The sequence below is a fragment of the Pseudonocardia xinjiangensis genome (genome assembly GCF_050948425.1).
Classification (GTDB): Bacteria; Actinomycetota; Actinomycetes; order Mycobacteriales; family Pseudonocardiaceae; genus Pseudonocardia; species Pseudonocardia xinjiangensis.
On the sequence record NZ_CP192009.1, the window covers coordinates 510,383 to 564,798 of the forward strand.

The 54,416-nt window shown below is 72.3% G+C and carries 57 protein-coding genes and 3 tRNA genes (1 of these 60 cut by a window edge); 32 read left to right on the top strand and 28 right to left on the bottom strand.

Translation table 11 applies throughout. The features are described 5' to 3' along the window. Positions 1-87: 87 nt before the first annotated feature. From ACQPZA_RS02475 to ACQPZA_RS02490, 4 genes are all read left to right on the top strand, one after another. Positions 88-411, top strand: a complete 324-nt coding sequence (locus ACQPZA_RS02475; RefSeq protein ID WP_433277994.1) for an STAS domain-containing protein — start codon at positions 88-90, stop codon at positions 409-411. 82 nt (positions 412-493) lie between these two features. After that, positions 494-904 (top strand): ATP-binding protein, encoded by a 411-nt coding sequence (locus ACQPZA_RS02480; protein WP_433277996.1) that lies wholly within the window; start codon positions 494-496, stop codon positions 902-904. 130 nt (positions 905-1,034) lie between these two features. Beyond that, positions 1,035-1,427 carry a hypothetical protein gene (locus tag ACQPZA_RS02485; protein WP_433277998.1) on the top strand — a complete coding sequence of 131 codons (393 nt, stop codon included), beginning with the start codon at positions 1,035-1,037 and terminating at the stop codon, positions 1,425-1,427. Between the two features lie 85 nt (positions 1,428-1,512). After that, positions 1,513-2,226, top strand: a complete 714-nt coding sequence (locus ACQPZA_RS02490) for a DUF6766 family protein (protein WP_433278000.1) — start codon at positions 1,513-1,515, stop codon at positions 2,224-2,226. A 99-nt stretch (positions 2,227-2,325) separates the two neighbouring features. On the opposite strand, the gene ACQPZA_RS02495 is transcribed toward ACQPZA_RS02490, so the two are convergent. Further along, on the bottom strand, positions 2,326-2,784 hold the full coding sequence (locus ACQPZA_RS02495; protein WP_433278002.1) for a hypothetical protein: 459 nt from the start codon (positions 2,782-2,784) through the stop codon (positions 2,326-2,328). 388 nt (positions 2,785-3,172) lie between these two features. Between ACQPZA_RS02495 and ACQPZA_RS02500 the strand changes: the two genes are divergently transcribed. After that, positions 3,173-3,934 carry a L,D-transpeptidase gene (locus ACQPZA_RS02500; protein ID WP_433278004.1) on the top strand — a complete coding sequence of 254 codons (762 nt, stop codon included), beginning with the start codon at positions 3,173-3,175 and terminating at the stop codon, positions 3,932-3,934. 15 nt (positions 3,935-3,949) lie between these two features. Next, positions 3,950-4,864 (top strand): choice-of-anchor P family protein, encoded by a 915-nt coding sequence (locus tag ACQPZA_RS02505; RefSeq protein WP_433278007.1) that lies wholly within the window; start codon positions 3,950-3,952, stop codon positions 4,862-4,864. Between the two features lie 67 nt (positions 4,865-4,931). Here the strand turns inward: ACQPZA_RS02505 and ACQPZA_RS02510 are convergent, their stop codons facing one another. Then, positions 4,932-5,387, bottom strand: a complete 456-nt coding sequence (locus ACQPZA_RS02510) for an ATP-binding protein (protein WP_433278009.1) — start codon at positions 5,385-5,387, stop codon at positions 4,932-4,934. A 190-nt stretch (positions 5,388-5,577) separates the two neighbouring features. Between ACQPZA_RS02510 and ACQPZA_RS02515 the strand changes: the two genes are divergently transcribed. Beyond that, positions 5,578-5,922, top strand: coding sequence for an STAS domain-containing protein (locus tag ACQPZA_RS02515; protein WP_433278011.1), 345 nt, complete (start codon positions 5,578-5,580; stop codon positions 5,920-5,922). A gap of 270 nt (positions 5,923-6,192) precedes the next feature. Beyond that, positions 6,193-7,092: a DMT family transporter gene (locus ACQPZA_RS02520; protein ID WP_433278013.1), complete on the top strand. Its 900-nt coding sequence runs from the start codon at positions 6,193-6,195 to the stop codon at positions 7,090-7,092. A gap of 6 nt (positions 7,093-7,098) precedes the next feature. On the opposite strand, the gene ACQPZA_RS02525 is transcribed toward ACQPZA_RS02520, so the two are convergent. Both ACQPZA_RS02525 and malQ read right to left on the bottom strand, forming a co-directional pair. Continuing rightward, positions 7,099-7,464, bottom strand: coding sequence for an RNA-binding S4 domain-containing protein (locus ACQPZA_RS02525; RefSeq protein ID WP_433278015.1), 366 nt, complete (start codon positions 7,462-7,464; stop codon positions 7,099-7,101). Between the two features lie 56 nt (positions 7,465-7,520). Next, positions 7,521-9,467, bottom strand: coding sequence for a 4-alpha-glucanotransferase (malQ, locus tag ACQPZA_RS02530; RefSeq protein WP_433278017.1), 1,947 nt, complete (start codon positions 9,465-9,467; stop codon positions 7,521-7,523). Between the two features lie 1,783 nt (positions 9,468-11,250). On the opposite strand from malQ, the gene ACQPZA_RS02535 reads away from it, so the two are divergent. Both ACQPZA_RS02535 and ACQPZA_RS02540 read left to right on the top strand, forming a co-directional pair. After that, entirely contained in the window at positions 11,251-12,048 is a 798-nt protein-coding gene (locus ACQPZA_RS02535) for an MSCRAMM family protein (RefSeq protein ID WP_433278019.1), read from the top strand. After that, entirely contained in the window at positions 12,045-12,905 is an 861-nt protein-coding gene (locus ACQPZA_RS02540) for an alpha/beta hydrolase (protein ID WP_433278022.1), read from the top strand. Before ACQPZA_RS02535 ends, ACQPZA_RS02540 begins: the two co-directional genes overlap by 4 nt. A 108-nt stretch (positions 12,906-13,013) precedes the next feature. Here ACQPZA_RS02540 and ACQPZA_RS02545 read toward each other — a convergent pair whose 3' ends face one another. Beyond that, positions 13,014-13,721, bottom strand: a complete 708-nt coding sequence (locus ACQPZA_RS02545; protein WP_433278024.1) for an acetoacetate decarboxylase family protein — start codon at positions 13,719-13,721, stop codon at positions 13,014-13,016. Positions 13,722-13,978: 257 nt separating this feature from the next. Between ACQPZA_RS02545 and ACQPZA_RS02550 the strand changes: the two genes are divergently transcribed. Both ACQPZA_RS02550 and ACQPZA_RS02555 read left to right on the top strand, forming a co-directional pair. After that, the gene (locus ACQPZA_RS02550; RefSeq protein ID WP_433278026.1) at positions 13,979-14,467 is read left to right on the top strand and encodes a cysteine dioxygenase; all 489 of its coding nucleotides are present in this window, start codon (positions 13,979-13,981) and stop codon (positions 14,465-14,467) included. Further along, positions 14,464-14,853, top strand: a complete 390-nt coding sequence (locus ACQPZA_RS02555; RefSeq protein WP_433278028.1) for a rhodanese-like domain-containing protein — start codon at positions 14,464-14,466, stop codon at positions 14,851-14,853. The genes ACQPZA_RS02550 and ACQPZA_RS02555 overlap by 4 nt, the downstream gene beginning before the upstream one ends. Here the strand turns inward: ACQPZA_RS02555 and ACQPZA_RS02560 are convergent. Beyond that, positions 14,846-16,060, bottom strand: coding sequence for an acyl-CoA dehydrogenase family protein (locus ACQPZA_RS02560; protein WP_433278030.1), 1,215 nt, complete (start codon positions 16,058-16,060; stop codon positions 14,846-14,848). The genes ACQPZA_RS02555 and ACQPZA_RS02560 overlap by 8 nt on opposite strands. Further along, the gene (locus ACQPZA_RS02565) at positions 16,057-16,518 is read right to left on the bottom strand and encodes a MarR family transcriptional regulator (protein ID WP_433278032.1); all 462 of its coding nucleotides are present in this window, start codon (positions 16,516-16,518) and stop codon (positions 16,057-16,059) included. The genes ACQPZA_RS02560 and ACQPZA_RS02565 overlap by 4 nt, the downstream gene beginning before the upstream one ends. Before the next feature lie 108 nt (positions 16,519-16,626). On the opposite strand from ACQPZA_RS02565, the gene ACQPZA_RS02570 reads away from it, so the two are divergent. From ACQPZA_RS02570 to ACQPZA_RS02580, 3 genes are all read left to right on the top strand, one after another. Then, positions 16,627-17,679: an SDR family oxidoreductase gene (locus ACQPZA_RS02570; protein ID WP_433278034.1), complete on the top strand. Its 1,053-nt coding sequence runs from the start codon at positions 16,627-16,629 to the stop codon at positions 17,677-17,679. Between the two features lie 72 nt (positions 17,680-17,751). After that, on the top strand, positions 17,752-18,123 hold the full coding sequence (locus ACQPZA_RS02575; protein WP_433278036.1) for a hypothetical protein: 372 nt from the start codon (positions 17,752-17,754) through the stop codon (positions 18,121-18,123). An 82-nt stretch (positions 18,124-18,205) separates the two neighbouring features. After that, the gene (locus ACQPZA_RS02580) at positions 18,206-18,757 is read left to right on the top strand and encodes a CGNR zinc finger domain-containing protein (protein ID WP_433278039.1); all 552 of its coding nucleotides are present in this window, start codon (positions 18,206-18,208) and stop codon (positions 18,755-18,757) included. Here ACQPZA_RS02580 and ACQPZA_RS02585 read toward each other — a convergent pair. Further along, a complete protein-coding gene (locus ACQPZA_RS02585; protein ID WP_433278041.1) occupies positions 18,740-19,927 on the bottom strand; it encodes a MalY/PatB family protein in 1,188 nt (395 codons plus the stop codon). The genes ACQPZA_RS02580 and ACQPZA_RS02585 overlap by 18 nt on opposite strands. Continuing rightward, a complete protein-coding gene (locus tag ACQPZA_RS02590) occupies positions 19,927-20,406 on the bottom strand; it encodes a DinB family protein (RefSeq protein WP_433278043.1) in 480 nt (159 codons plus the stop codon). Before ACQPZA_RS02590 ends, ACQPZA_RS02585 begins: the two co-directional genes overlap by 1 nt. 154 nt (positions 20,407-20,560) lie before the next feature. Here ACQPZA_RS02590 and ACQPZA_RS02595 point away from each other — a divergent pair, with 154 nt between their 5' ends. Further along, on the top strand, positions 20,561-20,839 hold the full coding sequence (locus tag ACQPZA_RS02595) for a hypothetical protein (protein ID WP_433278045.1): 279 nt from the start codon (positions 20,561-20,563) through the stop codon (positions 20,837-20,839). A 13-nt stretch (positions 20,840-20,852) separates the two neighbouring features. On the opposite strand, the gene ACQPZA_RS02600 is transcribed toward ACQPZA_RS02595, so the two are convergent. Both ACQPZA_RS02600 and ACQPZA_RS02605 read right to left on the bottom strand, forming a co-directional pair. Next, entirely contained in the window at positions 20,853-21,635 is a 783-nt protein-coding gene (locus tag ACQPZA_RS02600; RefSeq protein WP_433278047.1) for a phosphotransferase enzyme family protein, read from the bottom strand. Between the two features lie 10 nt (positions 21,636-21,645). Next, a complete protein-coding gene (locus ACQPZA_RS02605) occupies positions 21,646-22,641 on the bottom strand; it encodes a sugar-binding transcriptional regulator (protein WP_433278049.1) in 996 nt (331 codons plus the stop codon). Between the two features lie 120 nt (positions 22,642-22,761). Here ACQPZA_RS02605 and ACQPZA_RS02610 point away from each other — a divergent pair, with 120 nt between their 5' ends. The 5 genes from ACQPZA_RS02610 to ACQPZA_RS02630 are packed head-to-tail and all read left to right on the top strand — an operon-like array spanning position 22,762 to position 27,624. Next, on the top strand, positions 22,762-24,129 hold the full coding sequence (locus ACQPZA_RS02610; protein WP_169397655.1) for an ABC transporter substrate-binding protein: 1,368 nt from the start codon (positions 22,762-22,764) through the stop codon (positions 24,127-24,129). After that, positions 24,126-25,076: a carbohydrate ABC transporter permease gene (locus tag ACQPZA_RS02615; RefSeq protein ID WP_433278052.1), complete on the top strand. Its 951-nt coding sequence runs from the start codon at positions 24,126-24,128 to the stop codon at positions 25,074-25,076. The genes ACQPZA_RS02610 and ACQPZA_RS02615 overlap by 4 nt, the downstream gene beginning before the upstream one ends. After that, on the top strand, positions 25,073-25,951 hold the full coding sequence (locus ACQPZA_RS02620) for a carbohydrate ABC transporter permease (protein ID WP_433278054.1): 879 nt from the start codon (positions 25,073-25,075) through the stop codon (positions 25,949-25,951). The genes ACQPZA_RS02615 and ACQPZA_RS02620 overlap by 4 nt, the downstream gene beginning before the upstream one ends. Then, positions 25,948-26,940 carry a zinc-dependent alcohol dehydrogenase family protein gene (locus ACQPZA_RS02625; protein ID WP_169397652.1) on the top strand — a complete coding sequence of 331 codons (993 nt, stop codon included), beginning with the start codon at positions 25,948-25,950 and terminating at the stop codon, positions 26,938-26,940. Before ACQPZA_RS02620 ends, ACQPZA_RS02625 begins: the two co-directional genes overlap by 4 nt. A 42-nt stretch (positions 26,941-26,982) precedes the next feature. Further along, complete coding sequence (locus ACQPZA_RS02630) at positions 26,983-27,624, top strand: NIPSNAP family protein (protein ID WP_433278056.1); 642 nt, start codon at positions 26,983-26,985, stop codon at positions 27,622-27,624. Between the two features lie 10 nt (positions 27,625-27,634). Here ACQPZA_RS02630 and ACQPZA_RS02635 read toward each other — a convergent pair whose 3' ends face one another. The 8 genes from ACQPZA_RS02635 to ACQPZA_RS02670 all read right to left on the bottom strand — a co-directional run bounded on the left by ACQPZA_RS02635 (position 27,635) and on the right by ACQPZA_RS02670 (position 38,816). After that, positions 27,635-29,206: an AbgT family transporter gene (locus ACQPZA_RS02635; RefSeq protein WP_433278058.1), complete on the bottom strand. Its 1,572-nt coding sequence runs from the start codon at positions 29,204-29,206 to the stop codon at positions 27,635-27,637. A 76-nt stretch (positions 29,207-29,282) separates the two neighbouring features. Then, positions 29,283-30,611, bottom strand: coding sequence for a M20 family metallopeptidase (locus ACQPZA_RS02640; RefSeq protein ID WP_433278060.1), 1,329 nt, complete (start codon positions 30,609-30,611; stop codon positions 29,283-29,285). 40 nt (positions 30,612-30,651) lie between these two features. Next, positions 30,652-31,308 (bottom strand): cyclase family protein, encoded by a 657-nt coding sequence (locus tag ACQPZA_RS02645; protein WP_433278062.1) that lies wholly within the window; start codon positions 31,306-31,308, stop codon positions 30,652-30,654. 34 nt (positions 31,309-31,342) lie between these two features. Continuing rightward, on the bottom strand, positions 31,343-31,933 hold the full coding sequence (locus tag ACQPZA_RS02650) for a L,D-transpeptidase (protein WP_433278064.1): 591 nt from the start codon (positions 31,931-31,933) through the stop codon (positions 31,343-31,345). A 139-nt stretch (positions 31,934-32,072) separates the two neighbouring features. Next, a complete protein-coding gene (gene hrpA / locus ACQPZA_RS02655; protein WP_433278066.1) occupies positions 32,073-36,323 on the bottom strand; it encodes an ATP-dependent RNA helicase HrpA in 4,251 nt (1,416 codons plus the stop codon). 28 nt (positions 36,324-36,351) lie between these two features. Then, positions 36,352-36,612 (bottom strand): hypothetical protein, encoded by a 261-nt coding sequence (locus ACQPZA_RS02660; protein ID WP_169397646.1) that lies wholly within the window; start codon positions 36,610-36,612, stop codon positions 36,352-36,354. 700 nt (positions 36,613-37,312) lie between these two features. Next, on the bottom strand, positions 37,313-38,134 hold the full coding sequence (locus ACQPZA_RS02665; RefSeq protein WP_433278068.1) for a serine hydrolase domain-containing protein: 822 nt from the start codon (positions 38,132-38,134) through the stop codon (positions 37,313-37,315). Next, positions 38,127-38,816 carry an SDR family NAD(P)-dependent oxidoreductase gene (locus ACQPZA_RS02670; RefSeq protein WP_433278070.1) on the bottom strand — a complete coding sequence of 230 codons (690 nt, stop codon included), beginning with the start codon at positions 38,814-38,816 and terminating at the stop codon, positions 38,127-38,129. The genes ACQPZA_RS02665 and ACQPZA_RS02670 overlap by 8 nt, the downstream gene beginning before the upstream one ends. Positions 38,817-38,842: 26 nt before the next feature. Here ACQPZA_RS02670 and ACQPZA_RS02675 point away from each other — a divergent pair, with 26 nt between their 5' ends. Then, positions 38,843-39,727 (top strand): DUF72 domain-containing protein, encoded by an 885-nt coding sequence (locus tag ACQPZA_RS02675; protein WP_433278072.1) that lies wholly within the window; start codon positions 38,843-38,845, stop codon positions 39,725-39,727. A 28-nt stretch (positions 39,728-39,755) separates the two neighbouring features. Then, positions 39,756-40,280 carry a CinA family protein gene (locus tag ACQPZA_RS02680; RefSeq protein ID WP_433278074.1) on the top strand — a complete coding sequence of 175 codons (525 nt, stop codon included), beginning with the start codon at positions 39,756-39,758 and terminating at the stop codon, positions 40,278-40,280. Between the two features lie 26 nt (positions 40,281-40,306). On the opposite strand, the gene ACQPZA_RS02685 is transcribed toward ACQPZA_RS02680, so the two are convergent. Further along, entirely contained in the window at positions 40,307-41,476 is a 1,170-nt protein-coding gene (locus ACQPZA_RS02685; protein ID WP_433278076.1) for an MFS transporter, read from the bottom strand. A gap of 149 nt (positions 41,477-41,625) precedes the next feature. On the opposite strand from ACQPZA_RS02685, the gene ACQPZA_RS02690 reads away from it, so the two are divergent. Next, a complete protein-coding gene (locus tag ACQPZA_RS02690) occupies positions 41,626-42,264 on the top strand; it encodes a VC0807 family protein (RefSeq protein ID WP_433278078.1) in 639 nt (212 codons plus the stop codon). A gap of 8 nt (positions 42,265-42,272) precedes the next feature. Here ACQPZA_RS02690 and ACQPZA_RS02695 read toward each other — a convergent pair whose 3' ends face one another. From ACQPZA_RS02695 to ACQPZA_RS02710, 4 genes are all read right to left on the bottom strand, one after another. Beyond that, positions 42,273-43,880: an acyl--CoA ligase family protein gene (locus ACQPZA_RS02695; protein WP_433278080.1), complete on the bottom strand. Its 1,608-nt coding sequence runs from the start codon at positions 43,878-43,880 to the stop codon at positions 42,273-42,275. Between the two features lie 103 nt (positions 43,881-43,983). Continuing rightward, positions 43,984-44,175 (bottom strand): ferredoxin, encoded by a 192-nt coding sequence (locus ACQPZA_RS02700; protein ID WP_169397638.1) that lies wholly within the window; start codon positions 44,173-44,175, stop codon positions 43,984-43,986. Between the two features lie 64 nt (positions 44,176-44,239). Beyond that, on the bottom strand, positions 44,240-44,656 hold the full coding sequence (locus ACQPZA_RS02705) for a hypothetical protein (protein WP_433278083.1): 417 nt from the start codon (positions 44,654-44,656) through the stop codon (positions 44,240-44,242). 129 nt (positions 44,657-44,785) lie between these two features. Then, complete coding sequence (locus ACQPZA_RS02710; protein ID WP_433278085.1) at positions 44,786-46,663, bottom strand: propionyl-CoA synthetase; 1,878 nt, start codon at positions 46,661-46,663, stop codon at positions 44,786-44,788. A 428-nt stretch (positions 46,664-47,091) separates the two neighbouring features. Here ACQPZA_RS02710 and ACQPZA_RS02715 point away from each other — a divergent pair, with 428 nt between their 5' ends. After that, positions 47,092-48,453 carry a GDSL-type esterase/lipase family protein gene (locus tag ACQPZA_RS02715; RefSeq protein ID WP_433278087.1) on the top strand — a complete coding sequence of 454 codons (1,362 nt, stop codon included), beginning with the start codon at positions 47,092-47,094 and terminating at the stop codon, positions 48,451-48,453. 4 nt (positions 48,454-48,457) lie between these two features. Here the strand turns inward: ACQPZA_RS02715 and ACQPZA_RS02720 are convergent, their stop codons facing one another. Next, entirely contained in the window at positions 48,458-48,859 is a 402-nt protein-coding gene (locus ACQPZA_RS02720) for a hypothetical protein (RefSeq protein WP_433278088.1), read from the bottom strand. A 64-nt stretch (positions 48,860-48,923) separates the two neighbouring features. Next, the gene (locus ACQPZA_RS02725; protein ID WP_433278090.1) at positions 48,924-49,145 is read right to left on the bottom strand and encodes a heavy-metal-associated domain-containing protein; all 222 of its coding nucleotides are present in this window, start codon (positions 49,143-49,145) and stop codon (positions 48,924-48,926) included. A gap of 369 nt (positions 49,146-49,514) precedes the next feature. Between ACQPZA_RS02725 and ACQPZA_RS02730 the strand changes: the two genes are divergently transcribed. The 6 genes from ACQPZA_RS02730 to mftR all read left to right on the top strand — a co-directional run bounded on the left by ACQPZA_RS02730 (position 49,515) and on the right by mftR (position 52,519). Next, positions 49,515-49,751: a hypothetical protein gene (locus tag ACQPZA_RS02730; RefSeq protein ID WP_246267224.1), complete on the top strand. Its 237-nt coding sequence runs from the start codon at positions 49,515-49,517 to the stop codon at positions 49,749-49,751. 148 nt (positions 49,752-49,899) lie between these two features. Then, positions 49,900-49,972 (top strand) — tRNA-Glu (locus tag ACQPZA_RS02735). Between the two features lie 37 nt (positions 49,973-50,009). Next, a tRNA-Asp gene (locus ACQPZA_RS02740) sits at positions 50,010-50,083 on the top strand. Positions 50,084-50,110: 27 nt separating this feature from the next. Beyond that, positions 50,111-50,184, top strand: a tRNA-Phe gene (locus tag ACQPZA_RS02745). 278 nt (positions 50,185-50,462) lie between these two features. Beyond that, complete coding sequence (locus ACQPZA_RS02750) at positions 50,463-51,809, top strand: GGDEF domain-containing protein (protein ID WP_433278092.1); 1,347 nt, start codon at positions 50,463-50,465, stop codon at positions 51,807-51,809. Between the two features lie 86 nt (positions 51,810-51,895). Further along, positions 51,896-52,519, top strand: coding sequence for a mycofactocin system transcriptional regulator (gene mftR, locus ACQPZA_RS02755; RefSeq protein WP_433278094.1), 624 nt, complete (start codon positions 51,896-51,898; stop codon positions 52,517-52,519). A gap of 19 nt (positions 52,520-52,538) precedes the next feature. Here the strand turns inward: mftR and ACQPZA_RS02760 are convergent, their stop codons facing one another. After that, the gene (locus ACQPZA_RS02760; RefSeq protein WP_433278096.1) at positions 52,539-53,474 is read right to left on the bottom strand and encodes an acyl-CoA desaturase; all 936 of its coding nucleotides are present in this window, start codon (positions 53,472-53,474) and stop codon (positions 52,539-52,541) included. Positions 53,475-53,835: 361 nt separating this feature from the next. Between ACQPZA_RS02760 and ACQPZA_RS02765 the strand changes: the two genes are divergently transcribed. Then, positions 53,836-54,039 (top strand): cold-shock protein, encoded by a 204-nt coding sequence (locus ACQPZA_RS02765; RefSeq protein ID WP_142059975.1) that lies wholly within the window; start codon positions 53,836-53,838, stop codon positions 54,037-54,039. A gap of 77 nt (positions 54,040-54,116) precedes the next feature. Here the strand turns inward: ACQPZA_RS02765 and ACQPZA_RS02770 are convergent, their stop codons facing one another. Then, positions 54,117-54,416, bottom strand: partial view of an NAD-dependent epimerase/dehydratase family protein gene (locus ACQPZA_RS02770; protein WP_433278099.1) — the 3' end only. Its footprint extends 660 nt past the window's final position; the window shows 300 of its 960 coding nt (coding positions 661-960); the start codon falls outside the window, past its right edge — the gene reads right to left on this strand; its stop codon occupies positions 54,117-54,119.

Genomic DNA, 54,416 nt, shown 5'->3' on the forward strand with positions numbered 1-54,416 from the left:
CAGAAAAGGTCCCCGGAAGAGACGCAGCGCAAATGTGAGATTCCGGGCTACGGTGTGCTCGCCGGGACGGGGGTGCTCAGGATCACAATGGAGCGCCACGATGATGCCACCCTGCTGCACGCCGACGGCGAGGTCGAGCTCGCGACCGCCGCCCGGCTCGCGGCGGAGCTCGCAGCCTGCTCGGGTGAGATCCTCCTCGATCTGCGCGGTGTCACGTTCATCGACTGCGCCGGGGTGACCGTGCTCGTCGACGCCACCCACCGGGCTGCGGTCGGTGGTGGCCGGCTGCGGATCGTCCCGGGCCGGGCTGTGCAGAGGCTGTCCGACATCCTCGGTCTCGCCGGTGAGCTGCACCTCGAGGACGAGCTGAGCCTGCGCAGGCTCCACCCACGCCCTGCTGTCGACGGCTGACCGTCGCCGGAGCGGCGCAGTCCGATGCTCGCGCCCGGAGTGTCGCCGGTTGTGCCGGGCGGCCGCCGGGTATGTGCTCTCCGTGGCGGATGGCGGCCCGGGTGGGTGGAGTCGGCATCGGGCTCTGCCCGCGGAGCCGGTCGCTCCCCGGGCCGCGCGTGAGGTCGTCCGGGGTGCATGCCGCGACTGGCACCTCGACCAGGAGACCTGCGACGACGCCGTACTGGTGGCCACGGAACTGGTGGCCAACGTCGTCGACCACGCGCACACGTCCTGCGTCCTCACCGTGAGCCGCGCCGCCGCCGGGCTGCGGATCGACGTCCGGGACTTCTCCGCGAGCCCGTTGCCGGAGCTGCGCCCCGTGGATGTGCGCGCCCCGCGCGGTCGGGGGTTGCAGGTGGTTGCGGCGGTGTCGGCGGCGTGGGGCGTCGTCACCGATCTCGACGGCGGGAAGTCGGTGTGGGCGGTCGTCGCGAACGGGGCCGCGCCCTAGGCGGTCGGTCTCCGGAGACCCGGTTGGCTGCGTGCCCGGCCGTCCGGTTTGCGCGTGAGCCCGCGCACCGTGCCGGCCGCTGTGGTGGGCCGACGTTTCGTGGCGGGAGCGGCAGGGGAACCGCCTTGCCATGTTCTGGAGCCGGGTCGGCGTCCGCACTGCGGTGCTCGCGGCCGCGGCGCTGCTGCTGGCCGGGTGCGCGGGTCTCGAGCAGCCGGAGGTCGAGCAGGTCGCCTCCACGTTCGCGGCGGCCGACCCCTCCGCCCGGTGCGCGATGCTGGCACCGGCCACGGTGGCGGCGGTCGAGGCCGCCCGGTCCGAGTCGTGCGTCCAGGCCATGGCGCAGCTCTCGCTACCCGAGGGCGCGGTTGTGTCGTCCGCGGTGTGGGGCGACCAGGCGCAGGTGCAGCTCGTCGGGGACACGGTCTTCCTGACCAGGACGAGCACCGGATGGAAGGTCACCGCCGCGGGGTGCCGGTCCCGCGGCGATGCGCCGTACACCTGCCGGCTGGAGGGGCCATGAAGTCGGTGCGCGTGTTGTTCGTGACGTACCTGGCGGTGATCGGGCTCGGGCTCGTGTACTTCGCCGCGCTCGGGTTCCTGGCCCGATGAGCACGACCGCGAACACGTCGTCGCCTCGGAGCGGCGTGCGGCGGGTTCTGCACGACAACGGGCTCGGCATCGTCTTCGGCGTGCTGTTCCTGCTGATGCTGGGCGGCCAGGCGGTCTCGGGGCACGCCTACTTCAACGACCAGCAGATCAGCGAAGGGGTCGAGCCGGTGTCGCTCGGCCACTACCTCACGTCGTCGTCGTTCGCCGTCGACGTCGTCGAGAACTGGCAGTCGGAATACCTGCAGTTCTTCCTCTACATCTTCGCCACGGTGTGGCTGGTGCAGCGCGGCTCCTCGGAATCCAAGGAGGTCGACGACGTCGGCCCCGAGTCGGAGCGGGACCAGCGCATCGGCCAGTACGCCGGTCCGGGCTCGCCGCGCTGGGCGCGCACCGGTGACTGGCGCACGGTGGTGTTCTCGCGGTCGCTCGGCCTCGTGATGGGTGGCATCTTCCTGCTGTCCTGGGGTGCCCAGTCGGTGGCCGGATGGGCCGCCTTCAACGCCGAGCAGCTGACGAGCCGCCAGGACCCCGTCACCTGGCTCGCCTATCTCGGGGAGCCCGAGTTCTGGAACCGGACGACACAGAACTGGCAGTCGGAGATGCTCGCGGTGGGCTCGATGGCGGTGCTCGGTGTCTACCTGCGCCAGCGTGGTTCGCCGGAGTCGAAGCCGGTCGGCGCCGCCCACGCGGACACGGGAGAGACCGGCTGACCCACCCACCTGCGCCGCCCCGCTCCCGCGGGACGCCGGAAGGCGCCGACGTACCCGGCCCGGCGCGCAGGTAGCGGCGCCGGGCCGGTGGTCCCCGGCTCAGCCGCCCTGGTCGCCCGCCGGGAGGTCGGGGGAGCGGGGATCCCGCGACTCCCCGCTGCCGTCCTCGTCGGTGCGCCCCGCAGGCCGCCCGGCCGAACCTTTGGTCCCGACGTCGTCACGGTCGGGGGCGATCTCCTCGCCGCCCTTGCCGTGCTTCTCGCCGACCCCGAGAGGCGGCTCCGGGTTCGTCTCGGTCGCGGACATGCCGGACCGTTCCTCGTCGGACACGGGAGCCGGTGGGCCGGGGGGACCCGCATTCGAGGCGTCGAACGCCTTGCGGGTTCCTTCGGCGCCCTCGCCGCTGTTCTCGCCCCGCAGCTCGTCATAGGGGGGCGTCGGCACCTGGGTTTCGCCTGCCGTGCCGTATTCCGGTCCGCGGCTGGACCGGCCGCCAGGACCTTCTTGTTGGACGTCCGATATTTGCTTGTCGGGGCTGGTGTTGTCGGCATCGACCATGATGATCACCTCGCATCTGATTACCCGACGTTCAGCTGCAGGAATCCGGCCGATCAGGCGATGAGCGGTGCACCTAGCGGCGTCGTGCACCCACGCCCATTCGCTGTTTCACGCGGTCCGGTGTGGACTGACGATTCACTTACTCTGCGTGACATCGTGTTCAGCAGATCGTGAGAAAAAATCTTGGTCGTAACCCCGATGGAGTCTCCGTCGTTTCATCGTTGCGCGCACTGCAGCCGGGGGGCTCGATGTAGTCACCCGAACGCGGCCATCCCTGTCTGATTCGCACGGTTTGGGTCTTATGCCACAGCACACCTCGCCACCACAGGTGGCGTCATCCGAAGATCCGTCACGTCCATCCCGCAAGCCGCTCCTGATCGGAGCGGTCGTGGGTGTTGTCGCGGTGTTGGCCGTGGTCATCGGCTTCGCCGCGTTCAGCGGGCCGCCTGCGGCGTCGCCAGCGGGCATCGCAGCAGGCGAGGTCGCCCCGGCCGCCGGCGAGCTTCCCCTGAGCAGTACGTACACCACAGTGGACGGTGCTCCTCAGGACTCGGCGGCGACATCGAAGACAGACGGACTCGTCGTCCACCCCATTCGGGAGACGCCGGTCCACGACGCCCCGAACGGGCGCGCGATCGCCAGGATGGAACCGACGCAGATCGGCGACACCTGGCTGCCCGTGATCGGGGAGGACTCGGACTGGGTGCAGGTACTCCTGCCGTCGAAGCCGAACGGTTCCACGGGCTGGCTGCGCTCGGAGGACGTCAAGCGCGCGAACACGCCCTACCTCGTCACCGTGCACCTCGGGTCGAAGAAGCTCGAGCTGCACCGCGGCGACACGGTCGTCGGTCAATGGACCGTCGGCATCGGCAAGGAGTCCGCTCCCACGCCGACAGGTCGGACCTTCCTGCTCGGAGCGTTCTCCGACAAGAAGCAGACCTACTCGCCGGTGATCCTCCCGCTCGGGACACACAGCCCGACGCACGACACCTTCGGCGGTGGTCCCGGGACCGTCGCCATCCACACCTGGCCGACCGATGACGTTTACGGCACCGCAACCAGCGATGGGTGCATCCGGGTGCCGGCCGACGCGCTCGACCAGCTGTCCGAGGTGCCGCTCGGCACCCTCGTGATGATCGATGAAGATTGAGGGGTTTGCACCACAGTGAACACGAAGAAGCTCGCCGGCGCGGGGGCAGCGGCATTCAGCGCCGCAACAGCGGTGACGGCTCTGCTCCTCGGCTCGTCCGTCGCGGTCGCGCAGGAGGCTGCACCCGACTCGGCGTACGCCCTGTCGGCCTCCGGCCTTCTGAAGATCGACCCGGTCACCTACGTGGAGTCGACCGACGGCAACCACGTCGAGGGCCAGCTGGCGGGCATCGGTGACGTCCTGGGCGAGCACCAGAGCGACATCGGGGTCGGGGTCCTGACCGCAGAGGCCCAGGGTGGGTCCGCGGAGACCTCGGTCACGAAGCTCAACCTCCTGCAGCTGCTCCGTGCCGACCTGGTGCGCACCTACTGCAACGACGGTGACGGCGGCCTGCAGATCATCCGCGGCACGATCCTCGGCCGCGACCTGCCGGAGACCCCGGTCCCCAGCCAGGCGATCGACATCTCGCCGCTGCTGAAGGTGACCCTGAACGACCAGGTCCGTCACGAGGACGGCTCCCTCACGGTCACGGGCATCGAGCTCACCGTGCTGCCGGGTGCCGGCGAGGACCTGGACCGGGTGCTCACCAGCGACGAGCGCAAGGCCCTTCCGGAGCTGGGCGGCCTGCTCGGCGCCGACCTCCCGGGTGGCGTCAACACCGTTCGTGACGTGGTCGACGGGCTGAGCAGCGAGCTCGGCGTCCAGGTCGACCCGTCCAAGCCGGTGCAGACGATCACCGTCGGCTCGGCCACCTGCAGCGCCGGTGACGGCGATGGTAACGGTGACGGGAACGGCGACGACGGCAACGGCAACGGCGATGACAACGGCAACGGCGACGACGACAACGCCGCCGCTGACACCGACACCGCTGCGGTCGCCACCGCGCCGAAGCCCGAGGTCATGGACGCGTCCCTGCCGGTCACCGGCTGATCTTCGCGATTCCTGAGAACGGGCGGGGGCCGGGTCGGCCCCCGCCCGTTCGTCGTTCTGCTGTTGTTCAGGGGCCGCCCCGCCGTCCGTGCCGGGCTCGTCCCTCCGGGGTCGAGGGCAGCCGCCACCGCATCTCGACGGTGGTGCCCGTGTCGTCGTGCCGGATGTCGGTGTCGTCGCTGAGCCCGCGGATGATGAGCAGGCCCCGGCCCCGCCACCCCGCATCGGCCGCCGGTGGCCGCCATCGCCCCTGGTCGCGCACCACCACGACGATCTCGCCGTCGGTCAGCTCCGCGTCCAGGAAGGCCATGGCCCCTGCGTCGCTGCCGGGGTAGGCGTGGTCGGCGACGTTGGCGAGCGCTTCGTGTGTGGCCAGCACCAGGTCGTCCACGGTCTCCGCCGGTGCGCCGAGACCTTCCGCCCACGCGGCCATGCGGCTCCGCACCGCCGCCAGCTCGAACGGCAGTGACGGTCCGTCAAGGCGCAGCCTCAACGGGTCCGGGCCTCTGGCGGGCGCAGACATCGATCACTCCCGGTCGGCATCCGTGCCACGTGCGCAGATCCGTACAGGATCTCCGGCGGTCGGAACGGGCGTACCCACAGCCGGGTGCGCCCAATCGGACGGCTCTGGGGGGACGGCGCTGCGGTACGGTTCAGGCCCGTTGGACCCCCAGCAGCAGCCGGGCCGGCCGCCGTCGGGAAGGGGTCGCTTCATGCAGGTCCCATCACCGCAACCGACCGTCGATCCACCCTCGTTCGCCCTCGAGGTGGCCGGTGATCCGCCCAAGGCCACCGTCCGGGTCATCGGCGAGCTGGACATGCTCACGGCCCCTCGCCTGGAACGGGAGCTGGATCTGCTCTGCGACCGCGGGTACCGCCAGGTCGATCTCGACATCGTCGACCTGACGTTCGTCGCGGCCGCCGGGCTCACCGTCTTCGCCCGGTCCGACCGCAGGCTCCGCGCACTGCCGGGGCGGCTGCGGCTCGTCGGGCCCACGCCCCGGTGTCGGCGGTTGCTGGCGCTCACGGGGCTCGACGCGACCCTGACGATCAGCTGAACCTTGGACCGCCATGATCGTTGCGAGATGAGGCTCTTCGCCCCCAGATGGGCCGAAACCCGCTTCTCGTAGCGACCAAGAGACCGCGCGGGCGACTCGCGCACGGAAATCCGGCGACTCGCGGGGCGGGAACGGGCGACTCGCGGGCGGGAGGCGGGGTGGGGCCGGGCCGCGCCAGACCACCTGTGCTCCGTCGGCCGGCTCGTGACCGCCTGCGGGTATGGATCGCGCGCCGCCTGCGTTGGGTGCCATGTGGATCAACGTGGAGGCGTGCCCGACCGGACCTGGTTGATCGCGGTCGCGGCGGCGCTGTGGGGTACCGACGGCCTGCTCCGCCAGCCGCTCGCCGGGCAGCTCCCGGCAGCGACGATCGTGTTCTGGGAGCACCTGCTGATCGTGCTGGTGCTGGTGCCCTTCCTGCCCTCCGCGGTGCGGGCCTTCCGCTCGGCCACCCCCAAGGAGCGCACCGCGCTGGTCCTGATCGGCGCCGGCGCGTCCGCCGTGGCGACGGCGCTGTTCACGCAGGCATTCCAGCTCGGCGACCCGGTCACACCGCTCGTGCTGCAGAAGCTCCAGCCCGTGATCGCCGTGGTGGCGGCGGCCCTGCTGCTCGGGGAACGGGTGCGCGGGGGGTACTGGCTGTTCGCGGTGCCCGCGCTCGCCGGGGCGTGGTTGATGGCCTTCGCCGACCCGTTCTCGGCTGGCCCGAAGGCGGTGGCCGCCGCACTGCTGGCGGTGGGTGCGGCCGCGCTGTGGGCCGTGGGCACGGTGCTCGGCCGGATGGTGAGCGTGCGTATCGCCAGCCGCGACGTCACCGTGCTCCGGTTCGTGATCGGGCTGCCGGCCAGCGCGATCGTGCTCGCGGCGCAGGGCGCACCCGTCGCCGTCACCCCGGCCCAGCTCGGCCCGCTCGTGCTCCTCGCGCTGATCCCCGGCCTGCTCGGGCTGGCGCTGTACTACCTCGGCCTGCGCTCCACCGCCGCCGCCCGCGCGACTCTCGCCGAGCTCGCGTTCCCCGTGACCGCCACGCTGGTGGGGGTGGGCCTGCTCGGCACCGAGCTGAGCCCGACGCAGTGGCTGGGCCTGGCCGTGGTGGTCCTGTCGGTCACCGCGCTGGGCCTGCGTGAACGCACCCGGGAGCCGGTCGTGCAGGTGGCGCCGGCGTCCTGACGGCAGTCACTGCCCTCCGGCGCGGAACTCGTCGAGGACGCGGCGCTCCCGTTTGGTGGGCCGCCCGGCGCCGCGGTCCCGCCGGGCCACGGGGATGGCGGCCTCGGGCGGGGGCGCCGGGGTGCGGTCGATGAAGCAGGTGGCCGCATCAGCGGCACCCACCCGCTTCTGGATCACCCGGACGACCTCCACGATCCGGGTCGTGTCGTGCACCCGCGCCCGTACCTCGTCGCCGGGCTGCACGAGGGTGGCCGGCTTCGCCGGGCGGTCGTTCACCCGCACGTGCCCGCCGCGGCAGGCCGACGCGGCATCCGGGCGGGTCTTGGTCAGGCGCACCGCCCACAACCAGCGGTCCAGTCGAGTCGACTCCACGCCCCGATGATGGCCGCTGCCGCCCAACAACGCGACAGCCGCACAGTCTCACAGCCTCACGGGCGACGGATGCGCAGCTGGTCGACCACGACCCGCACGCGGGGATCCTCGCGGAGCTCCTCGAGCGAGACCGGCAGCGGCAGCCGCCAGTTCGGGTACTCGTCGACCGTCCCCGGCAGGTTGGGCTGGCGTACCTCTCCCACGACGTCGTAGGGGGAGATGAGCACCAGCCGCGACCGGCTACGGGCGAGCAGCGCATGGATCGCGACCACCAGCTGGTCCTCACCCGGCTCCTCGCCGGTGACGAGACCCTCGCCCCGCAGCAGCTCCACCAGCTCCAGCCGGTCGATGCGCGCCCTGGCCTCCTCGGCCGCCACGTCGTCGAGCAGGCCCAGCTCGGCGCGCGCCCGTACGTGCTCGCCCCGCAGGAAGCCCGAGGCCGTCGGCAGGTCGTGCGTCGACACCGTGGCCACCGACTCCTCCGGCCAGCGCTCCGGAGGCAGCAGCGGCTCGCCGGGTGCGTCGAGATCGCGGGTGAACCACAGGACCGACGATCCGAGCATCCCCTTCTCCGCGAGCCCCTCGGTGACCTCCGGCTCGACGGTGCCCAGGTCCTCACCGATCACCAGCGCCCCCGCCCGGTACGCCTCGAGGGTGAGCACGGCGAGCATGACCTCGGCGTCGTAGTGGACGTAGGTGCCGCGGTCGGCCGACTCGCCCGGCGGCACCCACCACAGCCGCCACAGGCCGGCGACGTGGTCGATCCGCAGCCCGTCGGCCTGCCGGAGCAGCGCGCGCAGCAGGTCGCGGTACGCGGCGTACCCGGTGGCAGCGAGCCGGTCCGGGCGCCACGGGGGAAGCCCCCAGTCCTGCCCCTGCTGGCTGAACGCGTCCGGCGGAGCGCCCACCCGCACCCCGAGGGCGAGCACCTCCTGCAGCGCCCAGCCGTCGGCGCCCTGCGGGTCGCATCCGACGGCCAGGTCGTGCACCACGCGCACGCCGGCGGCCCGCGCGGCGTCCCGCACGCCGGCGAGCTGCGCCTGTACCTGCTGCTGCACCCAGGCGTGGAACGCCACCCGCGGGCCGAGCTCCTTGCGCATCGCGGCCACGCCGGGTGCGTCCGGGTGCCGCAGCTCCTCCGGCCACAAGCTCCAGCGGCCGCCGAAGCGTTCCGCCAGCGCGCAGAACGTGGCGAACTCCCACAGGTCGGCGTCCGCGTCGCGGGGTTCGGGACGGCCCTCGGAGCGCCACAGCAGCTCGAGCGCGGCACGCTTGGCCGCCCACACCCGGTCGTGCTCGATCTCCCCGCCCGCCGTCTCCGGGCGGAGTGCGTCGACCTCGGCCCGGGTCGGACCGTCGGCGCGGCGGTACGCCTCGAGGTCGGTGACACGCAGCGCCAGCGGGGTGCCGAAGCGCCTGCTGGACGGGGTGTACGGCGACGGCTGCACCGGTGGTACGGGCGTGATCGCGTGCAGCGGGTTGAGCAGCACCGCGCCCGCGCCGTGCTCGGATCCCGTCCAGGCGGTGAACTCCCGCAGGTCGCCGAGGTCGCCGATGCCCCACGAGCCCGCCGAGTGCAGCGCGTAGAGCTGCAGCATCCAGCCCCAGGCGCGTGGGGAGGGATCGAGCGCAGGCGGTGCGACGACGACGGTCACCTCCTGGTCGCCCGTCTCGAGCCGGTACCAGCCCGGCTCCAACCCGGCGGGGATCTCGGTGACCTCCCGTCGCGCGCCCCGCTCGTCGACCAGCACACCGGGGACAGGCAACGGGCGCGGCCGGTCCGTGCGCGCCGCGATCGTGCCGGGCAGCTTCCCTGCAGCGGCAGCCGCGCGCGCCGTGGCCAGTGCGGCCCGCCGTGCCTCGGGACTGCCGGCGTCGACGTCGAGCAGGCCGAGCACCTGGATCACGACCTCCGGATCGACCTGTACCGGCCGCCGGCTGCCGTCGCGGTACTCCGTCGCCACGCCGTGCGCAGCGGCCAGCTCCCTCAGCTCTGTGTCCACACCGCTCCGTTCCCGCACCGCGCGTGATCTACCCCGATCAGGGGGAGATCCCGCATGCCGTCACGCCGAGATCACGCGGCGGTGGCATTACCAGTGGTAACAACCCACCCACCACTACCTGATCGAGGCACTCTTCGAGTGCTAGGTTCCTGGCTGGGCTATTCGCCCGGTACTCCCGCAGCGCACGTGCGTCCATGGTGGTCCCGGCCGCATGATCGTTGTCACCGGGGGTCATGGGGTGGTGACGGGGGAGCGGGAGACTGCCGGGATGAGCACGCTGGGTCTGATCGCAGTGGGTGTCGCCGTCGTGGCCGTCGGTGTGGTCATGCTCCTGCGCAGCAGGACGGCCGGCGCCGACGCGAACCGCCCGAGGACCGTCGCCGACCTCGTCCGGCTCCGGGCCGAGAGCAGCGGATCGCCTGTTCCCGCTGCTGTGGCGGTGCAGACCGGTGGGCGGGACGCCGCCGCACCGGACAGGGCCGGCCCGCCCGAGCCCCCGCCACCGCGTCCGGTCACCGTCGGGCCCGACCGGCCCCGGACCACCGCGCCCGGCCCGTGGGAGCCGGAGCGCCAGGCCGAACCGGCAACCGCCCAGCCGGGCCCTGCCGGGATCCCCGAGCAGGCGGCCCCCGCGGTGCACATCCCGCGCCCGGCCGAACCCCCGCGGGAGCAACCCGCGCCCCTGCTACCGACCGTCGACGACACCCCGTGGGGCCGCGCCGCCCGGATGGTCGCGGGCGGCGACGGCACGGGATCGTGGCAGGCACCGGCGTCCGTGGAGATCGTCCCGCTGCGACTGGTGTCGCCGACCGACCGGTCCTCCGGGTCCGGGTCCGGGTCCGACGAATGGGCCGGGTGGGCGGACTGGGCCGACGTCGACGCCGAGGAGGACGCGAGAAGCGCCCCCGCCGCACCGGCCTCCGACCCGGGCTTCGGCGCGTCCGGCAGGAGCGGCCCGAGGGACCGCACCGCCGCCGACGGCCGGGAGGAGATCCCGGACCCGCGGGGAGGAGCCGGCCGATCGCCGGCGCCGGAGTCCGATCCCGCTTCCACCGATCCCGCTCGCGCAGAACCAGGGACGGCCGGGGCGACTGCGACCGGATCCAGTGCCGCCGGATCCAGTGCCGCCGGATCCAGTGCCGCCGGATCCAGTGCCGCCGGATCCAGTACTGCCGGATCCAGTGCCGCCGGATCCAGTGCCGCCGGATCCAGTACTGCCGGGTCGGCTGCTGCCGGTGCGACTGCTGCTGGGTCGAGCGTCGGCAGGTCGTCTCCCGGGTCGGGTGCTGCCGGGGCCGGCGCCGCGTCGAGTGATGCAGGGCCGAGTACTGCCGGGTCGAGTGCCACCGGGTCGAGGACCGCTCTGTTGAGCGGCGTGCTGACTGCTGCCCAGCGGACTGCCTCCCGGCAGTCCGCTGGGTCGACTGCTGCTGGGTCGACTGCTGCTGGGTCGACTGCTGCTGGGTCGACCGCCTCAGATTCGGCCACAGGCGGGTCGAGAGCCGGTGGTTCGCCTGCTGCTGGGTCGACCGGTGCCGGGTCGGGCGAGGGCGGTTCGGGTGCTGCCGGGCCAACTTCCGCCGAGCTGAGCGCTGCTGCCGAGCCGGGTGCTGGACCAGGCGTCACCGAGCCGACAGCTGCGGCTCCTGCCGGGTCCGGAGCCGTCGCCGTCCGTGTCGCTGCATCCGACAGCGCGGGGCCTGCCGCCGCCGCGCCTGCCGTCGGCAGGCGGGGCGCCGCGGGTGCTCCCGTCCGGCCTGAGGCTGCCGAGCCGCGCGCGGTCGTGCCCGCCACCTCGGGCCCGCCGGCGCCGCGCGGGGACGCCCCCACCGCAGGGAGCGCGGCTGCGGCCGCCGTCCACGGCCGCCAGTCCGCCACCGAACGAGCGGCCGAGCAGGCCGCCGCCGACCTCGCACTGCTGCGCACGTTCGGGTTCGCCGACCCCAGCCTGCGTCCGGACAGTGCGCCGGTGGTGCAACTGGTCAGCCGGCACGAGCCCGCGCCGGAACCGCTGGTGCAGGGAGTCCCGCAGCCGGTGCGGTTCCGTGCCGTGCGCCGCGGGGGTGCTCCGGCCGGCAAGGTCGCGGTCACGCTGCTCGACGACAGGGGCCGGGTCGTCGCGGAGGACGTCGCAGGAGCCGACGGGCGCGGAGAGATGCGTGCCCCGGGCGCCGGTAGCTTCGTGCTCGTCTGTACGGCCCCCGGCCACCAGCCCGGAGCCACCGCGATCACGGTGGCGGGCGGCCCGATCGAAACCGAGGTGCTGCTGGTGCGGTCGGCGTCGCTGTCCGGGTCGGTGCACGGAGAGGACGGCCCGGTCGCGGGCGCGCGTGTCACGCTGGTGCAGGACGGCGAGATCGTCGACTCGGTCGACACCGGTCCGGACGCCGAGTACCGCATCGAGGACCTCGCGGGCGGCGAGTACGGGCTCTCGGTCGTCGCGGCGGGATGCGAGCCCATCGCGATCCTCCTCGAGGTGCCGGACGAGACCGACCTGCGCCACGACGTCGATCTGGAGCCGGCCGGCGTCGGGGCCTCGCACGACCGGGCCGACCACGACCTGAGCATCGGACAACCATGACCGACAGGCTCGATGCACGGGAACAGGCGAAGCGGGTCGAGGGCAGGTTCACCGGCGCGCGCGGCGTGGAGATCTACTGGCAGGGCCGGTTGCCCGCCGGGGACCCCACGGGCGTGCTGCTGGTCGTCCACGGCCTCGGCGAGCACTCCGGCCGCTACGGCAACGTCGAGGACGCCGTCGTGCCGGACGGGTGGGCGGTCTACGGCCTCGACCACCGCGGCCACGGACGGTCCGGAGGGCGACGTACCCACCTCGTCCGTTACGACGACTGGCTCACCGACCTGGACGCCTTCCGTCGCCAGATGGTGGCCCGCCACACCGGCCTGCCGGTCTTCATGCTCGGGCACAGCATGGGCGGCCAGATCGCGCTGGCCTACGCGCTGGAGCACCAGGACTCGCTGAGCGGTCTGGTGCTCTCCGCCCCGGCACTCCGCAACAACTCGCTTCCGAAGGCCACCGCGGCGGTGCTCCGGACGTTCGCTCTCGTGGCGCCGACGCTGCGCCCGGTCGGGATCGACCCCACGAAGATCAGCAAGGACCCGGAGGTCGTCGCCGCCTACCAGGCCGATCCGCTGGTGCACCACGGCCGCCCGACGCTCGGACTCTCGTCCGCGTTGTTCGCGCAGTTCGACGTGCTGCCCCAGCGGGCCCGTGAGCTGCGGATCCCGGTGCTGATGCAGCACGGGGACCTGGACGAGCTCGTCGACCCCGCGGGCATGCGGCTGCTGGAGTCGACCTGCGGCTCGCCGGACCGGACGGTGCACTGGTACGAGGGGCTCTGGCACGAGATCTACAACGAGCCCGAGCGCGACGGCCCGCTGTCCGACCTGCGGGAGTGGCTGGCCGCGCACCGCTGATCGCCGCGAGATCCACGGATCCGCCCCGGCGGGGGTGAACAGGAGCATCTCGGAACGATCAGCGCGCGGAGGGCCGGGGCGGGCGGGGGTCTCGGGGCGATCAGGGGGTCAGCGGGGGGTGGGTACCGCCGCGGCCATGTCGAACTCGATGTGTTCGGCGGTGAGGGTGGCCAGCGGGGGGCGGGGGAGGCCGAGGGCCCGTAGCTCGTCGGCCATCGGGTGGCCCGGGGTCAGCTCCACGGTGGCGCCGCGGAGGCCGACGCGGAGTCCGCCGATCCGGCCGCGCAGCCTGCTGGCCAGCACGGTGTCCGCGTGTGGGGCGAGGGCGGTGAGGGCGCCGGGCACGGTCAGGGGGATCCGCCGGTGCAGGGTGCGCAGGGCGGCGGTGAGGACGGGCGTGCCGGAGCTGTCGCTCAGCCGGCAGGTGGCGGCAGGGCCGGTGATGTCCAGCTCCGCCCGGGCGAGCCACTTCGGCAGCCCCCACAGCGCCCGGCCGGCCTCCAGCGTGAACGTCTGCGTCACTGCCATCTGGTGGATGTACGGGCCGATGCGGCGGCGGTGGCGGCCCAGCAGAGCGACGGCCACCTCGTGGTAGCTGCCGAGATCGCCGGCCCGGTAGGTGATGAACGCCAGCACCAGCGGCGTACGGCCGGCCACCGACACGAGGGAGAGCCCGGTGCCTGCGACGAGCTCGCTCGCTGCGGAGGTGCGGACGAGATAGGTCGCCAGCGCCGCCGAGGCGTCGGTGATCCGCACGGGGAGGGTCAGCCTGCGGCCCTGGACCTCCCAGCTCCCGTCGTCGAGCAGAGTTGCCACCACGGAAGTGTGACGCACCACCCACGGTGGGAGGACAGGCGGATGTCGGACATTTCACGGGCCATTGCACCGCCCGCTCTCGCGGCGTGGGACGAAGTGGCATGCGAGGCCTCCGGTGTGATCCGATGTCGCCATGGCGCCCGCAGCTGTCCTCGGAGAGATCTGGGGCTGCCGGCGTGCCGACCATTTCGACCAGTGCTGTTGCACGAGCTGAGGTTCTCGCCCCGCTCGTCCACCGTCATCACTGGAGTACGTCCGTGCTGCTGCACGCCCCCACCTCGCTCGTCCTCGCCGATCTCACCGCACTGACCCGTGAGGTCGCCGCCGAGGTGCACGCCGGTCTGCACCCCGTCACGATCGACCCCGACCGCCGCTGGTACCGGCTCCTGCGCAGCGACAGCTACGTCGACGTGTGGCTGATCAGCTGGGCCACCGAGCAGACGGCCGAGCTGCACGACCACGCAGGCTCGCTCGGTGCGCTCACCGTGGTGTCCGGCAGCCTCGTCGAGCAACGCTGGGCGGGAGACGGGCTGCGGCCCCGGCAGCTGCGGGCCGGTCGGAGTGTCGGGTTCCCGCTCGGACACGTGCACGACGTCGGGAACCCCGCGCCGGCGCCCGCCGTGAGCGTGCACGCCTACTCGCCGCCGCTGAGCGCGATGTCCTACTACGCGGTGGAGCCGGACCGTCGGCTGCGCCGCACCCGTAGCGTGCTCGTCGAGTCGGGGTCCTCGGAGGGAGTCGGATGACCGAGCTCACGAACCGGACGGTGCACGACCTGCTGGCGGCCGCCCGGGCCCGGCTGGACCGTCCGGACCCGAGCCGGGCCGCGGCGATGGTGGAGCGCGGCGCGATCCTCGTGGACACTCGCCCGGGATGGCAGCGCGAGCAGGAGGGCGAGCTGCCCGGTGCTCTGGTGATCGAGCGCAACCACCTGGAATGGCGGCTCGACCCGGCATCGGACGCGCGGATCCCGCAGGCCACCGACCACGACGTCACCTGGATCGTCTTCTGCTCGGAGGGCTACAGCTCCAGCCTCGCCGCGGCGTCGCTGCAGGACATCGGGCTGCGCAACGCCACCGACCTCGACGGGGGCTACCAGGCCTGGAAGAAGGTGTTCGGCCCCGTCACGTGAAGGCGCCGATCCCGGTGATGTCGCGCCCGACGATCAGGGTCTGCATCGTCTCGGTGCCCTCGAACGTGTGGATCGACTCGATGTCGGCCCAGTGCCGCACCACGTGGTGCTCGAGCAGGATCCCGTTGCCGCCGAGCAGGTCACGGGCCTCGGAGAGGATCGCGCGCGCGGTGCGCGTGTTGTGCATCTTCGCCAGCCCGGCCACCGTGGGCGACAGTCGTCCCGCGTCGGCGAGCCTGGCCAGCTGCATGCAGTAGAGCTGCATGCCGGTGAGGTCGGCGAGCATGCGCACCAGCCGCTCCTGCACGATCTGGAACGACGCCAGCGGCTTGCCGAACTGCTGTCGCTCCGTGGCGTAGCGCAGCGCCGCCTCGTAGCCGGCGGTGGCATGCCCGAGCGCCATCCAGGCGCAGGTGCCTCGCGTGCTGGCGAGCACCCGGGCGGCGTCCTTGAACGACCGGGCGTTCACCAGCCGGTTCTCGTCCGGCACCCGGACGCCGGTCAGGCGGATGTCGGACTGCCACACCGACCGCAGCGAGACCTTCCCGGTGATCACCTCGGCGTGGTAGCCCTCGGCCGGAGTCTCGACGACGAACCCGAGGACGTCACCGGAGTCGGTGTCGCGGGCCCACACCACCACGAGGTCGGCGATCGTGCCGTTGCCGATCCAGCGCTTGACGCCGTCGAGCACCCAGTGGTCGCCGTCACGGCGGGCGATGGTCTCGAGGGCGACGGAGTCCGATCCGTGCTCCGGTTCGGTGAGCGCGAAGGCCCCGATCCTGTCCAATGTGGACATGGCAGGCAGCCAGCGCTGCTTCTGCTCATCCGAGCCGCACATCGCGATCGACTGCATGGCGAGCCCGGCGTGCACGGCGAGGAACGTGCCGAGCGAGCCGTCGCCGCGGTGCAGCTCCATGTGCACCAGCCCGCACGCCAGCGGGCTCATCGCGGCCGCTCCGTAGCCCTGGATGTCCTCGCCGACGACGCCGAGCTCGGGCAGCCTGCGGAACAGGTGCCAGGGGAGCTCGGCCTTCTCCCAGTACTCCGCGATGTCGGGCAGCACCTCGTCGTCGACGAACTTCCGGACGGCGATGAAGCGGTCCCACTGCTCGTCGGTGAACTGCTCGCGGACGAAGAAGAAGTCGGTGCCCAGTGCCTCGCCGAGGTGGGCGTAGCGGGTGCTGTGACGATCCCGATCCTCGGTCATCGCCCGATACTGGCACGCCGTCCGGGGTGTGGCAGGGCGTGCAGGGCGTCGACCAGGGGGGCGAGCTCCGGGTCGGCCCGCGCGGCGTCGAGCGCGTCGGCGAGGGCGCTGTCGTGCACCGGATGCGCCTGCTCCAGCAGCTCCTTGCCGTCGGTGGTGAGCGTGCTGTAGATCCCGCGCCGGTCGTCGTCGCACAGGTAGCGGCTCAGCAGGCCACGGGTCTCCAGCCGGGTGACGAGCCGGGTGGTGGCGCTGTGGGACAGCATCGCGGCACCCGCGAGCTGCTGCATGCGCATGTGCCAGCCGTCCTGCCGGGCGAGGGTGTCGAGCACCGTGTACTCGACGACCGAGAGCCCGAACCCGCTCTGCAGCGCTCTCTCCAGCGCCTCGTCGAGGCGTGCGTGGAGCGCGGCCAGTGTGCGCCAGCCCCGGGCGCGCACATCCGCCTGGTCGGTCACGGCCGTCGATCACCTCCGTCCTTGCGGACGATCATACGGGGTTGTCGCCAGTAGGAAGCGTGTGCAAATGTTGCACACGCTTTGTACTGGCGTTCGGAAGGAACAGCGATGCAGAACACCGCGCTCGTCGTCGGCGCGAACGGCGTCATCGGCGGCACGCTCGCCGCGCACCTGGCCGACCTCCCGGAGTGGGAGGTCGTCGGCCTGTCGCGCCGCGGTGGGCCGCCCGACGGGCCTGTCCGGCACGTCGCGGTCGACCTGTTCGACCCGGCAGGGGTGCGGGAGGCGCTGCGCGCACACCCGGGGGTGACCCACGTCTTCTATGCGGCCTACCAGGACCGGCCGACGTGGTCCGCGCTCGTGGAGCCCAACGTCACGATGCTGCGCAGCGTGCTCGACGCGGTGGCGTCCACGGCTCCGGACCTGCGGCACGTGAGCCTCATGCAGGGGTACAAGGTGTACGGCGCCCACCTCGGGCCGTTCGCCACGCCGGCGAGGGAGAGCGACCCACCCCACATGCCGCCGGAGTTCAACGTCGACCAGCAGCACCTCGTCGAGGCGCGGGCGGCCGAGGCGGGCTGGACGTGGTCGGCCATCCGCCCGTCGGTGGTCGCCGGGTTCGGGCTCGGCAACCCGATGAACCTCGGTGTCGTGCTCGCCGTCTACGCCTCGATCAGCGCCGAGCTGGGCGTCCCGCTCCGGTTTCCCGGCAGGCCGGGCGCCTACGACGCGCTGCTCGAGCTGACCGACGCCGGGCTGCTGGCCGAGGCGACGGTGTGGGCGGCCACCGATCCCCGGTGCGCGAACGAGGCCTTCAACATCGCCAACGGCGACCTGTTCCGCTGGAGTCGCATGTGGCCGGTGGTCGCGGAGGCGTTCGGGCTGGAGGTCGCGCCGCCGCTGCTCATGTCGCTCTCGGACGTGATGGCGGACAAGGAGCCCGTGTGGGACTCGATGGTCGCCCGGCACGGGCTGGTCGCCACGTCGTACGCCGATGTCTCGTCCTGGGCGTTCGGCGACTTCGTCCTCTCCTGGGACTACGACATGTTCGCCGACACGTCCAAGTCGCGGCGGTTCGGGTTCCACTCCTACGTGGACACGGAGGCGATGCTGCTGCGGCTGTTCGACGATCTGCGCAGGCGCCGGATCATCCCGGGCTGAACCACGGAGGACATGGCCGCCGCGTGACTCCTTACGACATCCTGTGGGCCGACGGCGAACGAGAGGAACGACGTGAAGAAGGATGTCGAGGAAGCCGGATCCGACAGCAGCTACGCGGTGGTGGGGAGCGTCGCGACGGGCGGCAGCGTGGCGGTTGCGGGGAGTGTGGCGACGGCGGGCAGCGTGGCGGTCGCCGGCAGCGTCGCCACGTCGGGTAGCGCAGGTGTGGCCGGCAGCGTGGCGACGGCCGGGAGTGCCGGGATCGTCGGCAGCGTGATGACGATCCTGAGCGTCGGACTGCTCGCCTGCATCGCGTGTCTGGGATGTGTCGGCTGCCGCCGCTGCGTGGGCTGCATCGGCTGTGTCGACTGCGAAGGCTGCGTGGGCTGCATCGGCTGTGTGGGCCTGCGCGGCGCGGTGGGCAAGGTGGGTGCGGGAGCCTGATCTCGACCCGGGTCGCTCGGATGCGGGCTCCTGCGCTGTTGCCGTCCTTGCGGGAGCCTGACGTCACCGTCAATATGGTGACGTGCATGTGTTCGTGAGCGGGCGGGTGTCGCTGGACCTGGCCGGCACCTTGAAGTGGCGACGCCACAAGCAGGAGGAACTGCTGTCGGCTGGTCGCGACGTCGCCGAGTGGGTGGTGGAGGCGGGCCTGCTGACGCATCCCCCGGTGGTCGACGACACCGCCGTCGCGGAGGTGCGCCGGTTGCGCGAGCTCGTCTACGCGGCCACGAGGACCGAGCCGGAGCGGCGGGTGCAGGCCGCGGAGCTGCAGGCCCTCGCCGACCCGCCGCCGGTCCGGTCGGTGCTGACGGCGGGCGGCGCGCTCGAACGCCATGGTGACCTGACCGCGGTCCTGTCCACGGTCGCCCGCGACGCCATCGAGCTGGTCGGCTCGGCGGACCTGGCCAGGGTGCGGGAGTGCGGACGGCCCGAGTGCACCCGGCTGTTCGTCGACGACTCCCGCGGCAAGCCCCGCCGCTGGTGCGGCATGACGGAGTGCGGGAACCGGATGAAGGCCGCCGAGTACCGGCGCAGGCAGCGCCGGGAACGGGGCGGGCTAGCTGCGGGCCAGTGAGCCCAGCCGGGCGAGGATCTCCTCCAGCAGCGGGCCGCTGGTCGCGAAGTTGAGCCGCAGGTACCGGCGACCGTCGTCGCCGAAGGGCGCACCGCCGTCGAGCAGGACCCCTGTGCGGGTGAGCACCTCGTCCACCGGGTCCTCGCCCAGCCCGAGGACATCGGCCTCGAACCAGTAGAGGTAGGTCGCCTCGGGCATTGCTGTCACCTCCGCCCCCCACGAGGCGAGAGTCGCGCTGACCTGCTGCCGGTTCCGGTCGAGGACGCGCATCAGCCGCTCCTGCCAGTCGGCCCCGTACTGCCAGGCGGCGAGGGTGCCGGCCACGCCGACCGTGGAGACCGTGCCGTAGAGGTCCACCGGTGGGGCGTCCCGCAGTGCGAGCAGGCGCTGTGGGCCGAAGTGCGCCACCGAGCACCGCAGCCCGGCCAGGTTGAACGCCTTGCTCGCGGAGGTCAGCGTCACGGTGCGGGCCGCGGTGTCGTCGTCGAGCGAGGCGAACGGGATGTGCCGGTGCGGCGCGTAGGTCAGCTCGGCGTGGATCTCGTCGCTGATCACCAGCAGGTCGTGCCGCCGGGCGATCCCCGCGATCTCGGTGAGCTCGTCGCGGGTGAGGACGCGTCCGGTCGGGTTGTGCGGGTTGACCAGCAGCAGGGCCCGGCAGTTCTCCCGGGCGACGGCGTCGGCGAGGCCGGCGATGTCGGGCGCCCAGCCCGTGGGGGTTCTGGTCCACGGCGAGCTCACCCGGCGGCGTCCCATGGCCTCGAGGGTGGCGAGGAAGGGCGGGTAGTTCGGCGTCTGTACCGCCACGGCATCCCCGGGAGCGGTGCCGAGGTGCAGCACGAGCTGGAGGGCCTGGAGGAGGTCGGTGTGCTCGCGGACGTCGGCCGCCGAGATGGTCCAGCCGTAGCGCTCCAGCATCCGGTCGGCGAAGGCCGCGCGGAGCGGGCTGCCTCCCGGCCATTCCGGGTAGCCGAGGTCGCCGTACCGGACGATCTGTTCGATCGCGTCGGCCACCATCGGCGGCACGTCGAAGTCCATGTCCGCCACCCACGCCGGCAGCACGTCCGGGGCGACCCGTTGCCACTTCACCCCGGGGCGTCGGCGCAGCTCGCTCAGGCGGAGCGCGTCGAACAGCGGGTCGCTCAGCCGGAGCGCTTCGCCGGTGCTCATCACGCCCGCTCCCGCTCGAGAAGGTCGCAGGTCAGCTGCACCTGTCCGTGGTGCTGCGCCAGCTCCTCGAGCACGTGCAGGAGCACACCTGCGCAGGTCAAGGGCTGTTCTGGGCCCTCGTAGTCGCCGGCCGGAGGGTTCTTCGGGCTGCCCGCCAGGTCGGCACCCGCCAGGTCGGCGGCCAGCCGGCGCTGAACGTCAGCGACCTGGCGGCGCAGGTCGTCCAGGCCGCCCGTCGCGCTGAACTCCGCGGCCCGGTTCCGGCTGGTCGGGCGGCCCGCGACCACATGCCCGATCCAGTAGTCGGCCACCTCGACGCAGTGGTGCACGATCGCGAAGGGGCTGTTGGCGCCCCGCACCGGTGGTCTCGCGTTGATCGTGTCCTCGTCCAGGTCGCCCAGCGCGTCGAGCATCCCCGTGAAGGCCCGCGCGAGGAAGTACAGGTACTCGTCGGTACCGGGGACCACTGCCGTTCCCATGCCGAGCCTCCTCGGAATCACCGTTCGTCAGGTGACGGAAGTGTTCGCGAGTGAGGCCGTCACTGTCAAGACGGTGATGGCGGTGCTCCGGTGCCCGGTGATCACGACCACTGTTCCGGGAGGGGACCGGACGGAGACGTTACGGTCGCCGGCCATGCAGCGGATCGCAGCCGACCTGATGATCCCCGGTCGCGGCGATCCGGTTGCCGACGCCGTCGTCCTGCTCGACGGACCGACGATCTCCTACGCGGGCCCGGCTGCCGAGGCGCCGGAGGCCCCCGGCGCGGAGACCGTGCGGACGGCGGTCGTCATGCCGGGCTACGACGCGGATGTGCTCACCCTCGACCACGACCCCCTCGACGACATCACCGTGCTCGCCGACCCCGAACAGGTACGCGGGGTGTGGCAGGCGGGCCGCCGGGTCAAGGGCTGACGCTGCGCGGTCGTCAGCGCAGCGCCTCGGTGATCGCGTGGGCATTCCGGTCGATCCACTCGCGCGTCCGAGCGGCCCGGGCCGCGGCCTCCGGCGTCCAGTACTGCACGAAGCCCGGCACCCCGCGCTCGGCGCCGTCGCGCACGATCTCGCGCATCCACTCGTGGCTCGCACGTAGCGCGGTGACGAACTCGGCGCGGCCGGTCTCGTCCAGGCCGTAGGCGTCGACGAAGATCCGCAGGCGCAGCAGTTCCCGGCCGTGCCGGACGTCGGAGATGTCGGCGGGCGCCCGCAGGGGTGCCCACAGCCGGGCCGCCGCGGCCACGTCCCACACCGCGTTGCCGGGGCCTGCGAGGTCGAAGTCGATCAGGGCGACCGCACGGCCGTCCCGGAAGACGATGTTGTCCAGGTTCGGGTCGTTGTGCGCGATGCCGCCGCCGTCGAACGGGGCCGGGGCGGGGTGCGACCACGGGTAGGGCGAGGGGTCGAACCCGGCCGTGGCGTCGTGGAAGCGCCGGAGCAGCCGCCCGACGCTGGCCAGTGCGGCATCGGTGAGTCCCCACGCCGGTGCCGGGGCGATGACGGCCTGGCCGGGCACGTAGCTGAGCACCTCGCGGCCCGCGCCGTCGGTGCCGAGCGCGCGAGGCGCCCCGTCGAACCCCACGTGCTCCAGATGGCGCAGCAGGGCGTGGGTGGCGGTGCTCGTCGGCCGCCACGGCCTGCGCACCGTGTCGCCGACCCGGTGGACGCGGCCACGGTTGGCCGTGCCACCCGGCAGGGGCACCTCCACCGTCATGCCGCCACCGTCACGATCCGGCTTCGCGGATCAGGGCCTCCGCCAGCGTCGAGTGCGTCACCAGGCTGTCGACCAGCCCGCCCCGGACGGCGGCGAGCACCGCCTTGACCTTCGCGGTGCCGTACACGATCGCGATCACCTCGGGGACGGCTCGCATCTGTTCCGCCGTGATGCCGATCATCCGCTCGGTGAGGTCGGAGGCCACGGGTGTCCCGTCGGCGTCGACGAGCACGCCGGAGATCTCGGCGGCCACCCCGAGCCGGCCGAGCTCGTGCCGTTCCGCCTCGCTGGTGGCGTCGTAGAGGGTGGACTGCTCGGGCGCCCACGCACCCACGCCCGCGACGGCGCGGGTGACCGAACCGATGCGGGAGAACGCCCGCGCGACCTCCGGCTGGCGACGCAGGGCCTGGGCGGTTGCGGCGTCCGGCACGGCCATCGGCGCGTAGAAGAAGTAGGCGGGCCCACCCGCGACGCGGGCGACGTCCCGGACCACCTCGATCGAGCTGTCGTCCACGCCGGGACGGGTCAGCGCGCCGGTGAGCTGGATGACCGGCACGGTGGCGAGCCGCTGCAGCGCCGTGGCCATGGCGCTGACCGAGCGGGCCCACGAGAGGCCGAGCACGTCGTCGGGGGTGACGAGCTCGGTCAGCAGTTCGGCGGCGGCCGCTCCCAGGTGCTCACGCAGTGATGCGGGGTGGTCGTCGGGGGTGTCGGTGACGACGCAGTGCTGCAGGCCGAGGGTCTCCATCAGGCGGGCCGAGAGCTCGACGTCGATCACACCCGGGTGGCCGATCTCGATGCGCACCAGCCCGCTGCTGCGGGCGTCGTCGAGCAGCCGGGCGACCTTGAACCGGCTGAGGGCGAACTCCTCGGCGATCTCGACCTTCGAGCGGCCGTCGAGGTAGTACCGGCGGGCGACGGACGCGGTGAGGACGAGGTGGGCCGGCCCGTGTGCACTGCCGCCTCTGACCGCGACCACGGCTCGGCCCTCCTCGACCTCGCTCATTTGAGCGATCTGTCGCCCATTCTTACACGAACCATTGACTGGACGTGACCGTTACCACAGGCTCACCAGTGATCAGGGCGCCGCTCATCTGAGCACGCCCGTGGGTCCCGGGAGGACGCGATGAAGCGAACGGGCATGCGCGCTGCGCTGCTCGCTCTCGCGGTGATGCTGGCGAGCACGGCCTGCGCGGGGTGGGGCGGCGGCGTCGGCGGCGGCGGGGCGAACAGCATCAATGTGCTGATGGTCAACAACCCGCAGATGATCGACCTACAGCGGCTCACGGCCGAGCACTTCACGAAGGACACCGGGATCTCGGTCAACTTCACGGTGCTGCCCGAGAACGACGTGCGCGACAAGATCAGCCAGGAGTTCTCGAGCCAGGCCGGCCAGTACGACGTCGCGTCGCTCTCGAACTTCGAGATCCCGATCTACGCCCGCAGCCGGTGGATCGCGCCGCTCGACCAGTACATCGCCGCCGACCCGGCGTTCGACCAGAAGGACATCCTCGCGCCGATGACCACGTCGCTCAGCGGCGACGACGGCAAGATCTACGGCGAGCCCTTCTACGGCGAGTCGTCGTTCCTCATGTACCGCAAGGACGTGTTGGCGGCCGCCGGGATCACGATGCCGGCCAAGCCCACCTGGCAGCAGGTGGCCGACATCGCCGCCAAGGTGGACGGTGCCGAGCCCGGGATGGCCGGCATCTGCCTGCGCGGGCAGCCGGGGTGGGGGCAGGTCTTCGCGCCGCTCACCACCGTCGTCAACACCTTCGGCGGCACCTGGTTCACGGCCGACTGGCAGGCCCAGGTGAACGCGCCGGAGTTCCGCCGTGCCGTGCAGTTCTACGTCGACCTCGTGCGGGCGCACGGCGAGGCGGGCGCCCCACAGGCCGGGTTCACCGAGTGCCTCAACAACCTCGTCCAGGGCAACGTCGCGATGTGGTACGACGCCACGTCCGCGGCGGGCTCGCTCGAGGCGGCCGACTCGCCGGTGCGCGGCAAGATCGGTTACGCGCCCGCACCCGTCGTGGAGACCGCCAGCTCCGGCTGGCTGTACGCATGGTCGTGGGCCATCCAGGCGGCGAGCCAGAAGAAGGACGACGCGTGGAAGTTCATCTCCTGGGCGTCGAGCAAGCAGTACGAGCAGCTCGTCGGTCAGGAGATCGGCTGGTCGAACGTGCCGGCCGGCAAGCGGGCGTCGACGTACGAGAACCAGGACTACCTGGCACAGGCCGGGGCGTTCGCCGGTCCGACGAAGGCGGCGATCGAGAGCGCCGACCCACGCAACCCCGGGGTCCAGCCGAGGCCGGCGATCGGCATCCAGTTCGTGGACATCCCGGAGTTCCCCGACCTCGGGACGCAGGTGTCGCAGGACGTGAGCTCGGCGATCGCCGGGCTGGTGACGGTGGACCAGGCGCTCGACCGGGGTCAGCAGCTCGCTGACGACGTGGCGGAGCGCTACCGGGCCCGGGCGGAGGGCGGATCATGACCACAGCACTGGAACCGCGGACGGGCCCGGCGTGGCGCCGTTCGCCGGAGGAGACACAGGCGCTGCGCCGCGCGGGGAACTGGGCCCGGCGGGCGCCGCTCCTGCCCGCGCTGATCTTCCTGATCATCGTGACGCAGCTGCCGTTCGTGGTCACGCTGATCATCTCGTTCATGAACTGGAACGCGTACTACCCCGACGAGCGGGGGTTCGCGGGGATCGACAACTTCCGACGCGTGCTCACCGACGTGAACACGCGTGACTCGATCATCACCACCATCAAGCTGACCGTCTCCGTGGTGCTGGTCAGTCTGGTCCTCGGCCTGCTCATCGCGCTGCTGCTGGACCGGGCGTTCCGGGGTCGCGGCGTCGTCCGCACGATGATGATCACGCCGTTCCTCATCGTGCCGGTCGCGGCCGCGCTGGTCTGGAAGCACGCGCTCTACAACCCGGAGTACGGCCTCTTCAACGGGGTGCTCACGTGGATCTTCGGGCAGAACGCGCCCCAGCCGGACTGGATATCCACCATGCCGCTGACGGCGATCGTGGCGTCGCTGGTCTGGCAGTGGACGCCGTTCATGATGCTGATCATCCTGGCCGGCCTGCAGAGCAAGCCGCTCGACGTGATCGAGGCCGCCAAGATCGACGGCTGTTCCGGCTGGCAGATCTTCCGGCACATGACGCTGCCGCACCTGCGGCAGTACCTGGAGCTCGGGGCCCTGCTCGGGTCGATCTACATCGTGCAGAACTTCGACGCCGTCTTCACGATCACCTCGGGTGGTCTGGGCACGGCCAACCTGCCCTACACGATCTACCAGACCTTCTACAACGCGCAGGACTACGGCCGGGCGTCCGCCGCGGGCGTCGTCGTCGTGATCGGGACGATCCTCATCGCCACGCTCGCGCTGCGCACCGTGTCGTCGCTGTTCCGTGAGGAGGGGGCCCGATGACCGCGACCCTGGAGGCACCCCGCACCGCACCGCCCGCGGCGCCGGCGCGCCACCGCAACCGGACCGGCACGCTGCTCACCGTGGTCGCGTGGGTGGTCGGCGTCCTCTTCATCATCCCGGTGCTGTGGATGCTGCTCACCTCGCTCCACAGCGAGACCGACGCCGCCACCAACCCGCCGTCGATCTTCGCGCCGCTCACGCTGGAGGGCTACGCCAACTTCTTCGGCGCGCAGACGGGCACGAGCCCGTGGCCGTCGCTGCTCAACTCGCTGACGGCGAGCGTCCTGTCCACGGCGCTCGTGCTGGTGCTCGCGATCCCGGCGGCGTACGCGCTGTCGATCCGGCCGGTGCGCAAGTGGACCGACGTGCTGTTCTTCTTCCTGTCCACGAAGATGCTGCCGGTGGTGGCCGGTCTGCTGCCGGTGTACCTGATCGCTCAGCAGATCGGGCTGCTCGACAACATCTGGCTGCTGATCATCCTGTACACGTCGATGAACCTGCCGATCGCCGTGTGGATGATGCGCTCGTTCCTCGCGGAGGTTCCGGTCGAGGTGCTCGAGGCGGCGGCGATCGACGGCTGCGGGCTGATGCGGACGCTGCGCACCGTCGTCGGGCCGATGATCCTGCCCGGCATCGCTGCCACGTCGCTGATCTGCTTCATCTTCAGCTGGAACGAGCTGCTGTTCGCCCGCGTGCTCACCGCCACCGTGGCGCAGACGGCACCCGTGTTCCTCACCAGCTTCGTCACCAGTCAGGGCCTGTTCCTGGCCACGGTGTGCGCGGCGTCGGTGGTCGTGTCGCTGCCGGTGCTCATCGCCGGGTTCGCGGCGCAGGACAAGCTCGTGCAGGGTCTCTCGTTGGGAGCGATCAAGTGAAGGCCGCAGTCATCAGTGCCGATGCCGTCACCGTGGAGACGGTGCCGGACCCCACGCCCGGGCCCCGGGAGGTGGTCGTCGCCGTCGCGGGCTGCGGGATCTGCGGCACCGACCTGCACATCGCCGACGGGGAGTTCGCCCCCACGCTGCCGGTGGTGCCGGGCCACGAGTTCGCTGGCGAGGTCGTGGCACTGGGCAGTGACGTCACGGAGCTGCGCGTCGGTGACCAGGTGGCCGTCGACCCGTCGCTGCACTGCGGGGAGTGCTACTACTGCCGCCGCGGCCGTGGCAACCTCTGCGAGCGCTGGGCCGCGATCGGGGTGACCACCACCGGCGGGGCCGCCGAGTTCGCCGTGGCACCGGTCGGCAACTGCGTGCGGCTGCCGGAGGGCGTCTCCCCTGCCGACGCCGCGCTGATCGAGCCGCTCTCCTGTGCGGTGCGGGGCTTCGACGTGCTTGCCCCGCAGCTCGCCGACCACTACCTCATCTACGGCGCCGGCACGATGGGCCTGATGATGATGGAGCTCGCCAAGCGCGCAGGCGCCGCGAGCGTCAGCATGGTCGATCTCAACCCGGCCCGGCTGGAGACGGCCAAGGAGCTCGGCTGCTCCGCGGTCGTGGGCAGCGCCGACGAGCTGGACCGCCCGCGCGGCTGGGACATCGTGATCGACTGCACCGGAGTGGTCGCCGCGATCGAGGACGGCCTCACGCGCGTCGGCAAGGGCGGCACGTTCCAGCAGTTCGGCGTGGCCAACGAGGACGCCATGGCGCGCTTCTCGCCGTTCCGCATCTACAACCAGGAGATCCGGATCGTCGGGTCGATGGCGGTGCTGCACAGCTTCGAGCGGGCCGCCGAGCTGTTCGCCGAGGGCGCGCTGCGCCCGGACGTGATGATCAGCCACCGGATGACCCTCGACGAGTACCCGCAGGCGCTGGAGCAGTTCCGGGCGGGCGTGGGGCGCAAGATCCAGGTGCGCCCCGGCCACTGAGCACGCCCGGAACTGTCGGGCGGTCTGCCTATCGTGCGCCGGGTGACCGTTCTCGAGCTGCGCCGCTACACCCTCCACCCGGGCCGTCGCGACGAGCTGGTCGCGCTGTTCGAGCGGGAGTTCGTGGAGCCGCAGGAGGCGCTGGGCGCGCAGGTGGTCGGCACGTTCCGCGACGTCGACGACCCGGACGCGTTCGTCTGGGTCCGCGCGTTCGCCGACATGGCCGCCCGGCACCGTGCGCTCACCGGCTTCTACGGCGGACCGGTCTGGAAGGCACACCGCGAGGCGGCGAACGCCACGATGATCACGTTCGACGACGTGCTGCTGCTGGAACCCGTCGGCGCCGGGTTCCCCGCCCGCCCGAGAGCTGCAGCGGGGGAGGGCCGCCCCGGCCCGTCCCGCGTCCTCGCCGTGGTGCGCACGGGCCCGGGCGCCGAACCCGAGGTCACCACGGCCGCACACATCCTCGGGGCGGCGCCGGTGGTGGCGCGCACCGCGCCGTACCCCAACAACTATCCGGCGCTCCCGGTGCGCGACGAGCAGGCCGTGGTCTGGTTCGCGTCCTTCCCGCACGCCGGCGCCGCGCTCGCGGCGCGCGGGCGGCTGGCGTCCCATCCCCTCGGCCGCGCGCCGGGCGGGCGGCTGCTGACCCTGGAGCCCACCCCGCGCTCCGCCCTGCGTTGACCGCGCCCGGTCACTCGGCCACGCGGATGCCCATACCGGGCCCGAGTGGCAGGTCGAGGAAGTAGAACGCCGTGAGGATCAGCACCCACGACACCCAGAACGGGACCACGAACGGCACCATCTTGGCGATCACGGTGCCGAGACCGGCCGAGGGCTCGTAGCGGCGCACGAAGGTCAGCAGCACGATCATGTACGGGTTCAACGGCGTCATCACCTGCGTGGCCGAGTCGCCCACCCGGAACGCGGCCTGCGTGAAGCCGGGCTCGTAGCCGAGCAGGAGGAACAGCGGCACGAACACGCTCGCCATCAGCGTCCAGAGGCTCGATCCGGACACGATGAACAGGTTGAGCACCGACGCCAGCACGATGAACCCGAGGATGGCCGGGTAGCCGGTGAGCCCGATCCCCTCCAGCAGGCTCGCGCCGGACACCGCCAGCCACGCCCCGATGTTGGTCCAGGCGAACAGGGCGATGAACTGCCCGAGGACGAAAGCCAGCACGATGAAGCCGGACAGGTCCTTGAGCGCCTGGCCCATCAGCAGCGGCACGTCGGCGCCCCTGCGGATCGCGCCCGCCACGATCCCGTAGGCCAGCCCGGGCACGAAGAACGCGAGGAACACGAGCGTGACCACCGAGCTGAGCAGCGGTGAGGTCGGCAGGTAACCCCCGGTCTCGTTGCGCAGCGGTGACCCGGGCGCAAGAGCCAGCACCAGCACGGCGGCGGTCAGCACGACCAGGGTGACACCCGCGGCCCGCAGTCCCCGGCGCTCGGCGGTGGTCACCTCGGCGTCCACCGGCGGCGCGTCCGGTCCGGTCCCGTCGCCGGGGCGCTCGTCGCGGGGGAAGCCCGTCCGGACCAGGCCGGGCTCGACGATCTTGTCGATCACCAGTCCGGCCAGCAGGCTGAGCACTATCGCGGAGACGATGTTGAAGAAGTAGTTCGAGACCGGCGTGACGGTTGTGCCCGCGTCGGGCAGCGTGGCGGCCACCCCGTTGGTGATCCCGGCGAACAGCGCGTCCAGGCTCGTGACGAGCAGCGACGTCGAGTAGCCCGCGCCTGCCGCGGCGAACCCACCGAGGAGGCCGGCCACGGGGTGGCGCCCTGCGGCCTTGAACACGATCGCGGCCAGCGGCGGGATGATGATGAACACCGAGTCGGACATCACGCTGCCCGTGACGCCGATGAAGCCGAGCGCGTAGGGCAGCAGCGAGCGCGGGGCGTTGCGGAACGCCAGCCGGATCAGCGCGGAGAGCATGCCGGTGCGCTCGGCCAGCCCGACGCCCAGCATGATCGTCACCACGGTCTGCAGCGGCGGGAAGCCGATGAAGTTCGCCGCCAGCCCGGTGAAGAAGAACTCCACGCCCTCGCCGCTGAAGGCGCCGCGGATCGCCGTGACACCGTCCCGGCCCGGTACGGCGACGGCCACCCCGAAGGCCGCCATGACCGTGGACACCACCGCCACCACGAGTGTGAGCAGCGCGAACAGGATGAACGGCTCGGGTAGCCGGTTGCCCACCCGTTCGATCCCGCCCAGGAGGCGGTCGAGCCGGCCGGGGGGAGCGGGGGTGCTGGTTGCGGTCACGGTCGGCTGCCTCCAGTCGTCCTCGGGGGACGGGCCGGTCGGTGGGGCGCAGTCGGTCGGTGCGGTGGAGCAGGGGTCAGTCGAAGTACGCGGGGACGTCGAGCGGGCCGCCCGCCGCGGCGAACTCCGCGTGCACGGCGTCGCGAAGCTCCGGGTCGGCGAGGTAGTCGACCGCGGTGAGGGCCAGGCCGAGTGCACCGTCGCGCACCGCCCGGTCACCCGATGGCCCGCCGGACGCCGCGGCGAACTCCGTGGTGTGCAGCGCGACCGTCGGCTCGGACACCGCGATCATGGGGTGGATGGCCGGCATCCGGTAGCTGAGGTTGCCCAGGTCGGTGGAGCCGGTGAGGAACTCGGGCACCACGCCCGTGGGCAGCGGCTTGCGCCCGACCGGTTCCTGGTTGACCGCCCAGCGGCCGGCGAGCGCGTGGTTGAAGCGGATCGGCAGGTACGGGGGGAGATCGTCCCAGTGCAGCTCGACGCCGCAGCCGGTCATCGCCGCCGCCCCGTGGGCGATGTGGTCGACGCGTTCGGCCAGGTCCCGCAGGGTCTCGGGGGCGGCGGAGCGCAGGTAGAACAGGAGCGCGGCCCGATCGGGGACGACGTTGGGCCGGGCACCCCCGTCGGTGAAGACGCCGTGCACCCGGTCGCTGCCGGGCAGGTGCTGGCGCAGCCCGGCCACGCCCTGGTAGGCGGCCACGGCCGCATCGAGCGCGTTGCGGCCCATGAACGGCTGAGCCGAGGCGTGGGCGGCGACGCCGTGGAAGACCATCTCCAGCCGGCGGCGCCCGAGGAACGGGTGCATGGCGATGTCGTGCGAGAACGGGTGCAGCATGATCACGGCGTCGACGTCGTCGAAGACACCGGCCCGCGCCAGCGTCTCCTTGCCGCCGCCGCCCTCCTCGGCCGGCGTGCCGATCAACGAGATGCGGCCGCCCACGCGGTCCCGCACCTGCGCGGCGGCGAGGTACGCACCGACGGCCGTGGCGCAGATGATGTTGTGGCCACAGGCGTGGCCGACGCCGGGCAGCGCGTCGTACTCGGCGAGGACGGCGACGTGCGGGCCGTCCGTGCCGACGGTGCTGACGAGGGACGTCTCCAGGCCCCCGACGCCGATCTCGGCGGCATGCCCGTGCCGCTCCAGCAGCGCCGTCACCGCACGCACCGAACGGTGCTCGGTGAACGCCTCCTCGGGGTGCGCGTGCAGGTCGCGGCTCAGCGCGACGAGATCGTCCTCCCGACTGCGGACGGCGCCGACGACGGCCGAGCGGATGTCGTCCCCCGCGCCCTTGTGGGGGGATCCGATGGGCTCGGCGTCCTGCACGGCCTGTGCCATCGCGACCGTGAGGGAGCGCAGGTAGCTGTCGTCGGGCGGCAGCGGCCTGGTCCGGTCGTTCTCGGTCATGATCGCGACCCTAGTGTCGTGGCGGGCTCTCCGCAGATGCTCACGTTCCCAGCCCGACCGCCCGCACGGGTGCACCGTCGGCCCCGGCGAGGGGGAGCGGGAAGAAGCTCAGCACCGGGTCGGCGAGCGAGGCCAGCTGGGCGACGTTCGTCAGGTTCTCCACGATCACCCCGCCCGCCCCGAGCACCACCCGGTGCACCGGCAGGCCACCCGTGGTGCTGCCGGTCGAGAACGTGGGATCCGGGTTGAGGGTGTCCACGGCCAGTGCGCGCACGCCCGTGGCGACCACCCGCTCGGCCGCGTCCGGCGTCAGCCAGGGATGGTGCAGGTAGGCCGGGGTGCCGAAGTGCGCCGACCAGCCGGTGTGCAGCACCAGCACGACGCCGGGCCCGAGCCGGTCGGCGACCGGGGCGAGGTCCGCCCACGCGATACCGCTGCCGGGAGCACGATCGAGCACGTCGGCCGTGACCGCCGGGCCGTGGAACAGGCCGAGGTCGAGCTCGTCCAGCCGGGCGCCGTCGGCGAGCACGTGGAACGGCGCGTCGACGTGCGTGCCGGTGTGGGACCCGGAGTGCAGGGCCAGCACGTTCACCCCGTCCCGCTCGAGGGTGGCGGCGGGCGCCGTGCTGACCTCGGGATCACCGGGATAGACCTGCATCCCCGCGTGGACGGGCTGGGACAGGTCGACGATCCGCATGCGGGTCAGTCTGGTCCCGCAGGCGGAGCTCCGGTCAGTGGACCTGGACCTGGTCACCGACCTTCAGGTAGTTGTACCAGGCCGCAGCATTGGTGGCCGAGAGGTGAACGCAGCCTTCCGACTTCTTGTGCACGTTGCCCTCATGGAAGGCGACCCCGTCGGTGGTGAAGAAAACCGAGTACTCCATCGGCGCGTTGTTGAACTCCTTGCTCCGGTGGTGCAGGTCCTTCCATTGCACGTTGAAGGTGCCACTCGGGGTGTTGTGCCCCTGCGCCCCCTTGTTGATCTGCACCGGGCCGCGCATGACGTGTCCGGCCTTCAGGAGCCAGGCCTTGTTGTGGGCGAGATCGACGCACGCCTTCGCCATCGCGGTGCACGGCGTGCCGGGCACCAGTCGCGCCGCGCCAGTGGCCGGAGCCGTGGAGCTGACCGCCGGCGGGGAGTGGGTCGGGGTGGCCGCGTTGGCCACGGCCGGTCCGGCCAGTGGCCCGAGGAACGTCCCCAACACCCCGGCGCCGAGTGCTCCGGCGAGCGTCGCCGTCCGAGCCGGCGTGACCCACCGACGTGTCTTGATCTTGCTGTGCCGCCCCACGAAACCACCCAATCTGCCGTGCTGCACGACCATTCGATCCTGCAATCAAAGACAAACGTACGCGCCCGATTGATGGCACTGGAATCGGCTGCCGACGGTACCGTTGTGGAAGTATTGTAGGACCGATTTCCCGGAATCGCGCAATTTCTCTGATTATCCGTTTTGAACGGGGTCAGCGGGGCAGGTCGTCGATCGCCTTCTGGATGCGCTTGATCGACACCGGGTACCGGGTGCGCATCGGGTGGGCGTAGAGCCCCACGCGCAGCTCCTCGATCAGCCAGCGGATCTCGCGCAGCTGCGGCGACGGCTCGACGCCCGGCGGGAGTGCCGCCAGTTCGGCCTCGTACTCGTCGGCCGCCACCCGCACCTGTGCGGTCCACTCGGCGTCGCGGGTGGGATCGGCCCGCAGCTTCTCGATCCGCCGTTCCACGGCCTCGAGGTAACGGGCGACGTCGACGAGCCGGGACGCTCCGGCCGCCGTGGCGAAACCGGGCCCGACCAGGGCGTCGACCTGCGCGGTCATGTCGGCGACCCCGGCGGCGAGGACGGGCGCGCGGAGGTCGGCGAGCTGCGCCTGCACCCGGTGCCAGACGGTGAGGACACCCCGCACGGCCTGCAGCACCTGCAACGTCGTGGAGGCCAGTCGCTCGGCGAACAGCTTCCGCAGCCGCGCGTAGGACCGGTCGTCCCATGCCGGGCCGCCCGCGGCGGTGATCAGGGCGTCGGCTGCGGCGGTGACGCAGTCGTCGAGCAGCGCGGCGACGGAGCCGTGGGGGTTGCGCGACAGCGCCAGCTTCGAGGCGTTGTCCAGACCGCGCTGCACCTGCTTCGCGGGCGAGGGCGTGTCCAGCAGGAGCAGCCGGCGCACGCCGCGCCACGTCATCGGGTCGCGCTCGGCCGCCGTCGGGAACACGCGGACGTCCACGGTGGAGCCGCGGTCGACCAGGCCGGGGTAGCCGGTGACGACGTGGGCGCCGCGGCGAACCGGCAGCTCGCGGGGGAGGGTGCCGAGCGTCCACGTGGTGATCCCGGACCGTTCGATCTGCGCCCCGGCGGCGGCCAGCTCCTGACGCACCTGCGGGGCGAGCCTGCGCCGCAGCGCGTCGAGGTCGGTGCCGGTGGCCACCTCGCGGCCTGCCTCGTCGACCACGCGGAAGGTGACCGTGAGGTGCTCGGGCAGCCGGTCGAGCTCCCACGCGTCGCGGGGGATGTCGACGCCGCGCATGCGCCCGAGCTCGCGCTCCAGGCCGTCCAGCAGCGGTTCGTCCGGTGCGCCGTCGGCCTGCAGCCTGGCGAGCACGGCCCTGGCGTGGTCGGGCGCGGGGGCGTAGAGGCGCCGCAGCTGCTTGGGCAGGGTCCGGATCAGGGCCGTGACCAGCTCCTCGCGCAGGCCGGGGATCTGCCACGTGAACGGCGTGGGATCCACCTGGTGCAGCGCGGCCACCGGCACGTCGACGGTGACGCCGTCGGTGCGGGCGCCCGGCTCGAAGGCGTAGGACAGCGGCAGCGTGAGACCGCCCGCCTCGACGTGGTCGGGGTAGGCAGCGCGGTCCACGTCGGCGGCCTGAGCCGTGCGGAGCATCTCCTCGGTGAAGTCGAGCAGGTCCGGCTGCCGTCGGGAGGCCTTCTTCCACCAGGTGTCGAAGTGGCGGCCGGACACCACGTCGGCGGGGATGCGGTCGGTGTAGAACGTGACCAGCGTCTCCTCGTCGACCACGAGGTCGCGGCGCCGTGCGCGGTGCTCCAGCTCCTCGACGTCCTCGAGCAGCTCGCGGTTGGCGTGGAAGAACCGGTGCCGCGTGTCCCAGTCGCCCTCGACGAGCGCGTGCCGGATGAACAGCTCGCGTGACTGCTCGGGGTCGATCCGGCCGAAGTCCACCGTGCGCCCGACGACCACCGGGATCCCGTACAGCGTGACCCGCTCGGTAGCGACGGCGGCCGCGCGCTTGCGCGACCAGTGCGGCTCCGAGTACGAGCGTTTGGCGAGGTGCCCGGCCAGAGGCTCGATCCACTCCGGCTTGATCCGGGCCACGGTGCGGGCGAACAGCCGCGAGGTCTCCACCAGCTCGGAGGCCATCACCCAGCGCGGCTGCGCCCGGGACAGCGGTGAGCCAGGGAAGATCATGAACTTCGCGCCGCGGGCGCCCAGGTACTCCCGGCCGCCGCGCTCCTTGCCGGAGGGCTCCTCGCGCAGCCCGATCTGGGAGAGCAGCCCCGACAGCACCGCGATGTGGATGCGGTCGGCGTCGGGCTCGATGTCGTTGAGGGTCATGCCCGCGTTGCGGGCGGCCGAGCGGAGCTGGGAGTGCAGGTCCTGCCACTCGCGGATGCGCAGGTAGTGCAGGAACTCCTCGCGCAGCAGGCGGCGGAAGCGGTTGCCGGAGAGGGCCTCGCGCTGCTCGCCGATGTAGCGCCAGAGGTTGAGGAAGGCGAGGAAGTCGGAGCCACCGGCGTCCAGCGTCGAGCCGCCCGAGCTCCACTCGCCTGCGAACCGCGCGTGCTTCTGGTCGGCGGCCTGGCGCTGCTCGGTGGGGCGCTCGCGCGGATCCTGCACCGACAGCGCCGCGGTGATCACCAGCACCTCGCGCAGGCAGCCGGTGCGGTCGGCCTCCACCAGCATGCGACCCAGCCGGGGGTCGACGGGCAGCGCCGCCAGCGCTCGCCCGACGGGGGTGAGCCGGCGGTCCGGTTCGAGGGCGCCGAGCTCCTGCAGCAGCGCGAGACCGTCGTTGACCGACCGGGAGTCCGGACGTTCGACGAACGGGAACTCGGTGAGCTCACCGAGCTCCAGGGAGATCATCTGCAGGATGACCGACGCGAGGTTCGTGCGGAGGATCTCGGGGTCGGTGAACTCGGGACGGGCGTCGAAGTCGTCCTCGCTGTAGAGGCGGATGCAGATCCCGTCCGCGACGCGGCCACAGCGTCCCGCGCGCTGGTTGGCGCTCGCCTGCGAGACCTTCTCGATCGGCAGCCGCTGCACCTTCAGCCTGCGCGAGTACCGGGAGATGCGCGCGGTGCCGGGATCGACGACGTAGCGGATCCCCGGCACGGTCAGTGACGTCTCGGCGACGTTGGTGGCGAGCACGACGCGCCGTCCCGGGTGCGGGGCGAACACCCGCTGCTGCTCGGCCGTGGAGAGGCGCGCGTAGAGCGGGATGATCTCGGTGTTGCGGTAGTCGCGCCTGGTCAGCGCCTCCGCGGTCTCGCGGATCTCGCGCTCGCCCGGCAGGAACACGAGGATGTCGCCGTCGCCCTCGCGCTGCAGCTCCGCCACCGCGTCGCCGATGGCGTCGAGCTGGTCGCGGTCGGGGTCGGCGTCGGGATCGTCGGGGTCGACGACCGGGCGGTAGCGGACCTCGACGGGGTAGCTGCGCCCGGAGACCTCCACGATCGGCACCGGCGTGCCGAGTGCCTGCGCGAAGTGGTCGGCGAACCGCTCGGGGTCGATCGTCGCCGAGGTGATGACGACCTTGAGGTCGGGGCGGCGCGGCAGCAGCTGGGTGAGGTAGCCGAGGATGAAGTCGATGTTGAGGCTGCGCTCGTGGGCCTCGTCGATGATCAGCGTGTCGTACTGGCGCAGCATCCGGTCGCCGGTGAGCTCGGCGAGCAGGATGCCGTCGGTCATCAGCTTGACCAGCGTGTTCTCGCCCACGTGGTCGGTGAAGCGCACCTTCCAGCCGACGAGGTCGCCCAGCCGGCTGCCGAGCTCCTCGGCGATGCGCGCGCCGACGGTGCGTGCGGCGAGCCTGCGCGGCTGGGTGTGCCCGATCAGGCCGCGGATGCCGCGGCCGAGCTCGAGGCAGATCTTCGGGATCTGCGTGGTCTTCCCGGAGCCGGTCTCGCCCGCGACGATGACGACCTGGTGGTCGCGGATCGCGGCGGCGATGTCGTCCCGGCGGGCGCTGACCGGCAGCGTCTCGGGGTAGCGGATCGCGGGTACGGCGGCGCGACGTGCGGCGGTGCGCCGCTCACCGGCGTCGACGGCCGCGGCGATGCCGGCCACGGCCCTCGTCCGCGCGGTGGTGTCGCGGGTGCGGCGCGCGGTCTCGAGGCGGCGGCCCAGCCGGTGCTCGTCGAGCAGCGAGAGGGCAGGGAGGCGCTCGGCGAGTGCGGCGATGTCGGCATCGGAGACGGGAGCCAGGTCACCGTCGTCCGGAACCGGTGCTGTGCCGCCCGGGGCGGGTCCGTCGCCGGTCTCGCGACCCCGGGGCCGGCGCCGGCGCGGACGCCGGGACCGGCCCCCGCGCCGGACGGTCGGATCGTCGTGGGACGGGGCGTCGGAGCTCCCGTGGCCCGGCCTGCCTACGCCCTCGCGGGCGACCTGGTCGGACACCTGCGCGCCGTCGCGGGAGGGGACGGCGCCGGCAGGCGGGTCGACCGGCGCGGGGCGCGCATCGGCGGCTCGGGCCACGGGAGAGGACATCGGGAGAGCAGTCTGCCTGTGTCGGCGCTCAGACGGAGCGCAGGGTGGGGGTGATCTCGTCGGCGACGGGGTCGTCGGCGGCGGGATGCTCGACCAGAGCGAGTACCCGACCGGCGAGGAAGCGGGCGGTACGCACCGTGCTGCCCCCTCGGGTGGTCTCGCTGACCTCGACGACGCCGCGGGAATGGGTGATGCCGACCTTGCGGCCTGCCCGGGTCGCCGTGATGTCGTAGGTGCGTGTGGTGCCGCTGCCCGCGTCGATCACGATCTCGACCCGATCGCCCTTCATGGCTGTCGCCGTCCTTCGCTGGTGGGTGAGGTGAGGAGTCCGGACCGGGCGCCGGTCGCCTCTCGGCGCGTGGCGCACCCGTAGGTGGCGGAAGGTGAGACCCGGGGACACGGATCGCCCGGCTCGGACTTCTCTGACAACCACCTCGACCTGGGGATTGTTCCCGGTCGAGGTGGGCTGGAGGGGGCGGCGCCGTGGGGGGACGGCGCCGCCCGGGCGGCCGCGTCACGGGTGGGGGTAACCGGACGCGGCGGGTGGGGGGGTTCGGGAAGATGGGTTGTCCGCACCGGGCGCCGGTCGCCTCTCGGCGCGTGGCGCACCCGCAGGTGGCAGAAAGATGGGACCCGGGGACACGGATCGCCCGGCACGGACGATTTCGTCAACCACCTCGACCGGTCGGTTGTTCCCGGTCGAGAGGCGTGGAGTGGCGGCGCTGTCGGGAGCAGCGCCGCCCGGCAGCCGCGTCGCGCGCGGGATCGCGGACGCGGCAGGTCGGGGTGGGTCGGGTGACGGAGGATGGGTGTCCGAACCGAGCACTGGTCGCCTCGCGGCGAGTGGCACACCGCGGCTCCAGCCGAACGGTATTCCGCGGCGGCTCTTACTTTGTAGGACCCGGGGACACAGGACGCTCGGTTCGGACAGCCGGTACAACGGACGACCCGGGCAGATCATTCCCGCCCGCTCGGACGGAGTTCTCCGGCTACAGGGCGGCCAGGATCTTGTCCGTCACGGGGGGCCAGGACTCGATCGCCCACGGACCGAAGTCGCGGTCGGTGAGCACCACGCATGCCGCACCCGCGTCCGGGTCGACCCACAGGAAGGTCCCGGACTGCCCGAAGTGCCCGAACGTCCGGGGCGAGCTGTTCGAGCCGGTCCAGTGCGGCGACTTGCCGTCGCGGATCTCGAACCCCAGCCCCCAGTCGTTGGGCCGCTGACGTCCGAAGCCGGGGAGGATGCCGTCGACACCGGGGAACGCCGTGGTGGTGGCGTCGTCCAGGGTCGCCCGGTCCACCAGCGTCGGGGCCTGCAGCTCGGCGGCGAAGCGGGCCATGTCGGCGCAGGAGGACACGGCGTCGGCCGCGGGCGAGCCGTCGAGTCGCGTGGCGCTCATCCCGAGGGGTTCGAGCACGGCCTCGTGCAGGTACTGCGCGAACGGCATGCCCGTCGCCGCCGCGATCGTCTCGCCCAGCACCTCGAACCCGACGTTCGAGTAGATGCGCCGGGTGCCCGGCGCAGCCTGCACCACCCCGTCGGAGAACGAGAGTCCGGACGTGTGCGCAGCGAGGTGGCGCACGGTCGACCCCTCGGGGCCCGCGGGCGTGTCCCACTCGACGGCGCCCTCCTCCACCGCGACGAGAACGGCGTAGGCGGCGAGCGGCTTCGTCACCGACGCCAGCCGGAACACCCGGTCCTGAGCACCCGCCGTGGCGCCCACGGTGCCGTCGGCCGTGACCACCGCCGCTGCGGCGTGGTCGACCGGCCAGTCGAGCACCAGACCCACGGCGGCGCGCAGGTCAGGCATCGCCGTACACCGGGACCGCCGCGCCGCTGATCGGGGCGGCGTCCGGACCGGACAGGAACACGATCACCTTCGCGATCGCGGCCGGGGAGACCGACCGTGCCGCGAGGTCCGCGGACATCCAGCTCCGGTTGGCCGGGGTGTCGATCACCGAAGGGAGCACCGCGTTGACGCGGATCCCCTCGTGGCGCAGCTCATCGGCCAGCAGCTGGGTGAGCCGGACGACCGCGGCCTTGCTCGTGGCGTGCGCCACCGGCGCCGGGCCCTGAACTGCGGTCTTGGAGCCGACCGTGAGGATCGAGCCGCCCCCGCGCGCAGCGAGCCGCGGGGCGATCGCCTGCGCCGACCACAGGACGGAGCCGAAGTTGGAGCGCCACAGCCCGTCCAGGCCCTCCTCCTCCACGTCGGCCAGCTTGCCCGGGGTGAACGCGCCCGCCAGCGTCACCAGCGCGGACGGCGTGACCGGCAACGCGTCCGCCGCGGCGAACGCGGTGTGGACGGTGTCGCGGCTCGCCAGGTCGGCGGGCACGGCGTACACGCCGTCCCGTTCGCCGAGCTCGTCCAGCCGGGCGCTCGCGCGACCGAGAGCGATCACCGGGCGCCCGGCGGCCAGGAACTCGGTGACGACGGCCTGGCCGAGTGCCCCCGTCGCGCCGGTCACCACCACTGCTGTGTCGTCGTCCACGTGGGCCATCCTGCCCGCCGGATGAGATGCTCGCCGACGTGGCCGGTACCTGGGTCGGCACGTCGGGCTGGCGCTACCCGCCGTGGCGCGGCACCTTCTACCCGAAAGGCCTGGTGCAGCGCCGGGAGCTGGAGCACCTGTCCCGGCAGGTCACCAGCATCGAGATCAACGGGTCCTTCTACTCGCTGCAGCGCCCGGAGAGCTATCGCGCGTGGGTCGCGGAGACCCCCGACGACTTCGTCTTCGCGGTCAAGGGCGGCCGGTTCATCACCCACCTCAAGCAGCTGCGGGACGTCGGGACGCCACTCGCGAACTTCCTCGCCTCGGGCGTGCTGGCCCTCGGGCCGAAGCTCGGGCCCGTGCTGTGGCAGCTCCCGCCCCGGCTGCGCTTCGATCCGGGACGGATCGAGGAGTTCCTCACCCTGCTGCCGCGCAGCACCGGAGCCGCCGCTGAGATCGCCGCCCGGCACGACGAGCGTCTCGACGGGCGGGCGCACACCGAGACCGACGCCGACCGCCCCCTGCGCCACGCCATCGAGGTGCGCCATCCCAGCTTCTGCACCCCGGCGTTCGTCGAGCTGCTCCGCGAGCAGGGCGTCGCGCTGGTGGTCGCGGACACGGCGGGGACCTGGCCGTACCTCGAGGACGTGACCGCCGACTTCGTCTACGTCCGGTTGCACGGCGACGCCGAGCTCTACACCAGCGGGTACACCCCGGAGGCGCTGGACAGGTGGGCGGCGAAGGTCCGGGCCTGGCGGGACGGCGAGGCGCCGACGGGCGAGCAGACCGTCGCCCCGGCGGCGCCCCGGCGGCCGGAGGGCCGGGACGTGTTCGTCTACTTCGACAACGACGTCAAGGTGCACGCGCCCTACGACGCGATCGGGTTGTGCGACCGGCTCCGGTCGGATTGACGGGGTGCCAGGCGGGTACCGGCTACGCGTGCAGTCACAGTCGACGGTTACGCAGAAGCAACAGGAGTCAGGGCAGCAGGAGGAGAACACCCGCGACCGCCTCGCCCGTGAGGTGTCCGAGCTGGCGCGCCGGCACGGTGTGACGATCGCCGTGGCCGAGTCGCTCACGGGCGGGATGGTGGCCTCGGCGCTCGCCGCCGCGGAGGCGGCCAGCGAATGGTTCCGCGGATCGCTGGTGGCTTACTCGAGCGAGGTCAAGCACGAGGTGCTCGACGTTCCCGACGGTCCCGTCGTCAGCGCCGAGGCGGCGGCGGCGATGGCCCGCGGCGTGCGGCGCCTGCTCGGTGCGGACGTGGCCGTCGCGGTGACGGGCGCAGGGGGGCCGGACCCGCAGGACGGGCAGGACCCCGGCACCGTGTACGTCGGCGTCGACGACGGAGCGGACGGCCGCGTGCACGAGCTCGACCTGGACGGCGACCCGGAGGAGATCATCGTGCAGGCGGCGGACGGCACTCTCGGCGAGCTGCTGGACGCGCTCCACGCCCGGAGGTGAACCCCGTGGGCCGCCGCGGCGTGCAGCTACGCGGCGGCCGACACCTCACGGGCGGTGCGGTGGGCCACGAGCATCCGCCTGCCCACCGCCATCAGGGCTGCCGCGACCACCATCGTGACCGCGCCGGTGAGCCACGCCGCCGGGAACCCCGCGTGGGTGGCGATGGCGCCGAAGCCGAGCGGGCCGATGAACCCGCCCGCGTACACCCCCGCCTGGATGATGGAGGTCGCCGCAGCCGGGGCCGACGGGTTGAGCCGGACCACCGCGAACTGCAGGAGACCGGGCCAGGCCCAGCCGAGACCGAAGCCGAGCACGGTGCCGGCCACGAGCGCGGGGACGCCGGGTACCGCGAGCAGGGCGAGGCCGCCCGCGCCGAGGAGCAGGCTCCCGGCGACCACCGCGATGTGGCCGCCCGACCTGCGGTCGGCGAACCATCCGTTGGCCAGCCGCAGTACCAGCCCGACGATGCTGCCCAGGGTCAGGGTCAGTCCCGCGAGGCCCGGGCTGATCCCGCGGTCCACCGCGGACGCGACCAGGAAGATGCCGAGCGCGTTGGCCGCGGCGGCGGCCAGACCGGCGGCGATCCCGATGACGCTGAGCGCAGCCGTGGCCCGCTCCCCGTGCGTGGCCGGTGTGCGGACCCGGTCCTCGGCGTCCCGGGGGGCGACCAGCAGGGCGGCCAGCGCGAGCCCGGCACCCATCACGTAGGCCCACCGCCAGCCGACGGTCAGCGCGACGGCCGGCACCGCGACGCCGGAGAGCAGCGTCGCCAGCGGGATCGCCGACTGCTTCATCCCGAAGGAGAGTCCGAGCCGGGCGGCGGGGACGTAGCGTGCGAGCGTCAGGTTGGACGACAGCTGGCCGAGCACGTTGCACCACGCGCTGAGCAGCAGGATCGTCACCAGGCCCACGTACGAGCCGGCGAAGGTGGCGACCGCGGCCATCGCCGTGGCGGCGCCGGTCACCGCCGCCCGGCTGGTCGGCCCCGAGCCGAACCGCTCGACGAGCCAGCCGCAGGGGAGTGAGGCCAGCGCGCTGATCCCGAAGTAGAGCGCGACGACGAGCCCGAGACCCGCGGGGTCGAAACCCAGCTCTGCGGAGATCTGCACGGCCAGGGCCCCGGTGAGGAACACCGGCAGCACGGCGGCCGTCGTGGTCGTGACGGCCCCGACGGCCGCCCGCGTCGCTTCCGTCACTTGAGCAATGCTAACGGCTGGATGATCCGTCTCGGGTGATTTCTTCGGCCGCCGAAACTGACATGTCAATCTTGACATGTCAGTTCGGGCCAGTGCATGCTCGCGTCATGCCGAACACCTCCCGGACCGACGTAGGCACCGGAGTCGCCATGCCCGTTGACCGGCCCACGAGTGATCCGCGCCCCAACCCCACGCTGGTGATGGTCCGCGGCCTGGCCTGGGACGTCGGCCTGCCCGTCGCCGCCTACTACGCGCTGCGCCTGGCCGGCGCCACCGACTGGGTCGCCCTCCTCGCGGCGTCCGGCATCGCCGCCGCGAGGACCGTCTGGGGAGCGGTCCGCCACCGCACGCTCAACCAGTTCGCCGTCCTGATGTTGCTGGTCTACGGCATCGGGTTGCTGCTGGCGTTCGTCAGCGGGGACCCCAAGGCGCTACTGCTCAAGAGCTCGCTGGTCACCGCGGCCGTCGGGGCGGTCTTCCTCGTGACCGCGATCCTGGGCGGGCGCCCGTTGACGCTCGCGGCGGCCCAGAGCTTCCTGCCCGCCAGGGCCGAGGCACTGAGCGAGCGGTACCGGAGCGAGCCGCACGTGCGCCGGGGGTTCCGGCTCACCTCCGCCGTGTGGGGGGTCGGCCTGCTGGCCGAGGCGGTGCTGCGCATACCGCTCGTCGTCCTGCTGCCCGTCGACATCGGGGTCGGGGCGTCGGAAGGCCTGTTCGTCGCCACCTTCGTCGCCCTGATGGTCTGGAACGGCTGGTACATCGGCCGGGTCCTCGCCACCCCCGCGTAGGGCGGAGCTCACCCGCGGATGCGGCTCGACTCCGTGGACCACTCCTTCTCGCGCAGCTCGAACTTCTGCACCTTTCCGGTGGAGGTCTTGGGCAGCTCCTCCACGAACTCCACGGCCTTGGGCGCCTTGTACCGGGCGATGCGACCCTTCACGTGGTCGATCAGCTCGTCCTCGGTGGCGCTCTTCCCGTCGGCGAGCACCACGAACGCCTTGGGCCGCTCACCCCACTCCTCGTCGGGCACCCCGATCACGGCCGCCTCGACCACGGCCGGGTGGGAGACGACCGCCTGCTCCACCTCGATCGTCGAGATGTTCTCCCCACCGGAGACCACCACGTCCTTCGCGCGGTCGCGAAGCTCGATGTAGCCGTCGGGGTGCAGCACGCCGAGGTCGCCGGAGTGGAACCACCCGCCCTCGAACGCCTTGTCGGTGGCCGCCGGGTCGTCGTAGTAGCCGAGCATCACGTTGTTGCCCCGCATGACGACCTCGCCCATCGTGGTGCCGTCGGCGGGGACGTCGTTCATCTCGGTGTCGACCACGCGCACCTTGTCGGCGCAGACCATGCCGACGCCCTGCCGGGCCTGCCGGGCGGCCCGCTCCTCGGGGTCCAGGTCGTCCCACGAGCGCTGGTACTGGTTCACCGAGTACGGCCCGTAGGTCTCGGTGAGGCCGTAGACGTGCACGATCCGGAAACCCATCCGTTCCATCTGCAGGATCGTGGTGGGACTGGGTGGGGCGCCTGCCGTGGTGACCGTGAGGGCGTGGTCCAGCTGCCGCGCCCCGGGTGCCCGCATGATCGTGGTGACCACGGTGGGCGCGCCGTTGAGGTGGGTGACCCGGTGTTCCTCGATGAGCTGCCAGATCGCGTCGCCGCGCACCTCGCGCAGGCAGACGTGCGTGCCACCGATCGCGGTGACGGCCCACGGCGTGCACCAGCCGTTGCAGTGGAACATCGGCAGCGTCCAGAGGTAGACGCTGTCGAAGGTGTGGCCCGAGTGCACCACCTCGCCGAACGAGTTCAGGTAGGCGCCGCGGTGGGAGTACTGCACTCCCTTGGGCTTGCCGGTGGTCCCCGAGGTGTAGTTGATCGAGATGCAGGCGGTCTCGTCCTCGACGGACCACGGGAGCGGTTCGTCGTGGCCGCGGGCGAGCAGGTCGTCGTAGGTGACCCCGCTGCCGCTGCCGTCGCCGGGGTTCGCGGGGTCGACCACCGTGACGATCTCCTCGACGGTCTTCAGCTCGCGCGCGACCGGAGCCACCGTCGGGTGCAGGGCGGCGTCGATCACCAGGACCTTCGCGCCCGCGTGGTCGAGGATGTAGCGCACCTCCTGGCTGGACAGGCGCGTGTTGATCGCGACGAGCACCGCACCGGCGAGCGGCACGGCGAAATGGGCCACGAGCATCTCGGGGATGTTCGGCAGCATGTAGGCGACGCGGTCGCCCGCCTCGATCCCGGATCCGCGCAGCGCGTGCGCCACGCGGGTGGTCTCGGCGGCGAGCTCCGCGTAGCTCAACCGGCGTTCGCCGTAGACGACGGCCGTCTTGTCGGGGAAGACATCCGCGGAGCGGCGCAGGAATGCCAGTGGGGTCAGCGGGGTGTCCCAGACAGCAGTCATCGATGCTCCTCGGCGCGGGGCGACACGGTCATGATGCTCGAAATCGCCCGTCGGCGCGCCGGGAGCGGCACGTCGTTCCCGGCGCGTGCCGCGCCGGGGACCCCTAGTCGACCAGTTTGATGGCCGCCCGCGGGCAGGCAGCCACCGCCTCCTCGAGCGTCGGGCGCATCGCCTCGGGCGGGTTCTCGTCGAGGATGTAGAGGAAGTCGTCCTCCCGCACCTCGAACACCGCGGGGGCGATGCCCATGCAGACGGCGTTGGACTCACACAGATCGAAGTCGACCACGACCTTCATGGCCACATGGTGCACCGCTTCGCGCCGCGGCGATACTCAGGTGACCCTCACCTGACCAGCGCTGTCACGGCGACGGTGTCCCTCCGGTCGTCACTCCGCCGGACTCGGGGACCCATCGGCCGCCCGCACGGTCGGCAACCGTCACGAGCTTCCCGGGAGCGGCCTGCGGAGTGGTCACCGGGGTGGGGGCGACCACGGCGTCCTCAAGCTGGTCGCCGACGGCCGGATCGGCAGCCCAGGAGTCTCGGTGCGGCAGCGCCTCGCAGGCCACGCCGTCGCCGGACGTTCCGCTGCGGGCGTCGTCGAGCGGGTGGGAGCGGGCCGCTGCGGCATCGAAGGCGGCCTGGGCGTCCTCCTGGTAGGTGAAGTCGCCGCAGTCGAGGTTGTCGTAGGCGAACGCGGTGCCGGCCATGCCGGCGACGAGGGCTGCGCTGAGTGCGGCGGCGGATGCGGCCGCGCGGGTACGACGGGGCAGGTCCATGAGAGTCGGGGGTCCTCTCGGTGCAACGGTGCGGCCGACGTGGGGGAGCGCCGACCTGCCCGGGTATCTCCGGCTCGGCACCCAGCGTTACCGTGCGACCACGAATGTGATCAAGTCGGCTGTATCCGACTACCCGCGCCGCAGCACCGCGCGTAGCGCATCGAGCACCGAGGCGTCGTCGATCGTCGAGGGCACCGGCTCGTCGACGCCGTCGGCGATCCCCCGCATGGTCTTGCGCAGGATCTTCCCGGACCGGGTCTTGGGCAGAGCGGGCACGACGGCGACGTCCCGGAGGCTCGCGACCGCGCCGACCTGGTCGCGCACGAGCTGCACGAGCTCGCCGCGAAGCTGCTCCTCGTCCCGGTCGACGCCGGCCTTGAGCACCACGAACCCGCGCGGGACCTGGCCCTTCAGCGGGTCGGCCACCCCGATCACGGCACACTCGGCCACATCCGGGTGGGACGCGAGGACCTCCTCCATCCTGCCGGTGGACAGCCGGTGCCCGGCCACGTTGATCACGTCGTCGGTGCGCCCCATGACGTAGACGTATCCGTCCTCGTCGACGCGCCCGCCGTCGCCGGTGAGGTAGTAGCCCTCGAACGCGGACATGTAGGAGGCGACGAACCGCTCGTCGTCGTTCCAGAGCGTCGGCAGCGAGCCGGGTGGCATCGGCAGCTTGACGACGATCGCGCCGTCGGTGCCCGGCTCGGCGGGTTGCCCGGAGGCGTCGAGCACCTGTACGTCCCAGCCGGGCAGCGGTTTCGTCGGTGATCCCGGCTTGATCTCCAGCAGCTCGATGCCCGCGGGGTTGGCCACGATCGGCCACCCCGTCTCGGTCTGCCACCAGTGGTCGATCACCGGGATGCCGAGCAGGTCGGAGGCCCAGCGGTGGGTCTCGGGGTCGAGCCGCTCGCCCGCGAGGAACAGGTACCGCAGCGTCGACAGGTCGTACTGGCCGAGCAGCTCGCCCTTCGGGTCCTCCTTCTTGATCGCCCGGAAGGCGGTGGGCGCGGTGAACAGGCTCTTCACGCCGTACTCGGCGACGACGCGCCAGAACTGCCCGGCGTCCGGGGTGCCGACCGGTTTGCCCTCGTAGAGCACCGTGGTGGCCCCCGCCAGCAGCGGCGCGTAGACGATGTAGGAGTGCCCGACGACCCACCCGACGTCGGACGCGGTGAAGATCGTCTCCCCGGTGTCGACGTCGTAGACGTTCGGCATCGACCAGCGCAGCGCCACCGCATAGCCGCCGCCGTCGCGCACCACGCCCTTGGGTTTCCCGGTCGTGCCCGACGTGTAGAGGATGTAGAGCGGGTCGGTCGCCCGCACCGGCACGCAGCCGGCGGGCGAGGCCGCCGCCATCGCCCCGGCCCAGTCCACGTCGTTCTCCCCGAGCTCCGCCTCTGCCTGCGGCCGCTGCAGGATCACGCACCGGGACGGCTTGTGTTCCGCGAGCTCGATCGCCTTGTCCAGCAGCGGCTTGTACTCGATCACGCGCTTGCCCTCGATGCCGCAGGACGCGGAGACGATGACCGTGGGGGTGGCGTCGTCGATCCGGACCGCCAGCTCCTTCGGCGCGAAGCCGCCGAACACCACCGAGTGCACGGCGCCGATCCGGGCGCACGCGAGCATCGCCACCGCGGCTTCGGGCACCATCGGCAGGTAGATCACCACCCGGTCGCCCCGGCCGACCCCCAGGCCCGTGAGCACGCCCGCGAAGAGCGCGACCTCGTCGCGCAGCTGGGCGTAGGTGTAGGTGCGCCGGGTGCCGGTCACCGGGGAGTCGTGAACGAGCGCCGCCTGCTCGCCGCGTCCGGCGTCGACGTGCCGGTCGAGGGCGTTGTGGCACACGTTGAGCTCCCCGTCGGGGAACCAGCGGTAGAACGGCGGCCGGGTGCCGTCGAGGGCCCGTGTCGGCGCCACGTGCCAGTCGACGGCCTCCGCCGCGCCGAGCCAGAACGCCTCCGGATCAACGGTGGCGGCCCGGAAGATGTCCTCGTACTCGCCCACGACGGCCTCCTCACGCTGTGGCCCCGTGGCCGTCGCCCCTGCGTCGACGCCGACCGGGCGGGAACCCGATCGAGACCCTAAATGGGTGGCGGGAGCGGTGGGCAGGTTCGCGCCAGGTCGTCGCCGATCTCCACCTGTTCGGGTGGTGAGGTCCCGACCGGGTCGCAGCCCGGCTCCCGGCCATGCGGCCGACCGGGTTACGGCGTGACGCGACGTAGCGTCACCACCCGATCGGCCGACTCCCGGACGAGGCGCCGACTCGTTCCACTGCGTGTAACGAGTTGCCTACTACCCGTTCGTGTGGCGCGTCCCGGTGCGCTCCGCAGGCTGCGGGCGATGAAGATTCCGCGGGAGGTTCTGCGGCATCGGGGCGTCGGTCGGGGCCGACGATCCGGGCTGGTGAGCCGGGGTGTGACCGAGGGGGACGGGTGAGCGGACCGGTGCGGTTCGGACGACGGGTGCGGGCTCTGCCGTGGCCCGGCCTGCAGTGGGCACGGCACGCCCCGTCAGGCCTCGCGGTCGCGGTGGCGATCGTCCTGGCCGTCGGCGTCTCCGTCGGGACCTACGGCACGGGAGGTGCCGCCGCCGACGTCCAACCGGTCGCGGCCCCCGACGCGTGCGCCCCGGACTGGGTCACCGGCTGGCAGACCGCGGCCCAGCCCGCACCCGGCAACCCGGCACTGGGCGGCACCACGCTCCGCATGGTCGTGCACCCGCAGGTCACCGGTTCGGAGATCCGCCTGCGCCTGTCCAACGCCTACGGCACCGTGCCGCTCTCGGTCGCCGGCGTGTCGGCCGCCCGGTCCGACGGCGGGGCCGGCCTGCTGCCCGGCACCGTCGCGTCGGTGATGTTCGGCGGGCAGCCGTCGGTGGTCATCCCGGCAGGCGCCGACGTCCTGAGCGACCCGGTCCCGCTCGTCGCCGAGGCCGGCCGTCCGCTGGCCGTCAGCATGTTCCTGCCGGTCGCCCCGCCCGTTCTCACGCAGCACTCGGTGGCGTTGCAGACCTCCTACGTGTCCCGTCGCGGGGACTGGACACTCGGCGACGCGTCCGCCTTCCCCGTCCCCGTCGGCTCGTGGCTCGTCCTCACCGGCGTGGACGTGCTCGTGCCGCGTCCGGTCAACGCGGTGGTCACGGTCGGCGACTCGATCACCGACGGCGTCGGCAGCGGTCCCGACGCCGACGAGCGCTGGTCGGACGCGCTGTCGGACCGGCTCTCCAGGTCCGGCGGGGCCGCGGTGATGTCGGTGCTCAACGCCGGCATCGCGCGCAACCGGCTGCTCTCGGACGGCACCGCGGGCGGGGGTGACTCCCCACTCACCCGTTTCGACCGGGACGTCGCCTCCGCTGCCGGCGCGACGGACGTGGTGCTGCACATCGGCACCAACGACGTGGCCGCGCGCCGGAGCGCCGCCGAGATCACCGAGGGCATGCGGCGGTTCGCCGAGCGCGCCAGGAGCGCGGGCATGCGGGTGTTCCTCACGACGATCACCCCGTCGGACGCCGGACCCCACGGCACGTCCGCCGCGGTCGCGAACCGCGCAGCGGTGAACGCCTGGGTGCGGGTGCACGGGCGGGAGTACGCGGACGGGGTGTTCGACTTCGCCGCGAGCGTGGCCGACCCGGCGGAACCGACCAGCCTGGCGCCCGAGTTCGACTCGGGCGACGGGCTGCACCTCTCCGCCGCCGGCTACCGCGCGATGGCGGGCGCTGTGGACCCGGAGCTGCTCACCGGCAGCCCGTGCCTCGCCGGCACCTCACCGGTGCGCGTGCTGCTGTCGGGCGGCTGACGACCTACTGCCGCCTGCCGAGCCTGCGCAGGCCGCGCAGCCCGCGGTGGGGCCGGTCCTCCTGCGTCTCCTCCGACCCGCCGTCGACGACGGGGATCGGCCCGGTGGGGGTGTCCTCCCGGTTCAGCCGCTCGATCACCCAGTCGACGGCCAGCGCGCCCGGCGAGACGCCGCGGTCGTCCGCGATGCGCCGGAGCTGCTCGATCCGCAGGGCGGGCAGTCGCAGCTGGAACACCTGGGCCGACCCGAAGCGTCCGGTCAGCTCCGTCTCGTGCTCACCGCCGCCGGCGAGGGCGGCGAGGTAGGAGTTGAGTTCGGGGTCCTCGACGGCCGGTTCCCGGGGAGCTGCCGGCCCGGGGGCAGGGGCACGGTGACGCGAGCGCGGACGGTCGCGGGGCGGAGGCATGCCGGGAGCCTACGACCGCGGCCGCCCGGCGCCGGCCGAGCGGGGTGCGGCGGTGGACGAGGAGTCAGTCGGCGAGGGCGTAGCCGGCCTCGGCGACGGCCGCCTCGATCTCGGGGCGGGTGATCTCCCGGTCCGCCAGCACGGTGACGGCTCCGCTGTCGAGGCTGACCTCGACGGCGTCGACGCCGTCGATCTCGCTGATCTCCTCGGTGACGGATGTCACGCAGTGGTGGCAGGTCATTCCGGTGACGGTGACCTCGGAGCGGAACGGTGCCTCGACGGACATGCAGAGCCTCCTCGGGTGTGGGTCGAATGGTGGCAGAACCGACATCGGGTGCCACGACGGCCCACAGCGCTTCACGGATCGACGGCGACGGTACCCGCAGGGGGTAAGCAGGCGTAGTGGCGCAGCGCACTCCCGGGTGTTCGGTCCGTCACGTCGGGGCCGGATCTTCCCCCGGGAAGAGGGGTGCGTCGCGGGGGGACGGTAGGTAACGTGCCGGTCACGGCCACGGGGGTGGCTGCGGGGCGTTCCGATCCGGGGTGGGGTACCCGGAAAGGGTGAAGGCGGCCGATTTCCGTGGACGGCGCTGTCTGCGGTTCACGCGCCCCCTCTCGGTCGAGGCCTGGGTGACGACCGCACGGGGAGGCGTCGATGAGTGGTATCGGAAGTGCACGGCGGGAGATCGGTGAGGAACGCATGGCGCCGGGAGGCGCCATCCCGAGTCAGCGCACGGCGGCGGACGCCTACCGCGTCTCCGACGACCAACTGCACCGCGCGAGGTTGGTCGTCGCACGCAACTCCGCGGACTCCGACGATCTCCGTCAGTTGCTCGACATGCTCGGGTTGATCTCGGCCAACCCCGACCAGCCACCGCCCGTCATCCGCTGACCGTCGGCCGGCTCGGCCCGTGACCTGCGGTCGAGCCGGCTCTACCGGTAAAGCACCCCCCGGGTTTCGGGCCCGCAAGGGCTCGTCCTATGCTTGTGCGGCTCCCAACGGACAGCCGTTGCGGGCGGGGACCGCCCCGGCGGTCCAAGCCCCCATCGTCTAGCGGCCTAGGACTCCGCCCTTTCAAGGCGGCAGCGCGGGTTCGAATCCCGTTGGGGGTACGTTCCACCAGCACCACCGTACGATGCAGTAACGCAAGGCCCAGTGGCGCAGTTGGTTAGCGCGTCGCCCTGTCACGGCGAAGGTCGCGGGTTCGAGTCCCGTCTGGGTCGCTCCACCATCCGGCACACCGCCGGTTCGGCCAGGTAGCTCAGTTGGTACGAGCGACCGCCTGAAAAGCGGTAGGTCGGCGGTTCGACCCCGCCCCTGGCCACAATCCCCGCAGGTCACAGCCCGTGAGCTGGTCGTTCGGGCGGGTGGGTCCAGTAACATGGCCGAGGCGTGTTCGTCCGGCCTCCTGGTCGGACGGGCGGGCCCCCTCCACATCTCTCTCCGGCGATGCGCCGTTGCCCGCCCGGTTGCCGCAGCTCGCCGCTCAGCGAGTGATCGGTCGTCCGAGCCGATGACGTAGGGTCGTCGCCCGGCTACCATCCGTCGGGGGATGGGGGGCATGCGAACGTGACGACAGCCCGGTTGAAAGGTTTCTCGGGAATGCGACTGCCACGGCGCCGCCCAGGGGGGTTAACCCGTTGGGACGTCTGGTCGTCGCCGGCTCCGGTCCTCACCATCATCCTGATCGTCGAGCTGGTCGCCGTCGGCACACTCGCAGCGAGCCTGCGGCACGGCGTCGGTCCCCTGCCGTCCTCGTGGCTGCTCACCCTGGCCGTGCTCGTGGGGGCCGGCATCGTGAGCACGGAGGCGTCACTCGGCGTCGAACGCGTCAGACGCCAGTCCGACGAGACCCCCCACATCGACCTGAGCTCGGTCTGGACGTTCGCCGCCGCCGCGCTGCTCCCGGCTCCGTTGGCGGTGGCCGTGGCCGTGCTGATCTACAGCCACATCTATGCGCGGGTGTGGCGGCGGTCGGGCGTACCCCCGCATCGCGCGTTGTTCAGCGCGGCAACCGTCGTGCTCGCCGTGGAGGCCGCCGCCGCCGTGATGCGGCTGAGCGAGCCCACGGCCCTCTTCCGTACCGTGGGCGGCCTCCTCACGGTGCTGGCCGCACTCCTCGTGTACGCCGCCGTCAACATGGTGCTGGTCGTCGGCGTGATCGTGCTGTCCGGGCCCAACCGGCGGTTCAAGTGCTTCCTGCAGGTTCTCGCGCACGGTGACGACGCCGTGCTGGAGTTCGCCACGCTCTCGATGGGCGCGCTCGCCGCCTGCGCGATGGCGTCCTTCGGGGCCGCCTACGCGCTGCTGGTGCTCCCGCCGCTGATCGTGCTGCACCGCACCGTCCTCGTACGCCAGCTCGAGGAGGCGGCGAGCACCGACGGCAAGACCGGCCTGCTCAACGCCGCGGCCTGGCACACCCAGGCCGGTCAGGCGCTGCGCCGCATCGAACGCGAGGGTGCCCACGCCACGGTCCTCGTCCTCGACCTCGACCACTTCAAGCAGGTCAACGACCAGTACGGCCACCTCGTGGGCGACCAGGTGCTGGCGGCCGTGGCGGAAGCCGTGCGCGCGGAGGTCCGCGAGGGCGACCTCGTCGGCCGCTTCGGGGGTGAGGAGTTCGTCGTCCTCCTCCCCGGGCTCGACGGCGAGGAAGGGCACCCCGGGGCGGAGGCGGTGGCCGAACGGATCCGCCGCCGGATCAGGGGTCTGCGGGTCGACATCGCCGCACCGGTCGGCCAGGAGGTGATCGACCACCTCAGCGTGTCGATCGGGGGCGCGATGATGCCGGTCGACGGCACCGAGCTCACACAGCTGCTCGAGGTGGCCGACGCCGCGATGTACTGCGCGAAGCACGCGGGCCGCAACACCGTCCGGATGGGGCTCACCGGCTTCCCGGGGCCGGTCGGAGGGCACCGGCCGCGGCGCTCTCCGCCCCGGCACCCCTGACCTGGCGGGAATCCGCGCCCGCGGGGGCCGTGGGACGATCGGGGGCCTACCGGGCCGCCCCGCCCGCGCCGCCGAGGAACCCGACGATGCCCGTACACCCGATCAGTGACGCCGCCCGGCCCCGCCGGGCGGGCCGCCGCCCTGTCACGTCCCGGTCCGAGATCGAGCACATCGCGCTCGACCTGTTCACCGAGCGCGGCTTCGAGACCACCACCGTCGACGACATCGCCGTCGCGGCCGGAATCGGGCGTCGCACCGTCTTCCGGTACTACGCCTCGAAGAACGACATCCCGTGGGGCGCGTTCGACGAGCAGCTCGACCGGATGCGCCGCACCTTCGCCGCCCTGCCCCCGGACGTCCCGGTCATGGCGGGCGTCCGCCGTGCGGTGCTCGACTTCAACGAGGTGGATGCGCAGGAGCAGCCGTGGCACCGGCGGCGGCTACGGCTGATCCTGGGCACGCCCGCGCTCCAGGCCCACTCGACCCTGCGCTACGCCGAGTGGAGGCGGGTGGTGGCGGAGTACGCGGCGGCCCGGCTCGGCATGTCGCCCGACGAGCTGGTGCCCCAGACGGTCGGGCACGCCAGCCTGGGCGTGGCGTTGGCCGCCTACGAGCACTGGCTCACCGAGGACAACGGCGAGCTGCTGGAACTGCTCGACGTGGTCTTCCGCGCGCTGGAGCGCGGGCTCGTCCCGGAACCGGCGCGGTAGCCGGCCGGTCGCCCGCGGCTCAGCGGGTGAGCCGCTCCAGCCTGCGAGCCGTCGGCCAGCGCACCGAGTGGGCCCAACCGAGCTTCTCGAAGATTCGGATGATGCGCGCGGAGATGTCCACCTGGCCGCGCTTCACCCCGTGCCGGGCGCAGGTCGGGTCGGCGTGGTGCAGGTTGTGCCAGGACTCGCCGAACGACAGCACGGCCAGCCACCACACGTTCGCGGAACGGTCGCGCGCGGCGAAGGGGCGATCGCCCACCATGTGACAGATCGAGTTGATCGACCACGTGACGTGGTGCAGCACGGCGACACGCACCAGGCCGGCCCAGAACAGTGCCGTCGCGGCGCCCCACCACGACCAGCTCACGAGCCCGCCGATGAGGGCGGGAAGGCCGAGACTGGTAAGCGTCAGCAGGACGAAAAGGCGGTCGACGGCCGCGATGTCGGGGTCGGCGAGGAGGTCGGGGGCGAAGCGGCGCGCATTGGTGCGGTCGCGTTGCAACAGCCAGCCCATGTGCGAGTGCCAGAATCCGCGGGCCACCGCCGCGGGCCCGGTGCCGAACAACCACGGGGAGTGCGGGTCGCCGTCCTTGTCGGAGAACGCATGGTGGCGCCTATGGTCGGCCACCCACCCGACCACGCTGCCCTGGAAGGCGATACTCCCGGCCACCGCGAGCGCGATCCGCAACGGTCGTGCGGCCTTGAACGAGCCGTGTGTGAAGTAGCGATGGAACCCGACGGTGATGCCGAGACCGCTCAGGACGTAGAAGGCCGATGCGAGGCCGACGTCGAGCCAGGTCAGTCCCCAGCCCCAGGCCAGCGGCACCGCGGCCGCGAGGGCCAGCAGCGGCAGGACCATGAACGCGATGACGAGGGCCTGTTCGGTGTCCGACTTGCGGCCGTCGGTGAGGGGGGCCGTGCCGGCCGGCGGGCGTTCCTGCAGCACAGGGGGCATGAGCATCCTTCGCTTCGACGACAGGGAGAGCCCGCTGCCGTGGCCCGGGCCTTGTTCCGCCGCTTCGGCGGGGAACGGTGGCCGGACCGGATTCGCGAGCGCAGATCACGGTACGGCAACGACCGGCTTCTTCTCCTGTCGTGGAACAGATGGCCCGGATCGAGTTCTTCGCGGTGAGGGGCCTCCGTGATAGGTTCTGCCGCGGTTGCAGTCGTGTCTTCCTCGATCGTTGTGAAGCGTCCGTGGAGAGTGACGGTGGGCTTCACAGGCGATCGAGAGGTTTCAACGTTCGTCGGTGTTCCCGTGCAGCCCCCGGTCGGCACAGTGTCGGTCGGGTCCGCTTCACGTATGGAGAACAGGTATGCCGCAGGGCACCGTCAAGTGGTTCAACGCCGAGAAGGGCTTCGGCTTCATCGCGACCGACGACAACGGCCCGGACGTCTTCGTCCACTACTCGGCCATTCAGTCGGACGGCTTCCGCACGCTGGAGGAGAACCAGCGCGTCTCGTTCGAGGCGAGCCAGGGCGCCAAGGGGCCGCAGGCCGACACGGTCCGCCCCATCTGAGAGAAGCCCTCTCGATCGAAGCTTCGGTGCCGGCGTCCCTCATGGGGCGCCGGCACCGGCGTTTTCCAGGGGCGTTGTCACCGGCCCGCTGCCCACGCGGCCGTGCCGGCCACCCCGTCGTCGACACCGAGGGGTGAGAAGCCCAGCGCCCGGGCGCCGGCGTCGTCCACGCGCACGGGCGGCAGGTGCCCGTACACCTCCGAGCGGCGGGCGAAGGTGTCGGCGTCCTCCCCGAGCGAGGAGCCCGGCGGCAGGACCTGCACCCGTCGGCCACCGACGTGGTCGGCGAAGGTGTGCAGCACCCGCCCGAACGTCGCGATCTCGCCGCACAGCACGTACCGCCTGCCCGGCTCTCCGTGCTCCAGCGCGAGCAGGTG

Excerpts from the sequence above, each read along its gene's own strand:
- ACQPZA_RS02705 (WP_433278083.1), bottom strand. The coding sequence starts at position 44,656 with ATGGACCTGCCCCGTCGTACCCGCGCGGCCGCATCCGCCGCCGCACTC.
- ACQPZA_RS02640 (WP_433278060.1), bottom strand. The coding sequence starts at position 30,611 with ATGACCGAGAACGACCGGACCAGGCCGCTGCCGCCCGACGACAGCTAC.
- ACQPZA_RS02730 (WP_246267224.1), top strand. The coding sequence starts at position 49,515 with ATGAGTGGTATCGGAAGTGCACGGCGGGAGATCGGTGAGGAACGCATG.
- ACQPZA_RS02595 (WP_433278045.1), top strand. The coding sequence starts at position 20,561 with ATGCAGCGGATCGCAGCCGACCTGATGATCCCCGGTCGCGGCGATCCG.
- ACQPZA_RS02610 (WP_169397655.1), top strand. The coding sequence starts at position 22,762 with ATGAAGCGAACGGGCATGCGCGCTGCGCTGCTCGCTCTCGCGGTGATG.
- ACQPZA_RS02645 (WP_433278062.1), bottom strand. The coding sequence starts at position 31,308 with ATGCGGATCGTCGACCTGTCCCAGCCCGTCCACGCGGGGATGCAGGTC.
- ACQPZA_RS02650 (WP_433278064.1), bottom strand. The coding sequence starts at position 31,933 with ATGGTCGTGCAGCACGGCAGATTGGGTGGTTTCGTGGGGCGGCACAGC.
- ACQPZA_RS02760 (WP_433278096.1), bottom strand. The coding sequence starts at position 53,474 with ATGCCCCCTGTGCTGCAGGAACGCCCGCCGGCCGGCACGGCCCCCCTC.
- ACQPZA_RS02600 (WP_433278047.1), bottom strand. The coding sequence starts at position 21,635 with ATGACGGTGGAGGTGCCCCTGCCGGGTGGCACGGCCAACCGTGGCCGC.
- ACQPZA_RS02475 (WP_433277994.1), top strand. The coding sequence starts at position 88 with ATGGAGCGCCACGATGATGCCACCCTGCTGCACGCCGACGGCGAGGTC.
- ACQPZA_RS02570 (WP_433278034.1), top strand. The coding sequence starts at position 16,627 with ATGCAGAACACCGCGCTCGTCGTCGGCGCGAACGGCGTCATCGGCGGC.
- ACQPZA_RS02540 (WP_433278022.1), top strand. The coding sequence starts at position 12,045 with ATGACCGACAGGCTCGATGCACGGGAACAGGCGAAGCGGGTCGAGGGC.
- ACQPZA_RS02605 (WP_433278049.1), bottom strand. The coding sequence starts at position 22,641 with ATGAGCGAGGTCGAGGAGGGCCGAGCCGTGGTCGCGGTCAGAGGCGGC.
- ACQPZA_RS02665 (WP_433278068.1), bottom strand. The coding sequence starts at position 38,134 with ATGCCTGACCTGCGCGCCGCCGTGGGTCTGGTGCTCGACTGGCCGGTC.
- ACQPZA_RS02485 (WP_433277998.1), top strand. The coding sequence starts at position 1,035 with ATGTTCTGGAGCCGGGTCGGCGTCCGCACTGCGGTGCTCGCGGCCGCG.
- ACQPZA_RS02620 (WP_433278054.1), top strand. The coding sequence starts at position 25,073 with ATGACCGCGACCCTGGAGGCACCCCGCACCGCACCGCCCGCGGCGCCG.
- ACQPZA_RS02700 (WP_169397638.1), bottom strand. The coding sequence starts at position 44,175 with ATGAAGGTCGTGGTCGACTTCGATCTGTGTGAGTCCAACGCCGTCTGC.
- ACQPZA_RS02490 (WP_433278000.1), top strand. The coding sequence starts at position 1,513 with ATGAGCACGACCGCGAACACGTCGTCGCCTCGGAGCGGCGTGCGGCGG.
- ACQPZA_RS02515 (WP_433278011.1), top strand. The coding sequence starts at position 5,578 with ATGCAGGTCCCATCACCGCAACCGACCGTCGATCCACCCTCGTTCGCC.
- hrpA (WP_433278066.1), bottom strand. The coding sequence starts at position 36,323 with ATGTCCTCTCCCGTGGCCCGAGCCGCCGATGCGCGCCCCGCGCCGGTC.
- ACQPZA_RS02675 (WP_433278072.1), top strand. The coding sequence starts at position 38,843 with ATGCTCGCCGACGTGGCCGGTACCTGGGTCGGCACGTCGGGCTGGCGC.
- ACQPZA_RS02765 (WP_142059975.1), top strand. The coding sequence starts at position 53,836 with ATGCCGCAGGGCACCGTCAAGTGGTTCAACGCCGAGAAGGGCTTCGGC.
- ACQPZA_RS02725 (WP_433278090.1), bottom strand. The coding sequence starts at position 49,145 with ATGTCCGTCGAGGCACCGTTCCGCTCCGAGGTCACCGTCACCGGAATG.
- ACQPZA_RS02750 (WP_433278092.1), top strand. The coding sequence starts at position 50,463 with ATGCGACTGCCACGGCGCCGCCCAGGGGGGTTAACCCGTTGGGACGTC.
- ACQPZA_RS02690 (WP_433278078.1), top strand. The coding sequence starts at position 41,626 with ATGCCCGTTGACCGGCCCACGAGTGATCCGCGCCCCAACCCCACGCTG.
- ACQPZA_RS02510 (WP_433278009.1), bottom strand. The coding sequence starts at position 5,387 with ATGTCTGCGCCCGCCAGAGGCCCGGACCCGTTGAGGCTGCGCCTTGAC.
- ACQPZA_RS02585 (WP_433278041.1), bottom strand. The coding sequence starts at position 19,927 with ATGAGCACCGGCGAAGCGCTCCGGCTGAGCGACCCGCTGTTCGACGCG.
- ACQPZA_RS02590 (WP_433278043.1), bottom strand. The coding sequence starts at position 20,406 with ATGGGAACGGCAGTGGTCCCCGGTACCGACGAGTACCTGTACTTCCTC.
- ACQPZA_RS02615 (WP_433278052.1), top strand. The coding sequence starts at position 24,126 with ATGACCACAGCACTGGAACCGCGGACGGGCCCGGCGTGGCGCCGTTCG.
- ACQPZA_RS02720 (WP_433278088.1), bottom strand. The coding sequence starts at position 48,859 with ATGCCTCCGCCCCGCGACCGTCCGCGCTCGCGTCACCGTGCCCCTGCC.
- ACQPZA_RS02495 (WP_433278002.1), bottom strand. The coding sequence starts at position 2,784 with ATGGTCGATGCCGACAACACCAGCCCCGACAAGCAAATATCGGACGTC.
- ACQPZA_RS02555 (WP_433278028.1), top strand. The coding sequence starts at position 14,464 with ATGACCGAGCTCACGAACCGGACGGTGCACGACCTGCTGGCGGCCGCC.
- ACQPZA_RS02695 (WP_433278080.1), bottom strand. The coding sequence starts at position 43,880 with ATGACTGCTGTCTGGGACACCCCGCTGACCCCACTGGCATTCCTGCGC.
- ACQPZA_RS02660 (WP_169397646.1), bottom strand. The coding sequence starts at position 36,612 with ATGAAGGGCGATCGGGTCGAGATCGTGATCGACGCGGGCAGCGGCACC.
- ACQPZA_RS02560 (WP_433278030.1), bottom strand. The coding sequence starts at position 16,060 with ATGACCGAGGATCGGGATCGTCACAGCACCCGCTACGCCCACCTCGGC.
- mftR (WP_433278094.1), top strand. The coding sequence starts at position 51,896 with ATGCCCGTACACCCGATCAGTGACGCCGCCCGGCCCCGCCGGGCGGGC.